At 62.5% G+C, this 57,671-nt stretch carries 41 protein-coding genes and 1 pseudogene (1 of these 42 running past the window's edge); 17 read left to right on the top strand and 25 right to left on the bottom strand.

What is annotated here, in order from left to right:
- Nucleotides 1–466 carry the 5' portion of a (R)-mandelonitrile lyase gene (locus ACQ4WY_RS26535; RefSeq protein WP_436506656.1) on the bottom strand. It extends 20 nt beyond the left edge of the window, so 466 of the gene's 486 nt are visible here — the first part of the coding sequence; its start codon is at nucleotides 464–466; its stop codon lies beyond the left edge, outside the window.
- A gap of 234 nt (nucleotides 467–700) precedes the next feature.
- On the opposite strand from ACQ4WY_RS26535, the gene ACQ4WY_RS26530 reads away from it, so the two are divergent.
- The 3 genes from ACQ4WY_RS26530 to ACQ4WY_RS26520 all read left to right on the top strand — a co-directional run bounded on the left by ACQ4WY_RS26530 (nucleotide 701) and on the right by ACQ4WY_RS26520 (nucleotide 3,008).
- Nucleotides 701–1,567, top strand: coding sequence for an HDOD domain-containing protein (locus ACQ4WY_RS26530; protein ID WP_436506655.1), 867 nt, complete (start codon nucleotides 701–703; stop codon nucleotides 1,565–1,567).
- A 92-nt stretch (nucleotides 1,568–1,659) separates the two neighbouring features.
- A complete protein-coding gene (locus tag ACQ4WY_RS26525; protein ID WP_353661052.1) occupies nucleotides 1,660–2,091 on the top strand; it encodes a hypothetical protein in 432 nt (143 codons plus the stop codon).
- A gap of 2 nt (nucleotides 2,092–2,093) precedes the next feature.
- A complete protein-coding gene (locus ACQ4WY_RS26520; RefSeq protein ID WP_436506773.1) occupies nucleotides 2,094–3,008 on the top strand; it encodes a DUF2145 domain-containing protein in 915 nt (304 codons plus the stop codon).
- On the opposite strand, the gene ACQ4WY_RS26515 is transcribed toward ACQ4WY_RS26520, so the two are convergent.
- From ACQ4WY_RS26515 to ACQ4WY_RS26485, 7 genes and pseudogenes are all read right to left on the bottom strand, one after another.
- The gene (locus ACQ4WY_RS26515) at nucleotides 3,009–3,614 is read right to left on the bottom strand and encodes a flavin reductase family protein (RefSeq protein ID WP_436506772.1); all 606 of its coding nucleotides are present in this window, start codon (nucleotides 3,612–3,614) and stop codon (nucleotides 3,009–3,011) included.
- 3 nt (nucleotides 3,615–3,617) lie between these two features.
- Nucleotides 3,618–4,040 (bottom strand): annotated as a pseudogene (locus ACQ4WY_RS26510) (GNAT family N-acetyltransferase); the annotation flags it as partial.
- A gap of 46 nt (nucleotides 4,041–4,086) precedes the next feature.
- Nucleotides 4,087–4,716 (bottom strand): Rossmann-fold NAD(P)-binding domain-containing protein, encoded by a 630-nt coding sequence (locus tag ACQ4WY_RS26505; RefSeq protein WP_436506654.1) that lies wholly within the window; start codon nucleotides 4,714–4,716, stop codon nucleotides 4,087–4,089.
- A gap of 58 nt (nucleotides 4,717–4,774) precedes the next feature.
- The gene (locus tag ACQ4WY_RS26500) at nucleotides 4,775–5,158 is read right to left on the bottom strand and encodes a nuclear transport factor 2 family protein (RefSeq protein WP_353657510.1); all 384 of its coding nucleotides are present in this window, start codon (nucleotides 5,156–5,158) and stop codon (nucleotides 4,775–4,777) included.
- A 31-nt stretch (nucleotides 5,159–5,189) separates the two neighbouring features.
- Nucleotides 5,190–6,290, bottom strand: a complete 1,101-nt coding sequence (locus ACQ4WY_RS26495; RefSeq protein WP_436506653.1) for an alkene reductase — start codon at nucleotides 6,288–6,290, stop codon at nucleotides 5,190–5,192.
- Nucleotides 6,291–6,366: 76 nt separating this feature from the next.
- Nucleotides 6,367–6,951 carry a TetR/AcrR family transcriptional regulator gene (locus tag ACQ4WY_RS26490; RefSeq protein ID WP_436506652.1) on the bottom strand — a complete coding sequence of 195 codons (585 nt, stop codon included), beginning with the start codon at nucleotides 6,949–6,951 and terminating at the stop codon, nucleotides 6,367–6,369.
- A 58-nt stretch (nucleotides 6,952–7,009) separates the two neighbouring features.
- Nucleotides 7,010–8,290, bottom strand: coding sequence for an arsenic transporter (locus ACQ4WY_RS26485; RefSeq protein WP_436506651.1), 1,281 nt, complete (start codon nucleotides 8,288–8,290; stop codon nucleotides 7,010–7,012).
- A gap of 211 nt (nucleotides 8,291–8,501) precedes the next feature.
- On the opposite strand from ACQ4WY_RS26485, the gene ACQ4WY_RS26480 reads away from it, so the two are divergent.
- The 4 genes from ACQ4WY_RS26480 to ACQ4WY_RS26465 are packed head-to-tail and all read left to right on the top strand — an operon-like array spanning nucleotide 8,502 to nucleotide 10,778.
- Nucleotides 8,502–8,774 (top strand): 7(1) septoil knot domain-containing protein, encoded by a 273-nt coding sequence (locus tag ACQ4WY_RS26480; RefSeq protein ID WP_353657514.1) that lies wholly within the window; start codon nucleotides 8,502–8,504, stop codon nucleotides 8,772–8,774.
- Between the two features lie 37 nt (nucleotides 8,775–8,811).
- Complete coding sequence (locus ACQ4WY_RS26475; protein WP_436506650.1) at nucleotides 8,812–9,381, top strand: Hcp family type VI secretion system effector; 570 nt, start codon at nucleotides 8,812–8,814, stop codon at nucleotides 9,379–9,381.
- 4 nt (nucleotides 9,382–9,385) lie between these two features.
- Entirely contained in the window at nucleotides 9,386–9,916 is a 531-nt protein-coding gene (locus tag ACQ4WY_RS26470) for a contractile injection system tape measure protein (protein ID WP_436506649.1), read from the top strand.
- A gap of 40 nt (nucleotides 9,917–9,956) precedes the next feature.
- The gene (locus ACQ4WY_RS26465) at nucleotides 9,957–10,778 is read left to right on the top strand and encodes a hypothetical protein (protein ID WP_436506648.1); all 822 of its coding nucleotides are present in this window, start codon (nucleotides 9,957–9,959) and stop codon (nucleotides 10,776–10,778) included.
- Between the two features lie 3 nt (nucleotides 10,779–10,781).
- Here the strand turns inward: ACQ4WY_RS26465 and ACQ4WY_RS26460 are convergent, their stop codons facing one another.
- The 3 genes from ACQ4WY_RS26460 to ACQ4WY_RS26450 are packed head-to-tail and all read right to left on the bottom strand — an operon-like array spanning nucleotide 10,782 to nucleotide 16,492.
- Nucleotides 10,782–12,155 carry an efflux transporter outer membrane subunit gene (locus tag ACQ4WY_RS26460; RefSeq protein ID WP_436506647.1) on the bottom strand — a complete coding sequence of 458 codons (1,374 nt, stop codon included), beginning with the start codon at nucleotides 12,153–12,155 and terminating at the stop codon, nucleotides 10,782–10,784.
- The gene (locus tag ACQ4WY_RS26455) at nucleotides 12,155–15,301 is read right to left on the bottom strand and encodes a multidrug efflux RND transporter permease subunit (RefSeq protein ID WP_436506646.1); all 3,147 of its coding nucleotides are present in this window, start codon (nucleotides 15,299–15,301) and stop codon (nucleotides 12,155–12,157) included. Before ACQ4WY_RS26455 ends, ACQ4WY_RS26460 begins: the two co-directional genes overlap by 1 nt.
- 33 nt (nucleotides 15,302–15,334) lie before the next feature.
- The gene (locus tag ACQ4WY_RS26450) at nucleotides 15,335–16,492 is read right to left on the bottom strand and encodes an efflux RND transporter periplasmic adaptor subunit (RefSeq protein ID WP_436506645.1); all 1,158 of its coding nucleotides are present in this window, start codon (nucleotides 16,490–16,492) and stop codon (nucleotides 15,335–15,337) included.
- 133 nt (nucleotides 16,493–16,625) lie between these two features.
- On the opposite strand from ACQ4WY_RS26450, the gene ACQ4WY_RS26445 reads away from it, so the two are divergent.
- Nucleotides 16,626–17,375, top strand: a complete 750-nt coding sequence (locus ACQ4WY_RS26445) for a response regulator (RefSeq protein ID WP_436506644.1) — start codon at nucleotides 16,626–16,628, stop codon at nucleotides 17,373–17,375.
- On the top strand, nucleotides 17,375–18,460 hold the full coding sequence (locus tag ACQ4WY_RS26440; RefSeq protein WP_436506643.1) for an ATP-binding protein: 1,086 nt from the start codon (nucleotides 17,375–17,377) through the stop codon (nucleotides 18,458–18,460). The genes ACQ4WY_RS26445 and ACQ4WY_RS26440 overlap by 1 nt, the downstream gene beginning before the upstream one ends.
- Here the strand turns inward: ACQ4WY_RS26440 and ACQ4WY_RS26435 are convergent, their stop codons facing one another.
- Entirely contained in the window at nucleotides 18,461–19,348 is an 888-nt protein-coding gene (locus ACQ4WY_RS26435) for a LysR family transcriptional regulator (protein WP_436506642.1), read from the bottom strand.
- Between the two features lie 102 nt (nucleotides 19,349–19,450).
- On the opposite strand from ACQ4WY_RS26435, the gene ACQ4WY_RS26430 reads away from it, so the two are divergent.
- The gene (locus ACQ4WY_RS26430; protein ID WP_436506641.1) at nucleotides 19,451–20,449 is read left to right on the top strand and encodes an aldo/keto reductase; all 999 of its coding nucleotides are present in this window, start codon (nucleotides 19,451–19,453) and stop codon (nucleotides 20,447–20,449) included.
- A 121-nt stretch (nucleotides 20,450–20,570) separates the two neighbouring features.
- Nucleotides 20,571–21,209, top strand: coding sequence for an NAD(P)H-dependent oxidoreductase (locus ACQ4WY_RS26425; protein ID WP_436506640.1), 639 nt, complete (start codon nucleotides 20,571–20,573; stop codon nucleotides 21,207–21,209).
- A 59-nt stretch (nucleotides 21,210–21,268) separates the two neighbouring features.
- On the opposite strand, the gene ACQ4WY_RS26420 is transcribed toward ACQ4WY_RS26425, so the two are convergent.
- Both ACQ4WY_RS26420 and ACQ4WY_RS26415 read right to left on the bottom strand, forming a co-directional pair.
- Entirely contained in the window at nucleotides 21,269–22,579 is a 1,311-nt protein-coding gene (locus tag ACQ4WY_RS26420) for an ATP-binding protein (RefSeq protein ID WP_436506639.1), read from the bottom strand.
- Entirely contained in the window at nucleotides 22,573–23,238 is a 666-nt protein-coding gene (locus tag ACQ4WY_RS26415) for a response regulator transcription factor (RefSeq protein ID WP_353657526.1), read from the bottom strand. Before ACQ4WY_RS26415 ends, ACQ4WY_RS26420 begins: the two co-directional genes overlap by 7 nt.
- Before the next feature lie 187 nt (nucleotides 23,239–23,425).
- Between ACQ4WY_RS26415 and ACQ4WY_RS26410 the strand changes: the two genes are divergently transcribed.
- A complete protein-coding gene (locus tag ACQ4WY_RS26410; RefSeq protein ID WP_436506638.1) occupies nucleotides 23,426–25,291 on the top strand; it encodes a LodA/GoxA family CTQ-dependent oxidase in 1,866 nt (621 codons plus the stop codon).
- Entirely contained in the window at nucleotides 25,288–26,391 is a 1,104-nt protein-coding gene (locus tag ACQ4WY_RS26405; protein ID WP_436506637.1) for a tryptophan 7-halogenase, read from the top strand. Before ACQ4WY_RS26410 ends, ACQ4WY_RS26405 begins: the two co-directional genes overlap by 4 nt.
- 123 nt (nucleotides 26,392–26,514) lie before the next feature.
- Here the strand turns inward: ACQ4WY_RS26405 and ACQ4WY_RS26400 are convergent, their stop codons facing one another.
- From ACQ4WY_RS26400 to ACQ4WY_RS26390, 3 genes are read right to left on the bottom strand one after another with little or no spacing between them, the layout of a single operon-like run.
- A complete protein-coding gene (locus ACQ4WY_RS26400; RefSeq protein WP_436506636.1) occupies nucleotides 26,515–27,177 on the bottom strand; it encodes a DUF799 domain-containing protein in 663 nt (220 codons plus the stop codon).
- Nucleotides 27,174–27,542 carry a DUF4810 domain-containing protein gene (locus ACQ4WY_RS26395; protein WP_436506635.1) on the bottom strand — a complete coding sequence of 123 codons (369 nt, stop codon included), beginning with the start codon at nucleotides 27,540–27,542 and terminating at the stop codon, nucleotides 27,174–27,176. Before ACQ4WY_RS26395 ends, ACQ4WY_RS26400 begins: the two co-directional genes overlap by 4 nt.
- Nucleotides 27,543–27,550: 8 nt before the next feature.
- Nucleotides 27,551–28,225 (bottom strand): CsgG/HfaB family protein, encoded by a 675-nt coding sequence (locus ACQ4WY_RS26390; protein WP_071077629.1) that lies wholly within the window; start codon nucleotides 28,223–28,225, stop codon nucleotides 27,551–27,553.
- 311 nt (nucleotides 28,226–28,536) lie between these two features.
- Here ACQ4WY_RS26390 and ACQ4WY_RS26385 point away from each other — a divergent pair, with 311 nt between their 5' ends.
- Nucleotides 28,537–29,736 (top strand): YbfB/YjiJ family MFS transporter, encoded by a 1,200-nt coding sequence (locus tag ACQ4WY_RS26385; protein WP_436506634.1) that lies wholly within the window; start codon nucleotides 28,537–28,539, stop codon nucleotides 29,734–29,736.
- Nucleotides 29,737–29,766: 30 nt separating this feature from the next.
- Here the strand turns inward: ACQ4WY_RS26385 and ACQ4WY_RS26380 are convergent, their stop codons facing one another.
- Nucleotides 29,767–30,135, bottom strand: a complete 369-nt coding sequence (locus ACQ4WY_RS26380) for a cupin domain-containing protein (RefSeq protein ID WP_215409092.1) — start codon at nucleotides 30,133–30,135, stop codon at nucleotides 29,767–29,769.
- A gap of 357 nt (nucleotides 30,136–30,492) precedes the next feature.
- Here ACQ4WY_RS26380 and ACQ4WY_RS26375 point away from each other — a divergent pair, with 357 nt between their 5' ends.
- Nucleotides 30,493–31,026 (top strand): ankyrin repeat domain-containing protein, encoded by a 534-nt coding sequence (locus ACQ4WY_RS26375; RefSeq protein ID WP_436506633.1) that lies wholly within the window; start codon nucleotides 30,493–30,495, stop codon nucleotides 31,024–31,026.
- Between the two features lie 121 nt (nucleotides 31,027–31,147).
- On the opposite strand, the gene ACQ4WY_RS26370 is transcribed toward ACQ4WY_RS26375, so the two are convergent.
- Nucleotides 31,148–31,495: a hypothetical protein gene (locus ACQ4WY_RS26370; protein WP_436506632.1), complete on the bottom strand. Its 348-nt coding sequence runs from the start codon at nucleotides 31,493–31,495 to the stop codon at nucleotides 31,148–31,150.
- 86 nt (nucleotides 31,496–31,581) lie between these two features.
- Between ACQ4WY_RS26370 and ACQ4WY_RS26365 the strand changes: the two genes are divergently transcribed.
- Nucleotides 31,582–32,505: a transposase gene (locus ACQ4WY_RS26365; RefSeq protein WP_436506631.1), complete on the top strand. Its 924-nt coding sequence runs from the start codon at nucleotides 31,582–31,584 to the stop codon at nucleotides 32,503–32,505.
- A gap of 119 nt (nucleotides 32,506–32,624) precedes the next feature.
- On the opposite strand, the gene ACQ4WY_RS26360 is transcribed toward ACQ4WY_RS26365, so the two are convergent.
- The 4 genes from ACQ4WY_RS26360 to ACQ4WY_RS26345 form a co-directional block, all read right to left on the bottom strand.
- Nucleotides 32,625–32,852 carry a hypothetical protein gene (locus tag ACQ4WY_RS26360; protein ID WP_083293074.1) on the bottom strand — a complete coding sequence of 76 codons (228 nt, stop codon included), beginning with the start codon at nucleotides 32,850–32,852 and terminating at the stop codon, nucleotides 32,625–32,627.
- Complete coding sequence (locus ACQ4WY_RS26355; RefSeq protein WP_436506630.1) at nucleotides 32,849–33,250, bottom strand: hypothetical protein; 402 nt, start codon at nucleotides 33,248–33,250, stop codon at nucleotides 32,849–32,851. The genes ACQ4WY_RS26360 and ACQ4WY_RS26355 overlap by 4 nt, the downstream gene beginning before the upstream one ends.
- A 10-nt stretch (nucleotides 33,251–33,260) precedes the next feature.
- Nucleotides 33,261–51,680: a two-partner secretion domain-containing protein gene (locus ACQ4WY_RS26350; RefSeq protein ID WP_436506629.1), complete on the bottom strand. Its 18,420-nt coding sequence runs from the start codon at nucleotides 51,678–51,680 to the stop codon at nucleotides 33,261–33,263.
- Nucleotides 51,681–51,747: 67 nt separating this feature from the next.
- Nucleotides 51,748–53,520: a ShlB/FhaC/HecB family hemolysin secretion/activation protein gene (locus ACQ4WY_RS26345; RefSeq protein ID WP_436506628.1), complete on the bottom strand. Its 1,773-nt coding sequence runs from the start codon at nucleotides 53,518–53,520 to the stop codon at nucleotides 51,748–51,750.
- A 662-nt stretch (nucleotides 53,521–54,182) separates the two neighbouring features.
- Between ACQ4WY_RS26345 and ACQ4WY_RS26340 the strand changes: the two genes are divergently transcribed.
- A complete protein-coding gene (locus tag ACQ4WY_RS26340; protein WP_436506627.1) occupies nucleotides 54,183–54,440 on the top strand; it encodes a hypothetical protein in 258 nt (85 codons plus the stop codon).
- Here ACQ4WY_RS26340 and ACQ4WY_RS26335 read toward each other — a convergent pair.
- Entirely contained in the window at nucleotides 54,420–54,761 is a 342-nt protein-coding gene (locus ACQ4WY_RS26335; protein WP_436506626.1) for a hypothetical protein, read from the bottom strand. The genes ACQ4WY_RS26340 and ACQ4WY_RS26335 overlap by 21 nt on opposite strands.
- A partial coding sequence (locus ACQ4WY_RS26330) for a hemagglutinin repeat-containing protein (RefSeq protein WP_436506625.1) occupies nucleotides 54,761–57,671 on the bottom strand: 2,911 nt, incomplete at its 5' end. The genes ACQ4WY_RS26335 and ACQ4WY_RS26330, both read right to left, overlap by 1 nt.

Genomic DNA, 57,671 nt, shown 5'->3' with positions numbered 1-57,671 from the left:
GCGTCACGTGTTCCAGCCAGCTGACCGCCGTGCCATCTTGCGCCTCTGCAATGGCGACATGCTGCATGGCGGACGTGGCCGTGGCGCCATGCCAGTGCTTGACGCCGGGCGGTATCCACACCACATCGCCCACGGCCAGCGCTTGCAGCGGGCCCTGCCAGTGCTGCACCCAGCCGTGGCCTTGCGTGACGATGAGGGTCTGGCCTAGCGGATGCGTATGCCAAGCCGTGCGGGCGCCGGGCGCAAAGCTGACGATGCCACCGCCCGCGCGGGCCGGGGACGGCCGCTGGAACATGGCGTCGACGTCGACCGCGCCCGTGAAATAGCGGGCGTCGCCGGTGATGGTGGACATGGCGGCGGCGCGCGTGACGGTGACGGACGCTGGCGCAGAAATGGCGCCGGCCCCGGCAGAAACGGCTCCGGCGGGCAGGCAAAGCGGCAAGAGTGCCGCGGCGTATCGATGCATGTCTGGTTTCCTTTCTTGCCGGTAAATCGGTCCCCACAATGGGCTTGCCGCAGGGCAGCCGGCTTCGCCTGTCCCCGCAAGTCAAGCTTAACAGTGCTGGCCCGCGCTGATTAGCGGCGCAAACCCACTAGGGCCTATAAGCTGGGCTGATGAATAGGGCGATGCACGGCCGATGCACGGCCTGTCTCACAGGAAAGGCTGGCGGACGCCATGCGGGCAGGATTGCCTGATAATATGGGGGCATTGCTACTTCTCGCTCCCCTATCCATGCACGTCAACACGCTCAGCAGCCTGGCGCAACTTCTGGCCAGCGCCGAAACTGAAACCCTGGCCTTTCCCACCAGCATCAATACGGCCCTGCTCCTGCAAAAGGAACTGGCCAACCCGGATTGCCACTCGGCCGACATCAGCCGGCTGCTGCTGTGCGAACCGACCTTGTCGGCGCGCGCCGTGGCGCTGGCCAATTCGGCCCTGTTCGCATCCGGCCAGGCCCCAGCCATCACCAGCGTGCGCGCTGCCGTCGAACGGCTGGGTCACCGCAACCTGTATGCGCTGGCGACGGCGGCCGTCATCCGCCAGCTGAACGCGGGCCTCCGCGACGAAGCCTTGCGCGCCCGCGCCACCCAGCTGTGGGCGCACACCGTGCATGTGGCGGCGCTGGCGCATGCGCTGGCCGGCGCCGTCACGCACACGGATGCCGATACGGCGCTGTTCGCCGGCATCGTGCATGAAGTGGCCGGCTTTTATATGCTGGCCCAGGCCGACAAGACCCCGGGCCTGTACGCCCAGCTGGAAACGCAGATGGCGTCCACCCTGGAAGTGATCGGCCGCGCGCTGATGCGCCAGCTGGGCGTGCCGCTGCCCGTCGCCGATGCCGTCAATGCCTTGCCCGGCTCGACCATCATGCTGCCGCCGGAAGGCTTGCGCGACACCCTGCTGCTGGCCAAGGCGCTGTCTCCCGTCCCTTCGCCGCTGCCGCAGGCCAGCGTCACCGTCAGCGCGCCGCTGCAAGCCTACCTGGACCACGACCCCGTGCTGCAGGCGCTGCGCGCGCAGCCGTCGGCCGAAGCGAAGGGCCTGATCGAGGTACTGCTCAGCTGATGGCTGATCTGCTATGATGGCGCAGGCCGGGATGGACCCGGTCCGCTTTCATTGACGTCCACCGGAAAACTGCCTTGACTACCTCCTTACGCATGCTCGGCCTGGCCGCAGCTCTGACCATGGCGTGCAACGCCAACGCCGACAGCTTCGTTTCCTCGGCCTCCAGCGCCGGTTCCCAGTCGAGCGGCAGCATTTCCGATTCGCTCAACGGTTCGAGCAACAGCTCTTCGCGCGACAACAAGGTGGCCAATGGCCCTTACCGCATCATCGACGTGGCCGCCGTGCCGGGCCGCAACGGCATGACGCGCCTGACGATGCAGGCCGACGCCACGGCAACGCCGCTGGTGCTGGACTTGCCGCAAGCGGCACTCGACAAGCAGCAACTGGCGCAAGGCGACGTGGTGCATGCGCAAAACCGCGCCTACGGCATTGAATTCTCGCGCAACGACACGCGCGCCGCCTTCTTCCTCGTGCTGGCCGACGACTGGTACGGCGAAATGGCTACGCGTCCCGTCAGCCTTTGACTCTGGGTGTGACCCTGCGGCTGCTGGCCGGCTGCGCCGCACTCGTCCTGGCTGGCGCGGCCCATGCGGGCACCTCGCTCGCCTCCTCGCGCTTTTGCGACCGCGCGCAAGAACTCACGGCCACGGAACAGGACCGCCTGTTGCGCTTTGCCGCCGTCGTGCGCGAGGAACTGGCCGCCAGCGAAGGCAGCGTGGCCCTGATCAGCCGCTCGGGCCTGGACCTGGCGCGCTTCGGCATCCGCTATTCGCATGCGGCGCTGGCCTGGCGCCACGACAACGACAGCGGCTGGTCCGCGCGCCAGCTGTACTACGCCTGCGACGAAGGCCGCCCGCGCATCTTCGACCAGGGCACAGCCGGTTTCGCCATGGGTACGGAAAATCCATCGCTCGGCTACATCTCTCTCTTGAAATTGCCGGCGGAAACCGTGCCGCCCCTGCGCCGCGCCCTGCTCGACCCCGTGCGCGTGCAGCAGTTGCTGGCGGGCCGCTACAGCGCCAACGCGTATGCCTTCAATTTGAAATACCAGAATTGCAATCAGTGGGTAGTGGAATTGCTGGCCTCGGCCTGGGGTGAGCTGGCTGAGGGCAGCGACTTGCGCGCCCGTGCCCAGGACTGGTTGCGCGCTGCGCCGTATGCGCCCGCCCCCGTCGACGTGGGCGCGCGCTGGCTGATGCTCGGCTCGATCTTCGTGCCCCTCGTGCACATGGATGACCACCCGCCGGAGGCCATCGGCACGATGCAGCTTGCAGTGAGCCTGCCGGCCAGCCTGGAAGCGTTCGCGCGCCAGCGCCTGCCCGCCAGCGAGCGCGTGGAAATCTGCCACGACGGCAAGCAAGTGGTGGTGCACCGGGGCTGGGAACCGATCGCCGACGGCTGCGTGCCCGGCGCAAACGACCGGGTCATCGCTCTCGATTAGTTAGGTATCCGCGTCGAGCGCTTCACCTATCGCATAGAAACGCCCGCCCGCGATGTAGTGCAGGCTGCGCCAGGATGGATCGGCCTCCTCGAAATGCCAGTGCCCGTCGCGGAACACGCGCGTGTCGGCCCAGGCGCCCACCACTTCGCCGATGAACAGGTCATATGCTGCCTGGTTGTGCGGCTCGGGGATCAAACGGCAAGCCAGCCAGGCGGAGCATCCCGCCACGAACGGCACATCAACACCTTCCATATGAAACAGCCGCACGCCCGCGCGCGCCAGTTTATCAGGCTGCGCATCGAGGCTGTGCGTGCCCACGGCATGCGTCAACTGTAGCTGCGCCGCCGTCGGCACCTGGATGACAAACGTGCCGCTGCCCTCGACCAGCGCGCGCGTGCGCGTTGCCTTGTCCAGCACCACGGTCAGTTTCGGTGGCGCGAAATCGAGCGCGCAGGCCCAGGCGGCCGCCATTACGTTGTCGACGCCGGCATGGCGGGCCGAGACGAGGATGGAGGGGCCGTGATTGAGCAGCCGATACGCCTTTTCCAGCGGCACGGCGGCGATATGGTCACGTTCAGCTTCCCTGCTTTTCAGGGACAGGAGCATATCCCACTGGTCGATGCCCGGTCCGAAGCCATCCGGCGTCACTTTGACTGTCTCAAAACCGAAGCGCGCATAAAAACGCTGCGTATGCTGGCTGGTATTCATGCTCACACTGGCGACTCCCGGCACGGCACGGATGGCGTCCAGGCGGGCCTGCGTCAGCGTGCGGCCCAGTCCCTGCCCATGCAGATCCTGCGCCACCATGCCCCAGCACAGGCTGGCGACGGTGCCGCCCGCCTCCAGCGCATGGCCGCCGCAGGCGACGATGTCCCCGTCGCGTTCGATGACCAGATACGGATGCGTCGATGTAGCTAGCCAGGCGGCAAAGCCGGCGCGCTCCGAGGGGTCGAAAAAGCGCGGCGTATTGCCATCGAAAAGGGCCAGGCAGGCCTCGCGGTCGTCGGCCCGGTATGGACGTACTGTCTGCATTGCTATCCTTTCAAAAACAGGAAGGGAAATTATACGGCGCCACCCTTCACAGCAGGTTTTCCGACGTCACCACATGCACCCCGGGCGCGGCGGCCAGCGCCGCTTCCAGCAAGGTGCTGGCGATGCGTGGCGCGGGATTGATGCGCCAGCGGCGCGGCAACACGGGACCGAGCACGCGCAGGAGGCGCAGGGCGGCGCCCTCGCCCGCCCGCGCCACTGCGCGTTCGCCGCCGATCAGGCCCGGTCGCACGTGCGTGAGCGACGCAAAGCCCAGCGCCTCCAGGTCGCGTTCCAGCTCGCCCTTGACGCGGTTGTAGAAGAAGCGCGATGCCGCGTTCGCGCCGGCGGCCGAATTGAGCGCATACGTGCGCGTGCCGGCCGCCAGCGCCAGGCGCGCCGCAGCCAGCGGATAGTCGTGGTCGACTCGCCGGAACGCTTGCCGCGTGCCCGCCACCTTCATGGTCGTGCCCAGGGTGCAGATGACGGCATCCGCCTGCCACCAGAGCGCGTCCGCCGGCAAGTGATCGAAGTCGACGATGGGCGCTTCCAGTTTCGGATGCGCCGGCAAAGCCTTGCGCGCCGGCGCCACAACCCTGCTGACGCGTGCGTCCATCAGCGCCAGGCGCAGCACTTCGCGGCCCACCAGGCCGGTGGCGCCTATCAATATCAGTTTCATTCCTTCTCCCCGCATGCCGGACGCCACACGATACAGCATCGGGCGCCCAGGCAGCGCATCAGGCGCCCGCGTGCGTGTGATAGATCTTGCTGACGATGGTCCACTCGCCTTGCACCTTGAGTAAATTGAAAAAGTCGGTAAAGCGGAAACCCGAGATATCGTCCGTATCGACGCGCGCGCTGGCCGCCGTGCCCACGATATCGACGCGCACGATGGCAGCCTTTGCCTGCGGCGATGGCCGGAAGGCGCTGTCGATGATCTCGAACAGGCCTTCGATAGGCCCGCCCGTCAGTTTATCTTCGCCATCGACGCCGAAAATGGTGGCCTGGCTGCTGAACGCCGGGCGCATGATGCTGCTGTCGGCCTGCGCGCCGCCCGCATTGTATTGATTCAGCACGGCGACAATCGCCTGGTAATCCTGCACATAAGTGGTGTTGTTCATGTTGCGCTCCTTGGGTGGGTGAAAAAAGAAATCAGTACGGGCTTGCGGGCCAGTCGGTGTAGCCGCTGGCGCCACCGCCGTAATACGCCTCGCGCGGCGCCTCGGCCAGCGCCACGCCATGGCGCAGTCGCGCCACGAGGTCCGGGTTGGCGATGAAGGGACGCCCGAAGGCCACCGCATCGACCTTGCCCTCTGCGCGGCGCGCCAGCGCCAGTGGCAAGTCGTAATGGTTGTTGCCGATGTACGGGCCGTTGAACAAAGCGCGCAGCGCGTCGAGGTCGACGCCTGCCGGCACATCGCGCGAGGTGGCCGTGGCGCCCTCGACGAAATGAAGATAGGCCAGTCCATGGCGATTCAACTGGTCGATCAGGTAGCCATAGGTGGCCATCACGTCGCTGTCGACGGGCGTGTTGCCCGCGTCGGGCGTGACGGGAGACAGGCGGATGCCGACCCGCGATGCGCCACAGACGTTCACCACGGCTTGCGTCACTTCCAGGGTCAGCCGCGCGCGGTTTTCGATGTTGCCGCCATAAGCGTCCGTGCGCCGGTTGGTCGAATCGCGCAGGAACTGGTCGAGCAGGTAGCTATTGGCCGAATGCACCTCGACGCCATCAAAGCCGGCGCGCAGCGCGCATTCGGCCGCATGCGCATACTGGGCAACGATGCCGCTCATTTCCCGCGTTTCCAGCGCGCGCGGCATGGACACGGGCTGCATGCCGCTGGCGGTGTAGGTGCTGCCCTCGGCCTGGATGGCGGAAGGCGCGACGGGCGCGGCGCCATCAGGCTGCAGGCTGGCATGCGAAAACCGTCCCACATGCCATAGCTGGCAGACGATCTTGCCGCCGGCCGCATGCACGGCATCGGTGACCAGCTTCCAGCCCGCCACCTGCTCGTCCGACCAGATGCCGGGCGTCATTGCGTAGCCGCGTCCCTGGGGCGAAATATTCGTCGCTTCGCTGATGATCAGGCCGGCGCCGGCGCGCTGGGCGTAATACTCGGCATGCAAGGCATGCGGCACGCCATCGTCGCCCATGCGGCTGCGCGTGAGCGGCGCCATGACGATGCGGTTGGCCAGGGCCAGCGCGCCAAGATCGACTGGGGAAAATAAATCGCTTTTATGCTGTTCGGTCATCGTATTGCTTTCATGTTTAGTGAGAAAAACCCGGGAATAACTGACCGGTCGTCTACTTTATGGTTAAAAAAAACGGCTACGACAGCAACCGTTGCGTGGCCGACATGGCAGCGTCGAACGGCCCGCCGCTCTTGGCGACCTTGACCATCAGGGAAGCGCCCAGCCACAACTGGTAAAGGGATTCGGCCAGCACGCGCGCCGGCGTCGTCGCCGCCACGGAACCGTCGAGATGGCCCGCTTCCACGCACAAGGTCAGGCGTTCCAGGATGGCGCCCGTGCCTCGCTGCAGCACGGCGCCCATGTCCACGGACAAGTCGCACACTTCCGCGCCCAGCTTGACCACCAGGCACTTGCCCTCCGGCGCGCTGCTTGCCTGGGTCGCGCTCCAGTAGTCAAAATAGGCCAGCAGGCACTCACGGGCATTGCCAGGCCCCGCCAGCAAGGCGTCGACCGTCTGCAGATAGGTGCTGAAATAATCATCGAGCAAGGCTTGCCCAAACTCTTCCTTCGACTTGAAATAATAGTAAAAGGAACCTTTCGGCACGCCGGCCGCCGCCACCAGTTCCGCCAGGCCCACGGCCGTATAGCCTTTCTCGGCCATCAGGGCCTTGGCGATGTCGATCAGGTGCTGGCGCATGTCAGCGGAGGATTTTTTGCTCATGCGGCCAGTATAGCAAAAAATCTGACCGGTCGTCTAGCGATCGATATTCCCACCTCTGTCACCCCAGGCGCAGCGCCAGCGCCGCCAGGGTCAGCAGCAGCACGGGCACGGTCAGCACGATGCCGACGCGGAAATAGTAGCCCCATGAAATATGGATATTCTTGCTGTCGAGCACATGCAGCCACAGCAAGGTGGCCAGGCTGCCGATGGGCGTGATCTTCGGCCCCAGGTCGCTGCCGATGACGTTCGCATAGATCATCGCTTCGCGCACGGCCCCCTGCGCCGTCGTCGGGTCGATGGCCAGCGCGCCCACCAGCACCGTCGGCAAGTTGTTCATCACGGACGACAGCAAGGCCGTCAGCACGCCCGTGCCCATGGCCGCGCCCCACACGCCATATTGCGCGCAGTGGTTCAGCATGCCCGTCAGGTAAGCCGTCAAGCCCGCATTGCGCAAGCCATATACGACCAGGTACATGCCCAGTGAAAAGACGACGATATGCCACGGCGCATGGCGCAGCACGTGGCGCGTGGAAATCACGTGGCCCTTGCCCGCCACGCCCAGCAGCAACGCGGCGCCCACAGCGGCGATCAGGCTGATGGGCACACCCAGGGCTTCTTGCGAGAAAAATCCCACCAGCAGCAGCGCCAGCACCAGCCAGCCGGCGCGGAAGGTAGCCAGGTCGCGGATGGCGGCGTCCGGGCGCTTCAGCTGCGAGGCATCGTAGTCGCGCGGGATATCCTGGCGGAAAAAGAGCAGCAAGACGCCCAGGGTGGCGGCCACGGCGACGACGTTGACGGGCACCATCACGGACGCGTACTCGGCAAAGCCGATCTTGAAGAAATCGGCAGAGACGATATTCACCAGGTTCGACACCACCAGCGGCAGGCTGGCCGTGTCGGCGATGAAGCCGGCCGCCATCACGTAGGCCAGGGTGGCTTTGGCGGAAAACTTCAGCGCCCGCAGCATGGCGATGACGATGGGCGTCAGGATCAGCGCGGCGCCGTCATTGGCGAACACGGCGGACACCAGCGCGCCCAGCAAGACCAGCAGCACGAACAGTTTTCTACCGCTGCCCCCGCCCCACCGCGCCACGTGCAGCGCGGCCCATTCGAAGAAGCCGGCCGCGTCCAGCAACAGGCTGATGACGATCACGGCGACGAAGGTGCCGGTGGCGTTCCACACGATATGCCAGACGACGGGGATGTCGCCCCAGTGGATCACGCCGGCCAGCAAGGCGACACCAGCGCCGATGACGGCGCTCCAGCCGATGCCCAGGCCGCGTGGCTGCCAGATGACGAGGATCAGGGTGGCCAGGAAAATGAAGAAAGCGGTCAGCATGCGGCGAGGTTCCGTTCGATGCGGCATCGCGGGCACCATGCCCGCAGCCTTAAATATCCAACACTTCAATGATAGTGGAATTATTGAATTAATGCATGGCCTTTATATTCATGCGCAAAAAATAATCGGGCCTGCCGGCTTTGCCATTATCTTTAGGCAACTAATCGGTGTATATTCCCACGGCAACATGACCTGTGAAAAGGAGGCGCTGGTGACAACCGTATATCAGACAGCAACGATGGGCGAGGCACGCGTGCGCGTAGCCCTGGTGGACCGCGGCAGCGCCGACCTGCTCGTGCACCGCGTGGGCAGCCCGGGCCTCGCCCATGGCGACGCCCTGTGGTGCCTCACGCGCACGCGTCAAGGCGCCGCGCTGCTCGCGTATTTCACCTCGCAAGGCATGGCACAGCTGAAAATCTGCTTTGTCGACAGCCATGGTGAAGCGGGCTGGACAAAGCCGCACCCGCTGCGCGGCCAGCTCTAGGAACTGGACACTGTTTTCTTGACAAAAGGAGTGGCAAATGGATTTGATCCTGCTGGAACCAGGCGACCCGGAACTCGTATTCGGCAAGGCGCCGGGCGCTGCAAACAACGGCATCGACGCCGTCTGGCGCGATGGCGGCTCGCTCCGGGATGTGGGGCAGTGCATCGAACTGGTCTCGCTGCATCAGGGCATGAAGCAGCAGGTGACGACGGACGTCAGCAACTCGGCGCGCACGTCGGGACGGCCCGTGATCAGCGAATTCACCTGCACCAAATATGTCGACCAAATCTCGGTCAAGTTGTACGAACTGTGCCTGGGGGCCAGGCCGCTGGGCGCAGGACCAGGCCAGCCAACGAGACTGTACATCGTCCGCAATTCCGGCGACAAAACGAGCAACCTCATCACCATCGCCCTGCGCGACGCCCTGATCAGCGAAATCCAGCTGCAAACCCATCCCGACGACATGCCGACCGAACAGTTCAAGCTGAGCTTTACGGAAATCCTCTGGACCTACAGCGCGCAGCAGGCGGACGGCAAGTCCGCTACCCAACACACGACGGGCTGGAGCCTGGCGCGCAACCGGCCGATCGGGGCTTTTACAGGATAAGCACATGAACAACGCTGCATACGACCCTGCCACAAGCTACATCGCCAACGCTGGCCTGGTGCTGGTCCACCCATTCCTGCCCAGGCTATTCACGCAGCTGAAGCTGTTGTCCAGCAACGACGACGGCACGCGGCAGCTGCGCGGAGAGGATGGCGCGCGCGCCGTTCACTTGCTGCAATACCTGAACGATGGCGTAACCAATGCGCCGGAGCCGGAACTTGTGCTCAACAAGCTGCTGTGCGGCCTGGAACCCGGTTTCCCGGCTCCCCCCGTTGATCTTCGCGATGAAGAAAAGGCAGCAGGAAATCAACTGCTGGCCGCCGTCATAGGCAACTGGCCCAGTATTGGCAATGCCTCGACAACAGCGTTGCGCGAAACATTCCTGCAGCGCGATGGCCGGCTGCAATGGGACGATGGGCAATTGTCACTGACTATCCGGCGCAAGACGGTTGATGTACTGGTGGACGAGCTGCCATGGGGGCTTGCCATCATCGTGCACCCGTGGATGCGCCAGCCCCTGCACGTGACTTGGTAGACGCACACCCGGCTGACAGCCATTCCACAAGGAAACCCGCATGAGCAACTACATCCACATCGCCGGCAGCCCCAGAACCGGTATCGTACTGCTGGGCGACGACGGCGCGGTGCGCAGCCTGAGCCAGGTCGAGACAGCGTCAGCATGGCAAGATTCACCGAAGTTCGCCGGCGTCGTGCCCGGCGAAGCGGTGTTTGCCTGCCTGCTTGGCGACGGTGCGCACTTCACCACGGTGGCTCACGGCACGGCCATCCGCTATCTCTCTACGCTGGGCCAGCCGTCCGCGCGCTGGAAGGATGTCGCCCCACTGCCCGCCGGCACGGGCATGGCGGGTCTGGCCGGCGATCACCTGGACGGCTACCTGCTGCTGACCGCCGATGGCCACGACCTGTACCGGCTGGGCCGCGACGGCGGCAACACCAGTGGGTGGAGTGAATGGGAGCCATGCGCCGCCCCGCCGTTGCGCGGCAAGGCCACGCTGATCGCCGGCGACTGGCAGCACGGCGTGCTGGCGGTGGGCGACGGCGTGGCAGTGAAACTGGCGCACAGCGGCGCCGGCGACGCCTGGACGGCACTGCCGCCGCCACCGGTCGCCATCGAGATGGTGACGGGGAATTTCCGCGATGGTTACATTGCGTACGGCGAGGGATGCCTGTGCATGCTGGACGCTGGCGCCCAGCCAAGGTGGCGCTTCCTGCCCACGCCGGACTTCGACTTCCGCGCCTTGTCCGGCAATCCGGCCCATGGCCTGGCGGCTGTGCTGGCCGACTCCAGTGGCGACGGCGCCCTGGTCGCCTATGCCCTTCGACCGGAGCAGGGATTGTGGTCGCTGGCACTGGCGCCGCGGGCCAGGCGCCGGTAATCGCTACTCCACCAGCCCTCCCCCCAGCGCCTTGTACAAGGCCACAGACGACTTGAACTGGTCGCGCCGCACGTCGAGCAGGGTTTGCTGCGCCGCATACGACTGGCGCTGTGCGTCAAGCAATTCCAGGCGACTGTCCTGGCCTGCATCGTAGCGTAGCTGCGACAGGCGCTGGCGCTGCTGCGCCGCCACCACCACGCGCTGCTGTGCATCGATTTGCTGCGCATACGTGGCGCTGCCCGCCAGGCCGTCGCGCACGTCGCGGAAAGCCGTCTGAATGGCTTGCTCATATTGCAGCACGGCCACGTCCTTGCGCAGGCGCGACAGTTGCAGTTCCGCGCGCAGCTGGCCGCCCTGGAACAGCGGTTGCGTCACTTGCGGCGCGAACGACCAGCTGCGCGCGCTGCCACGGAACAGATCACCGAGCTCCGGGCTGGCCAGGCCCAGCGACGCCGTCAGCGACAGGCGCGGGAAGAAAGCGGCGCGGGCGGCGCCGATTTCCGCATTCGCCGCCACCAGCGCGTATTCCGCTTGCAGGATGTCGGGACGGCGCGCCAGCAGGTCCGACGGCAAACCGGGCGGCAACTGCGTCAGCACGGGCTGGCCATCGAGCGGCCGGCCAGCCGGCAGGTCGGCGGGCAGCGGCGCGCCCAGCAGCAATTCCAGGTTGTTGCGGGCCAAGGCGCTGGCCCGCTCCCGCGCCTGCACATCCGCTTCCGCCGTGGCCGCCTGCCCTTCGGCTTGCGCCACGTCCAGGCCACTGCCCTGCTGCGCGCCGTGCAAGCGCTGTGTCAAAACCAGGGCATGGCGCCAGTCGGCCAGGGTTTGCCGGGCCAGCGCCAGCTGTTCCTCAGCCAGCCGCTGTTCCAGATACGCATCGGCGACAGCGCCGATCAGTGTCATGCGCGCGGCGCGCTGGCCCTGCTGCGTAGCCAGGTAGCGGGCAAACGCAGCATCGGACAGGGAACGCAGGCGGCCAAACAGGTCGATCTCGAACGCGCTCATGGCGATGCCGGCCGTGAACTGGTTTTGTGTCACCGCATCGGCGCCGCGCTGGCGCACGCCGCCCGCATTCGCGCCGATGGCCGGATAGCGGCCCGCATCCTGGATCTGGTACTGGGCCCGCACGGCTTCCACGTTGAGGGACGCCACGCGCAAGTCGCGGTTGTTTTTCAGCGCGATGTCGACCAGGCGCTGCAGGCGTGCATCGAGCAGCATCTGGCGCCAGCCCAGGTCGGCTGCAGTGTCGGCCATGCCTGGCGCGGCGACCTCGCCATAGCTGGCGGGAATCGGCGCCGCCGGCTTGACCAGTGGCGGCGTCAATGAACAGGCCGACAAGGCCAGCGCGGCCAGCGGCATGATAAAAATCAAACGCATTACAACTCTCCTTCCACCGCTTTAACCGCAGTGTGATTATTGCGTTTCTTGAAATAGCTGCCCATCTTGTCGGCGGCGCCCAGCACCACGACAAAGAACACTGGCACGAAAAACACGGCCAGCACGGTGGCGGTGATCATGCCGCCGAACACGCCCGTGCCGATCGCATGCTGCGTCTCGGCGCTGGCGCCCGTGGCCAGCATCAGCGGCACCACACCCAGCGCAAAGGCCAATGACGTCATCAGGATCGGGCGCAAACGCAAGCGGGCCGCTTCCACCGTCGCCTCGACCAGTCCACGCCCTTGCGCCTGCAGCTGGCGCGCATATTCGACGATCAAAATGGCATTCTTCGCCGACAGGCCGATAATCGTGATCATGCCCACCTTGAAGAACACATCGTTCGGCATGCCGCGCACCATCACGGCCAGCACGGCGCCCAGCAAACCCAGCGGCACCACCAGCATGACGGAGACGGGAATCGACCAGCTTTCATACAGGGCCGCCAGCACGAGGAACACCACCAGCATCGACAGCGCCATCAGCATGGGCGCTTGCGACGCCGATTCCTTCTCTTGCAGCGACTGCCCCGTCCACGCCAGCGCGAAGCCCGGTGGCAGCTGTTTCACGAGGCGCTCCATTTCCAGCATGGCGTCGCCGCTGGATACACCGGGCGCCGCGCTGCCCGAAATGCGCGCCGCAGGATAACCCTGGTAGCGCACCAGTTGCAGCGGCGATTCGCTCCACACGGGGCGAACCAGCTCGCCCAAGGCCACCATGCCGCCCGCGTTATTGCGGATGCGCAAGGCCAGCACGTCGTTGAGTTGCATGCGCGACGGCGCATCGGCCTGGATGATCACCTGCTGCATGCGGCCCGCATTCGGAAAATCGTTGACATAGGTCGACCCCATGGCCGCCGTCAGCATGTCGGCAATGGCCGTAAATGACACGCCCAATGCCTCGGCCTTGGTGCGGTCGATATCGAGGCGCACGCTGGCGCCGGGCGGCAAGCCATCCGGATACACGCCCGCCACCTTGCTGCTTTGCGCGGCCAGGCCCAGCAACTGGTTCTGCGCCGCCTGCAATGCTGCAATGCCCTGGTTGGCGCGGTCTTGCAGGCGCATGGAAAAGCCGGACGAATTGCCCAGTTCATCGATGGCGGGCGGCATCAGACTCATGATCACGCCCTCCTTCGCCTGCGACATGGCGGCCTGCGCCAGCGCCACTTCTTCCTGCGCCGTGGCGCCATTGCGCTCTTTCCAGTCCTTCAGCATGGTGAACGCCAGGCCCGCATTCGGCCCCGCGCCGGAAAAGCTGAAGCCGAGGATCGATTGATTCACTTCGATGCCGGGCCGCGTGGCCACGTGCTGCTCGTACAGCTTGACGACATCGAGCGTGCGCTCCATGGTGGCGTCGGACGGCAGCTGGATCGAGGTAATGAAGTAGCCCTGGTCTTCCTCGGGCAAGAAGGCCGACGGCAGCTGCATGAAAGCCACGCCCAGCGCCGCGACGATGGCGCCATACAGCACCATCGAACGGCCGGCGCGTTTGAGCATCGCCACCACGCCTTTTTCATAGCGGGCCGTCATGCGCTCGAACTGGCGGTCGAACCACAGGAAGAAACCCTTCTTGTCGTGGTCGTGCGGACCGATCGGTTTCAACATGGTGGCGCACAGGGCCGGCGTCAGGGTCAGGGCCAAAAAGGCCGAGAACAGGATCGACACGGCCATGGCCAGGGTGAACTGGCGGTAGATGGCGCCCACGGAACCGCTGGCCAAGGCCATCGGGATGAACACGGCCGTCAGCACCAGCGTGATGCCCACTACCGCCCCGGTGATTTCGCGCATCGCTTTCGACGTCGCTTCCTTCGGCGACAAGCCTTCGGTGGCCATCAGGCGCTCCACGGCTTCCACCACCACGATGGCGTCATCGACGATGATGCCGATGGCCAGCACCATGCCGAACATGGTCAGCACGTTGATGGAATAGCCGGCCAGCAGCATGACCGTGAAGGTGCCCATCAGGGCAATCGGCGCGACGATGGCGGGAATCAGGGTGTAGCGTATCTTTTGCAGGAACAGATACATGACGAGGAAGACCAGCACCATCGCTTCGAGCAGGGTGACGATGACCTTTTCGATCGAGATTTTCACGAACGGCGCCGTATCGAACGGTACCGAATACTTGATCCCGGCCGGCATGGTGTGCGCCAGTTCGGCCATGCGTGCGCGCACGGCGCTGGCCGTCTGCACGGCGTTGGCGCCCGGCGACAGCATGATGGCGGCACCGGAAGCAGCTTGCCCGTTTTCGCGGATGCTGAAATTGAAGCTTTGCGCGCCCAGCGCCACTTTCGCCACGTCGCCGATGGTCACTTTCGAGCCGTCCGCATTCGCGCGCAGCACGATGGCGGAAAATTCGGCCGGCGTTTGCAACTGGCCCTGCACCGTCAATGGGATGGTGACGCGCTGGCCGTGCGCGGCGGGCGAATCGCCCAGGCGGCCCGGCGCGATCTGCGCATTTTGCTGCGCGATGGCGGCCGTCAGCTCTCCCATGGCGATGTTGTACGACACCAGCTTGGCCGGATCGACCCAGATGCGCATGGCCCGCTCGGAGCCGAACAGCTGCACCTTGCCCACGCCGGGAATGCGGCGCAGTTCTTCCGTCACGTTGCGCGCCAGGTAGTCGCCCAGCGCCACTTCATCGTGCTGGCCATTCTCGGAAATCAGGCTGACGATCATCAGGAAGCCGGACGACGCCGACTCCACCGTCAAGCCATTTTGCCGCACGGCTTGCGGCAGGCGCGGCTCGATGGCTTTCAGGCGGTTCTGCACGTCCACCTGCGCCATTTCCGGATTCGTTCCCGGCTGGAAGGTGACGGTGATCGAGGCCGAACCCGATGTATCGGTGGACGACTCGAAATACAGCAGGTGCTTGACGCCCGACAGTTCGCGTTCGATCAGTCCCACCACGGAATCGTTCATGGTTTGCGGCGTGGCGCCTGGATAGCTGGCGCTGATGCTGACGCTGGGCGGCGCCACGGAAGGAAAACGCGCAATCGGCAATTGCGGTATGGCGATCAGCCCGAACAGGACGATGAAGACCGCCACCACCCACGCAAAGACGGGGCGGTTGATGAAAAATTGAGGCATGTCGTTAGGCTTTCATTGTATTCAAAGTGTGCATCAACGCGCCTTGGCGGCAGCCACCGTTGCCACGACGGCTGGCTTCCACGGTTGCGGCGCGGCGGTGGCGCCCGGCTGCAAGCGTTCCTGGCCTTCGATGACGACGGTGTCGCCGGCCTTCAAGCCGCCGTTGACCACATACTGGTGCTCGACCACGTCGCCCACGGCAATCGGTTTCAAGCTGGCTTTGTGCGTGCCATCGAGCACCCAGGCCTGGGCCTGGCCATCGCTGCTGCGCAGGACGGCTTGCTGCGGCACGAGCACGCCATTCGCCTGCACGGCGCGGACGATGCGGGCGCGCACGAACATGCCCGGCAGCAGCTGGCGCTGCGGATTGTCGACCAGCACGCGGACGACGGCGTCGCCCGTGCCCGCATCGACGCTGATGCCCGAGAACAGGATGCGGCCCGTGACGGGATGCGGCTGGCCATCGGCGCCCAGGATGGTCACGGGCAGCTTGTCCGCGCCTCCGTTGCCCGAGGCTTGCAGCGCCGCCAGCGCGGCGGCCGGCTGGCGCACGTCGACATACACCTTGTCGATCTGCTGGATGCGCGCCATCGGCGCCGCGTCGGCCAAGCCCACGAGCGCGCCTTCCGTCACCAGTTCGGAGCCGATGCGCCCGGCAATCGGCGCCTCGATGCTGGCAAAGGCCAGGTCCAGGCGGCGGCGCGCCAGGCTGGCCCGCGCCTGCGCCACGGTGGCCACGGCTTGCTCGCGCTGGGCCACGGCATCGTCATACGCCTGGCGGCTGATGGCGTCCGCTTCCACCAGCGGTTTCAAACGGTCGGCCTGGCTGCTGGCGCGCTTCGCCGTGGCCACCGCATGCTGCAGGGCGGCGGCGGCCGAATCGACGTCCGCCTGGAATGGTGCGGGGTTCAGCTGGAACAGCTTTTGCCCCGCTTTCACTTCGGCGCCCTGCTCGAACTGGCGGCGCAGCACGATGCCGCCCACCTGCGGGCGGATGTCGGCCGTGCGGAAGGCCGCCACCCTGCCCGGCAATTCATCGCTGAGGACGACGGGCGCCGCTTGCAGCTTGAGCACAGTGACGGCGGCGGGCGGCGCGGCGCCTTCTTCCGGCGCGGGTTTGGAACAGGCGGCAAGGCTGAGCAGTGCCGCGGCGATCAACATGTTTTTCTTGGTGAAGTGGCTCGGATGCATGGTCTTTCTCTATGGCAGATCCCAACCGGCGGTCCGGTCGATAGATAAGCGCAGCATAAAAGGCTTGCGTGGATGTTCCGTCAAAGAAATGTGGAGATTCGATGGAGAGAGCGAAGAATGCTAGACTATTTGCATGAACTATCATCACAGCGCCAGTCAGCCCTCCTTCCTTGCCACCACGCCACCTTCCGCCCTCGTCCTGATCGCCGAAGATGAACCGCAAATCGCCCGCATCCTCGCCGGTTACCTGGAGCGCGACGGCTACCGCGCGGCCTTCGCGCACGATGGCCAGGAGGCGCTGCAGCAGCACCTGGCGCTGGCGCCGGACCTGCTGCTGCTCGACGTGCAAATGCCCCGTGTCGATGGCTGGGGCGTGCTGGCCGAAGTGCGGCGGCGCGGCGAGACGCCCGTCATCATGCTGACGGCGCGCGACCAGGATGCGGACAAGCTGGCCGCCCTGCGCGTGGGCGCCGACGACTACATCATCAAGCCCTTCAATCCGGCAGAAGTGGTGGCGCGCGTGGCGGCCGTGCTGCGCCGCTCGCGCGTGCGCCACCACCCGGTGGGCGGCCAGCGCCTGCGCTGCGGCCCCATCGAGATCGACCAGGAAACGTATGTGGCCAGCGTGCTGCGCGACGGTGCGCCCGTACCACTCAGCCTGACGCTGACGGAGTTCCGCCTGCTGGCCCACCTGGCGCGCACGCCGCGCCGCGTCTGCAGCCGCCTGGAATTGCTGGAATCGTGCATGCCCGAGAGCAATTCGATGGAACGCACGGTGGACAGCCACGTCAGCAAGCTGCGCAAGAAGCTGGAAGAAGCGGGCGTAATGAACATGCCGGCCAGCCTGCGCGGCGTGGGCTACCGCCTGGAAAGCGACGCCTGATGCGCTTCACAGGCCTGAACCGGCAGATCATCCTGTCGATGTCCGTGCTGATGGTATGCAGCATCCTGATCATCTGGATCGGCTCCTGGACCTTTTTCGCCATCGCCTTCAAGATCGACCCCGGCATGCTGTCCGAGCCCGACGACTGGTCGCCCACCACCGTCGAGTGGCTGTGGATCCTTGCCATCACCATCTTCGGCCTGGGCCTGGCCGCCTTCTTCGCCATCAAGCTGGCCGCGCGCATCCTCAAACCGATCAATTCCGTGATGGACAGCGTGCGCCGCGTGGCGCATGGCGACCTGTCCGCGCGCGCCTTCGCCGGTGACCGCACCCTGGGCGAGACGGCCATGCTGGTCGATGACTTCAACAGTATGGCCGAGCGCCTGCAGCGGGGAGCGCAGGAAAGCCTGACGTGGAATGCGGCCATCGCGCACGAACTGCGCACTCCCGTGACCATCCTGCGCGGCACCTTGCAAGGCGTCGTCGATGGCGTGTTCAAGCCCGAGGAAGTGCCGTTTTCCAGCCTGCTGGCGCAAGTCGAGGACCTGGGCCGACTAATCGAGGACTTGCGCACCCTGAGCCTGGCCGACAGCGGCCACATGCAGCTGCGCATGGCCTGGACGGACCTGACCCTGGAAATCGAGGAAGTGGGCCGGCTGCTGGCGCAGGAAATGGAAGCGGCCGGATTTACCCTGCGATTGCACCTGTCCGACCATCCCGTCTGCTGCGACGCGGCGCGCATCCGGCAAATCGTGCTGGCCCTGCTCGACAACGCGCGCCGCTATGCCCATCCGGGCCTCCTGCGCGTGCGCACCCGCGTGCAGGCCGGCCAGTACTACCTGAGCGTCGAGGATGCGGGTCCCGGCATTTCAGAGGAACTGGCGCCGCATGTGTTCGAAGCGTTCCGCCGCGGCGACAGCGACGGCGGCGACCTGCACGCGGGCAGCGGCCTGGGCCTGGCCGTGGTCGAAGCCATCGCGCGCGCGCATGGCGGCAGCGCTGTCTGTACGCGCAGCAAGGCGGGCGGCAGCCTGTTTACGGTGAAGTGGCCGGTCGAGCATGGCGCGTTACCGCCCGTCGGCTGACTACGTCGGCGGCGCGCGCAGCATGTCGACAAAGGCGCGCAAGACGGCCGGCATCTGCCGCCGGCTCGGGTAGTACAGGAAGTAACGGGGCGGCGGCGGCAGGCAGCGCTCCAGCACACACGCCAGGCGCCCCGCCGCGATATCGGCGCGCGCATCGGCCTCGTACACATACGCCAGTCCCGCGCCATCGCGGGCCGCGCGCAGCATCAGTTCATCGTCATCGAACACCAGCGGCCCGCCGACGGCGATGCTGACGGCTTCCCCCTCCAGCTCGAACTCCCACGCATACTGGCGTCCGCTGGGAAAGCGCCGGCCTATGCAGGCATGCTCGAGCAGCGCGCGCGGCGTGGCCGGCACGCCGTGCGCCGCCAGGTAGGCCGGCGACGCCACCACCACGAACGGCTGCGGCGCGCCCACCGGCACGGCGATCATGTCGGCCGCCACGTGTTCGCCAAAGCGGATGCCCGCGTCAAAACCGTCGCGCACGATATCGATCATGCCGTCATCGGTGACCAGTTCCACCTGCACGCGCGGATAGCGCGCCACGAAGCCTGCCAGCATGGGTGCGAGCAGCAGCCGGGCGGCCGGACGGGGCACGTTCAGGCGCAGCCTGCCTGCGGGCACATCCTGCAAGACGCTCAGGTCCAGCAAGGCATCGTCGATTTCGCGCATGGCCGGCGCCAGCCGCGCCAGCAGCTGCTGCCCCGCCTCGGTCGGCGTGACGCTGCGCGTGGTGCGGTTCAGCAGGCGAACGCCCAGGCGCTCTTCCAGCGCGCGCAGCGCATGGCTGAGGGCGGAAGCGGACACGCCACGTTCAAGGGCCGCCTTGCGAAAGCTGCGCAGGCGGGCAACGGCGGCAAAGGCCGTCAATTCATTCAGGTCAGCCATAATTCATGAGCCATATTCAGCAATGCATGCAGGATTAGCCATCTTATCGCATGCTGTTGCTTCCTCCATACTCCTAGCATCTTTTTTTGGAGAGGAATGACAATGGAACACAGAACACTGGGCAAGTCCGGCTTGCGCGTCGCTCCCATCGGCCTGGGCTGCATGGGCATGAGCTTTGCCTACGGCGGCGCGGACGAGGCGGCATCGCTGCGCGTGCTGCACCGCGCCGTGGAACTGGGCGTGACCCTGATCGATACGGCGGAAGTCTACGGTCCCTACGCCAACGAGGAACTGGTGGGGCGCGCCTTGAAGCAGCTGCGCGGCAAGGTCCACATCGCCACCAAGTTCGGTTTCAATATCTTGCCCCATGGCCAGGGCGTGGAACGCATGGCGGGCGTGGACAGCCGCCCCGAGCACATCGTCCGGGCCGTGGAAGGGTCGCTGTCCAGGCTCGGTATCGAGTGCATCGACTTGCTGTACCAGCATCGCGTGGACCCCGCAGTGCCCATCGAGGACGTCGTGGGCGCCATGGCCGATCTGGTGCGCGCCGGCAAGGTGCGCCACCTGGGGCTGTCGGAAGTGTCGGCCGCCACCCTGCGCCGCGCGCACGCTGTGCATCCGATTGCGGCGGTGCAATCCGAATACTCGCTGTGGAGCCGCGACGTGGAAGCCGAAGTGCTGCCCGCCTGTCGCGCCCTGCGTGTCGGTTTCGTGCCCTACAGCCCGCTGGGCCGGGGCTTCCTGACGGGCCGGCTTACGTCCAGCGCCGCACTGGCGCCCGATGATTACCGCCACAGCCTGCCCCGTTTCCAGCCGCAGGCGATGGCGGCCAACGGGCATCTCGTTGCCGAGTTGCAACGTCTGGCGGCGGCGCGCGGCGCCACGGCCGCGCAGCTGGCCCTGGCCTGGCTGCTGGCGCAAGGCGACGGCATCGTGCCGATTCCCGGCGCTCGCAGCCTGGCGCACCTGGAAGAGAATGTCGCCGCAGCGCAGATCAGGCTGAGCGAAACGGAGCTGGCCGCCATCGGCGCCGCCATCGCGCCCGCCAGCGTGCAGGGCGCGCGCTACCCAGAGGTAGAACTTGCCATGGTTAGCCTGTAGACAACCGTGCCTGGCTGCGCTAACTTGAGTAAGCAATACAGGTTCTTTGGCCACTTGCACTTGAAATGCCGGAATCCGCTATCATTTCCAATCTGAACTATTCATTATGAAAGGGATTTACATGTCCGATTTGCTCGAAACACTGCAGTGGCGCTACGCCACCAAGAAGATGGACCCGACGAAAACGGTGCCGCAAGACAAGGTCGAGCGCATCCTGGAAGCCGTGCGCCTGACGGCCAGCTCCAGCGGGCTGCATCCTTACGAAGTCTTCGTCGTGACGAATCCGGCCCTGCGCGAACAGATCAAGCCGCATGCGTGGAACCAGTCGCAAGTGACGGACGCCTCGCACCTGCTGGTGTTTGCCGCCTGGGATAACTACACGGTCGATCGCATCAACAAGATGTTTGACCTGGTCAACACCGTGCGCGGCTTCAAGAATGAAGGCTGGGAAGCGTACCGCCAGCAGATCCTGGCCACGTATCCGCAGCGCGATGCGGAAACCAACTACCAGCACGCGGCACGCCAGGCGTATATCGGCGTGGGCACGGCCCTGATCGCCGCGGCGCAGGAAAAAGTCGATTCGACGCCAATGGAAGGTTTTGATCCGGCCAAGGTCGATGAAATCCTGAACCTGCGCGAAAAAGGCCTGCGTTCCGTCGTCATGCTGCCGCTCGGCTACCGCGCCGACGAAGGCGACTGGCTGGTGGACCTGAAAAAAGTGCGCCCTGCGCGCGAGCAGTTCATCACCGAGCTGGCGTAAGCGCCTCGCCTGTGATTGAAAAGCGGATGCCCTCACCGGCATCCGTTTTTTTTGCCCGTTCAGGCCGCTTGCGGAAAGCGCACAGTCACTTGCAAGCCCCGTCCCGCCTCCCCTTCGGCCAGCGCGATGTCGGCCTGGTGGTGCTCGGCGATATGGCGCACGATGGACAGGCCCAGGCCGCAGCCCCAGGCGTCGTTGCCGTCGGGACGGAAGAAGCGGTCGAACAGGCGTGCATGGTGCTGATGCGGCACGCCGGGGCCGTTGTCGGACACGCGCAGCAAGGGCCTGCCCTCTACCACCGCCGCCTGCAAGTCGACCCTGCCGCCCTGCTGCGTGTAGCGCAAGGCGTTGTCGATCAGGTTATTCAGCAATACTTGCAAGCCGTCGGGATCGGCCTGCACCAGCACCCTGGCCGGCGGCGCTTCCACCACGCCCAGGTCGATCTCTCGGCTGTCGGCCAGCGCGCTGTGGTCGGCCACGGCCGCTTCCAGCAATTGTCCCAGGTCCACCGTGTGCAACTGGCTGGCCGCCAGCGCCGTTTCATGGCGCGCCAGGCTGAGCAGTTGCCGCACCAGGTGCGTGCTGCGGTCCAGCCGTTCATGCAGCCGCGCCAGCGCCACGCGGCGTTCTTCCTCGCTGCCGGCGCGCTCGGCCACCTGCAGCTGCAGTTTCAGCGCCGTCAGCGGCGAACGCAATTCATGCGCGGCATCGGCAACAAAGGTGCGCTGCGCCGTCAGCGCCGCCTCGAACTGCCTCATCAAGCTATTCAACGCCAGCGCCACGGGCCGCAGTTCGGGCGGCATGTCGTCGGCCGCCAGCGGCGTCAGGGCGTCCGGCGAACGGCCCGCCACCGATTCGGCCAGCCGGTGCAGCGGCGCCAGCGCGCGCCCTACCACGGCGACGATCAGCAGCGCCAGGATCAGCGCGAACACCAGCAGGGGTGCGCCGGCCCGCATGGTCATCTGCCAGGCCAGCTGGTCGCGCACGGCCTGCGCCTGCGCCACCTGCACGTAGCGGCCGCGCCGCGTCTCGCCGTACAGGCGCCAGTCCTCGCCCTGCAGCACGACATCGGCAAAGCCGGCCAGCGCATAGCGCGGCAATGCTGGCTGGCCCTGCAGGACGGGCAATGGCTGCCCGTCCTCATCCCACGCCTGCAGCACGAACGCTTCTTCCGGATCTTGCGCGGCGGCCAGGCCCGCCTGCGGCTCGAACTCGTCAGGCAAGGCCACGGCCAGCTGGCGCAGCTGCAGATCGGCCAGTTCATTGGTTTCTTCCAGCAGCGAGCGGAACAGCGAAATGCCGGCGCCAAGCACGCACAGCAAGGTGGCTGCCAGCAAACCGAGCAGCAACTGGCGGCGGATGGTCAGCATGGCGCCAGCCGCATCTTGTAGCCCACGCCGCGCACGGTCTGGATACAGTCCGCGCCCAGCTTCTTGCGCAGTTGGTACACGTACACGTCGACGGTATTGCTTTCCACTTCGCAATCCCAGCCGTACAGCTTCTCGCTCAGCTGGCGCTTCGACACCACCTTGCCCGGATCGTCGAGCAAGGCGCGCAGCACGGAAAACTCGCGCGGCGGCAGCTTGATCAGCTCCCCCTCGAACGTGACGTCGTGGCTGGCCAGGTCCAGGATCAGCGCGCCATGCTCGATGACGGAGCGCGAACGACTGACCCGGCGGCGCAGCAGCGCGCGGATGCGCGCCAGCAGCTCATCGAGGTCAAACGGCTTGACCAGGTAATCGTCAGCGCCGCTGTCGAGGCCTTCCACGCGGGCCGGCGTGCCGTCGCGCGCCGTGATGATCAGCACGGGCAGCTCGGCGCCCCGCGCACGCATGGCGCGCAGCACGTCCATGCCCTCCTTGCCGGGCAAGCCCAGGTCCAGCAGCATCAAATCGTAGGCGAAACCGGCCAGCGCCAGCTCCGCATCATGGCCATCGCGCACCCAGTCCACGGCATAGCACTCGCCGCGCAAGCCCTCGACCAGGCTTTCCCCGATCATCGGATCGTCTTCCACCAGCAACACGCGCACCAGGACCTCTCGCAATCTTGAAAATACCGCTATCTTAACGTGGCTGGAGAAAGCTGGCCTTGCCACCGCCGCAGCATGTGTCCGGCACCCATCGCAGGAATTCACGATGCGGTGACTATGTGCGCATTTGACGCGTTTTTTATACGGTATATTTTCCTTCCCTCCACGCCACCTGGAAAGGCATGCCATGTCAAGTTCCACCCAAGATACCGTCATCGTCAAGGCGGCGATTTATCCGCCCATCGGCATTGCCCGCGTGGGCAACAGCCCCAGCGAGTACTTTCTGGGACCGGAAGTGCCGGAACCGGCGGCGCGGCCGGCCGGGTATTACCGCGATGCGTCCGGGGCCATCAAGCGCCAAGCGGCCGGCTTTCGCATCTACGGCTTGAATGCCGCCGGCGTCGCGGTGGCCGAATTGAACGCCAGCAATGCCGACATCGAATGGTCCGTCACCCTGGCCAACACGAAGGCGGCGTGGTACCAGTTCCAGATCGCGCTCGACATTCCCGAGGCGAATGTCACCCAGCCCTCGTTCCTGCGCAACATGGCCGTCACCGACCGCGCGCAATTATCCATCACGCCGGGGGAGCGGAAGATCAGCGGCCGCGAACAGCCTGCCGTCGCCTTCGACAGCGGCCGCTTCATGGGCACGCCCGTCTACTTGGGCGAATTGCGCACGGATGCCATGGGACGGCTGATCGTGCTGGGCGGCCATGGCAAGTCGGCCTCGTGGAATGGCGCGCGCGCCATTACCTTTGCCAACAACGAAGGCTGGCATGACGACACGGCCGACGGCCCAGTCTGCGCCAAAGTCCACTACCAGGGCCAGGCCTTGCCAGTCGACATGGCCTGGGTGGTGGTCGCGCCGCCCGACTACGCGCCGCAGCAAAAGTCGGTGCGCACCATGTGGGACTTGATGCGCGACTTGTTTGTTTCCGAAGGCAAACTTGCCGCGCCTGCCGTCCCCTCATTCCAGGACGATATCCGTCCCATATTCGAGCGCCTGTCCAACCTGCAATGGGTCAATGCCGGCTTCGCGGCCGCCTTCGGCTGGGATGGCAGCACGCCGTTCAGCCGCGACGAATGGATGGCGCGCCTGGCCAGCCCGTCCGAAAACCGCAAGGAGTGGCGCAACGTCATCTATAACCAGTTCCGCCAGTTCGAGCGCGACGCCTGGGCACCATCGCCGTGGCCGTGGCTGTATGGCGACGCGATGGCCATTCCGCCGGCAGACACGCCGCGCCAGAATTGCGCGCTGAGCAATCTGCAATTGCGCTTCCTCAAGCAATGGGCGGCCGGCGAATTCACGGACGACTACGCGCCCGGCAAAGTGCCACCGCAAAGCCTGGCCAACGTGGACCTGGCGCAGCAACCGGACACCCTGCTGCGCGCCGCGATGGAATTCTGCCTGGCCGACGCTTTCCACCCCGGCTGCGAAATGACCTGGCCCATGCGCCAGGCCAGTATGTACAGCGCGCCGTTCCGCCTGGCGCACCGGCCGCCAGGCTGGGTGGAGCCCGATTACGGCGCCGTCTTGACGCCGGACAATATCGGCAGCCCCTGCTCGGCGCAGATCGCCGGCGGCGTGACGCGTTGGATGGCCGTGCCATGGCAAACGGACACGGCCAGCTGCCGCTCCGGCTACCAGTCCGACTACGACCCCTACGTGCCCACGTTCTGGCCCGCGCGCGTGCCCAACCAGGTGATGAGCAAGCTCGCCTACGACACGGTGATGAACCGCGAAGCCCCCACCGACGACCGCCTGGCCGCCTTCGCCCGGCGCGCCGCGTGGATACGTCCGCTGGGCAACATCAGCTATGAAGAACAGATCAACAACATGATCGCCGACCTGGCGCAAGTGGGCGTGGTGGAAGTACGCCCCGGGCCTACCGACGTGACCGGCTTCCCGACATTCCTGCAGGTGGAAAACCTGCCGCAGCCGATAGCCGGCAAGCACCAACTGCGTGCTGCGGCGGCCATACCGGACGAGTTCGTCGACGTCGACCTGGAAGGCACGGAAAAAGCGCGCCATCTGCAACGGCACCGCTTGTGACCGTGCTGCAGGCCGACGTGCTCATCGTCGGTGCAGGTCCGGCCGGCGCCACGGCCGCCCTGAACCTGGCGGGGCGGCACCGGGTCTTGCTGGTCGACCGGCTGGCCGCCCCGCTGGCGCGCATCGGCGAATCGCTGCCGCCGGCTGCCGCGCGCCTGCTGCAGGACATGGACTTGCTTGACGCCTTCCTGCAGCAGGGCCATGCGCCCTACCACGGCAACCGCGCCTGGTGGAATGGCGCTTGGACAGAGCACCACTTCCTCAGCGATCCCGATGGCCACGGCTGGCATCTGGCGCGCGGCACCTTCGACCTGTGGCTGCGCGACGAGGCGCGCCGGCGTGGCGCCGCCTTGCTGGCCTCGGCCAGTGTCGCAGGCATCACGCCGGAGGACGGCGGCTGGAGAGTACGGCTGGAAACGCAGCATGGCCCCTGCGACGCGGCGGCGCGCATCGTCATCGATGCCACGGGACGCAGCGCCCGGCTGGCCCGCAGAGTCGGAGCGCGGCGCCAGCGCAGCGACCGGCTGGTTTCAGTGTGGCAATACGGACATGAGAAGACGCCATCCGCGCGGGGCTTTGCCCACATCGAAGCCTGCGAAGACGGCTGGTGGTACAGCGCCCCCCTGCCCGGCCAGCGCCGCGTGCTGGCCCTGCATACGGATGCGGACTTGCTCGACAGCAACGCATTGCGCGATGCCGGCTGGCTGGAAGCGGCGGCGCGCCGCCTGCCCGCCACGCGGGAATTGCTGGAACAGCAAGACTACACAGCCAATACACAAGCCCTGGCCACGCCCGCGCATACGGCCACCCTGGACGCCGGCGCCGGCCCAGGCTGGTTCGCCGTCGGCGACGCCGCCCTGAGCTTCGACCCGCTGTCGTCGCAAGGCATCTTCAACGCCCTGTACACGGGCCTGGCTGCGGCCGAGGCCGCCGACCGAACGCTGCAGGGAGAGCTGCAAGCCTACCAACACTACAATGGGGAATTGTCAGCCATCGGCGCGGCGTACGAACGCCATTTGGCATACTGCTACGGCCAGGAAACGCGCTGGCCATCGGCGCCGTTCTGGAGCCGGCGCATGCAGGCGCGGCAGCAAGCCTAATCCTGCGGTTCTGCAGCCGGGGACGCGCGATGCTGCAAAACATGCCATGCAGCTTGTGTGGCGCTGGCCAATAAACAACAGGCCCTGACAAAATGCAGGGCCTGTACGGGTGTAGCCAGACGATTACTGCGCCAGGTAGCGTTCCGAACGGGGGCCGTACAGCAAGCCATTCGGCACGCCGGCCGACAGCATGCGCGCGTTCGCCGTGCCAGCCAGCGGATGGCTCGCATCGGTGCTGGTGTTGATGATCTGCTTGACTGCCGCCGTCACCAGCATGCCGACCAGCCCGCCGCCACCGCTGTTATTGCCTTCGTTGCTAGACGCGCTGGCCGCACCCTTCCACAGCAAGGCGCCCGTCTTCAGGTCGACCAGCTTGGCGTCAACCGACACCACCGTCACGCTGTCGATCACGGCGTAGGTCGTGCCGTACTTGGAGATCGTCACGTACAGGCCCGCATCGGCGCCAAAGATCTCGTTGAGCTTTTTCGCATCGACACCGTGAATATCGGCGGCGTTCGTCAAGCCGTTCTGCTTGAAGGTTTCACCGACCACGGCCACCGGCAGCACGTAATAGCCCGCTTCGGCCAGCGGATAGGTCACTTGCGCGTAGACGCTGTTGCCGGCATTGACTTCCGGCGAGTTGTTCAACGGTGGCAAGACCACGATCGAACGGGGCTTGGCCGCCTTGAAGGCGGTGTAATCGTATGCCGCCTGCTTGGTGGCGCAACCGACCATGAAGATGGCGGGACCCAGGCACAGGGCCATTTTCAACATGCGCGACATCATAATTTTTCGCCTTTTTTCAATTTACCCAACAGGAAATCCATATACGGCGTCGATTCCGGAAACAGTTTTTTCTCGTCTTCGAACTGCGCGGCGACCTGCTCCGGCTTGCCCGCGATCGAGTACAGCATGCCCAGGTGGGCGTGGTAGCCCGGCGGCGCATGATTGCCCTTCGCACCGATCACTTGCAGGTCTTTTTCCATGGCGGCGATCTGCTGCTCGGGGCTTTCACCCTTCAGGTATTCGTACACTTGCGGCTGGTAGCCTTCCCATTGGTACAGGGTCTTCGATTGCGTGGCGCAACCGGTCAGGGCGGCACAGGCGAGCAGGCCCAGCAGGGCTGCGCCCTTGTTCATCATTGTTTTCATGGGATACCTTATTGTTTGCGCAGTGCGCCCGCTTCGACGCCAGCCACCAGGCGCTCGACCGCTTCGCGCATGGCCAGGTCCAGGACTTTGCCGTTGAGGGTGGCGTCATAGCTGGCGGTGCCGCCAAAGCCCAGCACTTCACGGTTCGACAGGCTGTATTCGCCCGCGCCGCCGGCCGAGTACACGACTTCCGATGTAGCGATATTGACAACATTCAAGGTGACCTTGGCATATGCCACTTGCGTCTTGCCGCGGCCCATGATGCCGAACAATTGCTTGTCGCCCACTTCCTTGCGGCCGAATTCGGTCACGTCGCCCGTGACGACGAAATCGGCGCCCTTGATATTCTGGCCCTGCTTCTTGAACTCGGCTTCTTGCTTGAGCTCGGCCATGTTGTCGCGGTCGAGAACGTTGAAACGGTTGGAGGTCTGCAGGTGCGCAATCAAAATCGTTTTCGACTGGCTGCCCAGGCGGTCGACGCCATCGGAAAAGATGCCGCGCATGAAGTTCGAGCGGTTGTCGAACTTGCCGACAGCGATCAGGGTGCGTGGACCAACGTAGGGACGGGCTGCACTGGCGACCGTGGGGACAGCCAGGGCTTGCGACGATTCGGAAGCGCAACCAGCCAACGCCGCGCCAATCAGCGCTGCAATCAACAACGCGCCGGGTTTATTCTTGTTCATAGTGCCCTTATGATGTGGAGGATCAGGAGCAACCTGCGAAATTGATTTTTGGCAAGTTAATTTCCTAATTGCAATTATATGGCATTGCATGTCTCACAATTCTCTCCAAAAGTAACGATGGCAAGGATTGCATGATTGCCCGACCTGTACAGGCGCGGCCCTGCTTGACTTCCCAGGTCCGATTCATTAACTTAGTAGTAAAAAAGCGTGTAGTCAGCGCCCTATGCCACTGTCCCTCACAGACCTCGCCCGCCGGCTTTTCCAACACCGGCGCCAACGCCACGCTTTTCACATAGACGGGTCCCAAGGCCATGCCGACACACGATCATTCCCCGGCCCATCCGCTGGCCACGGCGCTGGCGCTCTCGCTGGGCGCGGCCGTCGCCCTCGGCCTGTCGCGCTTTTCCTACGGCTTGCTGCTGCCGCCCATGCGCGCCGACCTGGCCTGGTCCTACCTGCTGGCCGGGGCCATGAACACCTTCAATGCGCTCGGCTATTTTCTCGGCGCCCTGGCCACGCCGGCCCTGATGCGCCGCCTGGGCGTGTGGCGCTTGCTGATCATCGGTTCCGTGCTGGCCAGCATCTTCATGCTGATGTCGGGCCTGGTCAGCGACACGACCACCCTGTTCCTGCAGCGCGTGTGCGCGGGCGTGGCCAGCGCCTTCATGTTCATCGCTGGCGGCGTGCTGGCGGCGCGGCTCGGTTCCATGCATAGCCAGCGCGCCGGCTTCTACATCGGACTGTATTACGGCGGCACGGGCTTCGGCATTGCATTGTCGGCCCTGCTGGTGCCGGCCGCATTGACGTCCGCCCAGGAGCACGGCGCCGCGCATGCCTGGCAGTGGCCATGGCTGGCACTCGGCATCGCCTGTCTGTTCGCTACCGCCGTCATGGCCTTGCCGGCGAAAGCGATCGGCGAAGCGCCGCGCGCCCTCGACACGCCGCGGCGCTTCGCCTGGCGCGACTTTACCCCCAGCCTGGCCGGCTACTTCATGTTCGGCGTCGGCTACATCGGCTACATGACCTTCGTCATCGCCCTGCTCAAGCAGCAAGGCATGAGCGCCACCTTGATCACCGTGTTCTACACTTTATTGGGCCTGGCGGTGGTGGCGTCGTCGCGCATCTGGGCGCGCATGCTGGACCGCTACAGGGGCGGCGAATCGCTGGCGATATTAAATGGCGTGCTGGGCGTGGTCACCATCCTGCCCGCGCTGACGAGCTTTGTCCCCGTCGTATTCCTCTCCGGACTGGTCTTCGGCGCCGTATTCCTGTCGGTAGTGGCGTCGACCACGGCCCTGGTGCGGCATAACCTGCCGCAGCAATCCTGGACGGCAGGCATCAGCGCCTACACGACGGTATTCGCGCTGGGCCAGATCGTCGGCCCCATCGTGGTCGGCTGGATCGCAGACGGCCCCGCCGGCCTGGAACGGGGTTTGATCGCCTCTGCCATCGCCCTCTTCATCGGCGCGGCGCTGGCTTCGCGACAAAAAGCGCTGACGGCGGGCGCGTAAGCGACTGTCTCGCACATGCATTGGCCCCGCTTATTGCGGTTTGGCATACTTTGCGACGCCGGTGACATCGAACAGGACACAACGCTGGTTTCCAACCACCCAGGCGTCGTGCCCCGGTGGCATATAGAAGACGTCACCCGGGCCATATTCCATTTCGGCGCCATCATTCATCCTTACCACCATCCGTCCCTCAAGGACCATGCCGGTATGAGCGGCCTGGCACGAATCGGTTCCTGCAATCGGTTTGACGTGCAGACTCCAGCGCCAGCCAGGCTCAAATTCGCCGCGCCCCATGGTCTGTTCGCCAAGCGTAAAGACAGCCATCCGGCCTGCTCCATCCTTGAATGGGCGGACTTCGTCCGGCTTATCCAAGGATTTCTTTTCTAACATCGCACTCATGACCCGCCCCTCCTTTTTGAATTTCTGGGAGTATTAAATTTCCGAATCGAAATAGTAAATCTGGAAATAGTACATATTCCAATACACTGCGCCCACAATCGACCACAATATAAAAATAACATGCATTTTCCAATATAGTTTAATAATGAAAATTTACAAGCAGAGTACCAAAAATTCAAACTCATACAATTGAAACTTCCTGACAAATACTTCAGCATGAATTTCATTACATAAACCTATTCCATTTCAACCTACGCCACCGATTTCAACTTCACGAAAAATAAACATGCACCATGCAGTGACGTTCGGCGCCGCATAGTAGACTACAGGCATAGCCCACCTTCGCGAAAGTACACGATGAACACCGATGCACGAAAAATCCCGGCAACGATGGATGCCGAAACCTTGGAATTCATCCAGAGCCTGTTCGCCCTGGTACGCGAAGGCGACACGCAGCAACTGGGCGCCATGGTTACCCAGGGCGTGCCAGTGAACTTCCGCAACGAAAAAGGAGACAGCCTGATCATGCTGGCCAGCTACCATGGCCACCTGGAAACGTCACGCCTGCTGCTCGCAGCGGGCGCCGACGCCAACGTCCCCAACGACCAGGGCCAGACGCCGCTGGCAGGCGTGGCCTACAAGGGTTACCTGGACATCGCCGAACTGCTGCTCCAGCACGGCGCCAATGTGGAAGGCAGCAGCCCGGATGGCAAGACCCCCTTGATGATGGCCGCCATGTTCAACCGCCTGGCCATCCTCGACCTGCTGCTGCAACACGGCGCCCGCATCGATGCCGTGGACAGCCGCGGCATGACCGCCGTTTCACTGGCCAAGAGCATGAATGCGCAGGAAACCCTGGGCCGCTTGGTCAGCTTGGGGCAGACGGCCTGAGTACGGCGGCTTGAGGTGCCCCGTTGTTGCGGCACCCAGGATCAGTAACAATTTCACGGACGGAATGAGGCTTCGCCATTTCAACGAAACCTCACCATGCCGATGAAAAGTCACCTATCGATTATCGCAACGAACCATCTCTAAATGAATTCTCCTCATAACCCAGTTCCATAGAAAATTTACTGGCTTCAACATTTACCGTAAATTCGCAACGTGTCCATGCAGGCTGATTATTAGCAACCATGAATTTCTGATGTGCGGTAGCCAAGTAATGGAGTTTCATCGTATCCGAATCACCGATGGAAAACTCGCTCTCATTAACTCCGTTGTTCGAATAAAATTCAAACTGACTGACATCACCTTCGGGAGAAAGGGCCGCAATCATCAGAATTATTTTTGCATCCTCTGGAGCGACATTATATAAACATTGTCCAATTTCCTTAGATATTTCAATATTCTTCAATTCCATTTTCATCCTTTGATATTAAATTTAAAGCAGCCAGTACACCGAGGCGGGGTCAGGTCCGCCATTCCGACACGACCTCAGCCATATCAATGTGCAAACCTCTGCGCAATCTCAGCGCCAATGCACATAGCTCAGGTATCGTCTACCGCATGACACGACCACTACGACTTGAGTTCGCCGGTGCCCTCTACCACGTTACTTCGCGGGGCGACCGGCGGGGCGCAATTTATCGGGACGATGCCGATCGCCTTGCTTGGCAAGAAGTATTGGAACTTGTGTGTGAACGGCATCATTTTGTCGTGCACAGTTTCTGCCAGATGAGCAATCATTATCATCTGCTCGTTGAAACAGTCGAGGCGAATCTGTCGCAGGGCATGCGCCAACTCAATGGCATTTATACCCAGCATTTCAATCGACGCCATAAGCGTGTCGGGCACGCATTGCAAGGCCGCTACAAAGCCATCTTGGTGCAGAAAGAAAACTATCTGCTGGAATTGGCCCGCTACATCGTCTTGAATCCAGTCCGGGCGCACATGGTGACATCACCCGACGACTGGTACTGGAGCAGCCATCACTACGTTTTGGACGATGCAATGCCTCCATGCTGGTTGACGCGTGACTGGCTCTTGAGCCAGTTTGGCGCCACGCGCGACGAGGCGGTCGCCAACTACTCTCGGTTTGTCGCGGCCGGGATAGGCGAAACTAGTCCGCTCATCCATACTTGCCACCAGATGCTTCTGGGCGATGACGCCTTCGTTTCGGCACATCAGCAATCGCAGCGTTCCGATGCATTCAAAGATACGCCAAGGCAGCAGCGCCGCGCGGTCACACTGTCACTCGCGCAATATCAGGTCCGCTATAGCGACAGAGACGAGGCAATGGCACGCGCTTATCTGTCTACCGCTTTTACCATGTCCCACATCGCCGCCGCTTTTCACGTCTCGAGCAAGACAGTCAGTCGGGCCGTATCGGCATTTAATACAGCGCAACTTGCCGCAAATAGAGATGACTAAAGCTGAGATCGTGTACAAATGGCGGACCTGACCCCGGCCCATGCCTCTGTCGTCAGGTCTGACGCCGGCCTAACCCGCGCCATGCCAAACCGCGTTTGAATTTCACCCTGGACGGAAACTTATTTTTCTGACTTGGGCAGAGTTGGTTTGTAATTGTGGTTAGGTACAAATTCTCCTGTCAATTTTCCACCCTCATCAACTTTCCACGCCCCAACAACGGCTTCCGGAGGAACATATTCCGTCGGCCCAAATGAGCCTTCAATCTTGTAGACCCAGCCGTTAGGATTTTCAAGTGCGGCCTTCACTACGTCCGCTGTAATTTCATGCTCTAGTTCGCTATTTTTCATTTCAAACTCCTAAGCCAATTCTCGTAACCAATGCGCTGCTCTTCCACAGTGCCTACCTGATCAATAGTTGCCATATCAAGAACATTTACCAGACCTTCGTCGCTGGCTTGAAGCCCAAAGCTTAATATGTAGATCCTCCGCCCTCCGCCCATTTGCAGCATCATCCGGGATGGGTACGCGTCCTTTCGAGCAGCGTTGCAAAGCAAAAGATAACCATCCGGCTCAATTCGCAGGCGAAATTTTAATAAGGCGCCAAACCAATTATCATCTACAAACGACATTATCCCGAATCGCTGGCTCTTAACAATAAGGGTAATTGACGCATCTCGCGTAAACTCAATTTCGCAGCGCTCCTCAGCAACTCCCGGCGATGCAATTGTTATGTAATAGATACTCATCGAACCTCTCTTAAGGCATATATTCTGGATTCTTTACGAATGGCCCAACAAATTTTCCACTCGGACTTAACGCCCGCGCCCCCATAATATCCGATGATTTTATGCCCCCTGGAACAGCAATTTCAAGCTCATTACGGAATGGACTACGGGTTCCCAACGTCGCATTTACATCTACCCCATTAGGCTGACCTCTCATAGTATAAACAAACCCACCTTCTTCCACCCCGGGAGCAGCGCGTGCAACGTTCGGTGATATTGAAGTTGAAACATATGCGCTGTTTCTGTTGGAAGTGGCATGGTTTAAGATATCCATGTTAGTGCCCTGCGGTTGGAATCCTTCATTAAAAACTACGGCAGGTGCACGATCATCACCACGGAAAATAAATCCTGATTTTCTCGTCGCAGCCGCATTCTCGATTGCCGCAGTGCTATTTGCCCCAGCAACCTCACCCACCTGCGCCGTCGCACCTGCCTTCGTCGCCAAATTGCTCACATTGGTAGTTTGTAGCAAACGGGGGGCAGAAAATCCAGCACCAATTTGAGTGCCAGCATATATTAGCTCGGACGTCTCCGGCGAGAGTCCTGTCATCTGGAAAAGCGACCCGCCGACGGTCGGGTGCACCTTCTTATCATAGACGCTTATACCACCAGAAACGGCAGTATCAACACCGGAAAGTCCCAAATAAAGACCGACTGCGGCCACTCCACATCCTACGCCCAAACTAGGAATACAGGTAGACAGCCCACCATAAACCATAGTGCCACCAACTCCCGCTTGCAGTGTCCCTCCAGTTGCCTGCAACGCCCCTGCTAATTGAGTATCGCGTCCAGCGTTGGGTTTCGACGGCAAGACGCCAGCCGCACATTCGGCAGTCACACACCGTGCAGTAGAGACAGGCGATGGAGTATTGGTATAGGTCGGCGCCTTGGTAAACAAGTAAGCACTGGTACTTCCTCCCGTGTTCTCTTGAATAAAAGTCATCAAATCGTTAGTTGGCCGGGTAGGCGCTTTCTCGAGTAAAGTGATTTGGTCGCCAGGAATAGACACCACAGGCATTGTATTGTCAGCTTTTAAGATCTCTTGTATCGTCTTGCCCGTTTTGATATCGACGTTCCTAACGAAGGTTTCCTGTGTATTTTCAGCAACAACAATATTGCCTGCCTCGTCACGCAACCCCGAATAGCGCATAGCGTCCAATATTTGCTTTTCGGTATATTTACCCTTGCTTAATTCAGCTAAGGCCTTTGCTTTCTGGCGATCACCCGGATGCAGCATCCGGTTATTGACATCGGTATTAAATGCTGTCGCCGCACCAGCCCCTCCTCCGGCAGCAACGCCAATCGACGTGGCTGCCGCCGCACCCAAGGCCTGCTTGACGGGTTCAGGCAGATCCATACCGTCGATCATCTCACCAATCTTGGGCATGGCCGCAGCGCTGGCCCCAGCGCCAAGCGCGCCACCGATACCTCCCGCAAGTGCACCGGCCGCCGTATGCGCAGCAACACGATAAACCCCGCCTTCCTCCCATTTCGCGGCCTCCGCCAGATCGCCCACATCCCTGGCATCTTTCATTTTCTTGTCAGCATAATCCCCGATCTCCTTCGCAGCCATTGAACCGAACGCCGCCGTGATTGCCATCTGCGCCTGTGTTTCCTTCTCCAGCTTCTTGCCGTCCCATGCCTTGTTCAAGGCACCGCTGCTATCTTTCTCGCTGTTGACATCGCGGTTCAATTCAGCCAGGATTTCCGTCGCCGTTTTGCCCGTCAGCGCCTGTTGCTTCTCGACGTCCGTGATCAAGATAGTGCCGCCGCTGATGCCCGAACTTGTCGTGCTGCTCTGGCTGCCCGACACGCTACCGATACCGGCCGAGCCGCCCGGCTTGGACTTCATCTTCGCTGCGTCCTTGCCTTCGGTCGTTTTGGCTGTGCTCTGATCGCCCATCTTGCCGCTGACCGACCCGTTCAAGCTGAACCCGCTCGCCGAATGCTGGTCCTTGTTTTGCAGCTCGCTTGTCGTCAATGTACCCGTGATGAGCGAGTTCTTGCCCTCCGTGATGGCCTTGCCGCTGCTGGCTATCACACCGGCCTGCAGATCGGTATTGCCGGCGACGTTGATCTGGAAGCCGCCGTCGCCCGCCTTGATGCCGCTTTGTTCCGTGACGCTGGCAAAGTCACCTTTGGCCTTGCTCTTCGAGACACTGCCGCCGACGCTGCTGGCGCCATAGCAGAACGGAGGAAGGCACAAGCTCATGTTGAAACCCGCGCTGCTGCTCTTGCTGGCGTAGGTGCTTGTATCTTGCAGGCTGATAATGTTCAGGTTGCCGCCGATGGCGCCCTTGACCGTGTCTGCCGCCAGGATCGCGCCTTGCAAGGTCGTATCGCCACCACTGATGATGGTCGCCGTCTTGCCAGCTGTCACATAGGTGTTGGTGTAATAGCTATCCGTGCCATCAGCCTTGCCGCGCGCCTGGTTTGCCGCAATATCGAGGCTGAAACCATTCTGCGCACCACCAAAGGTATAGCCGACGCCAATACTGGAACCGCTGCTGCTGTTCTTGCTCGTTTGCGTCGCCGTATTTTGCGCCGCAAGCAGATTGATCTTGTCGTCGGCGAACAAGGTAAGATTGCCGCCCGCGCCAATCTTGCTGCCGGCCACCGTCAAGTCGCTTCCCGCTCCTGCCCCGGTCGCAACGATGCTGACATTACCGGCTGCATTGACCGCGCTGCCAACCACGGTGCTGCTGCTCTGGTGCATCTCGCTTTCGCTCTTGCTGCTGCCCAGGCTGACGCTAATCTTGATGCCAGCAGTGTTGGTCAATCCCTTCGCAGCCATGCCAGCCAGATCCGTGGCCTTCGATGCCAAAGTCACGGCCGCCAGGGCCTGCATGCGCGAGTCCTTCGTCTGTTCGGCTGCTTTTGCCAGGCTGCCGATGCTTTTCACGGCGTCGACAATCGGCACGTTGACCGTGCCGCCAAGGGCCACCTTGCTGAAGGTCGTGTGTTGCTCGCTGGCATTGCTGTTGTACGCCTCCTTGATCAGCACATTCTTGCCCACGATGCTGATATCGCCAGGCAGGCCGCCATTCGCGCCCGCGCCTGTCGCCAGCACTTCGCTGGCCGTCTGCGTATACGTCTCGCCCGCGCGCAGCGACACATTGCCGCCCAGGCTGGCAATCTGGCTGCCCACTTGCGCCACGCCCGTGTTCTTGCCATCGCTGGTGGTTTTTACCGTGCCGAAGGCTGGCTGGGTGAAACTGCCGATAAAGCCGGACTTCTTGCTGAAGCTGCTCGACGTCGTGTCCTTGTCATTCTCGGCACTGACGATGCTCAGGTTGCGCAAGGCAGTCAAGTCAATGTTGCCATCGGCCACCACCGTACTGCCCTTGATGGCGACGTCGCGCCCACCCACCATCGTCACACTACCGCCACTGACGGCGCTGCCAGCCTGGGTAACGGTGCGGCCATCGTCGGCCTGGCTGGTCAGCGACTTGCTCAAGCCAAAGGCGCCGCTCTTCTTGACTTGCTTGGAGTGAATCTCCTTGCCGTCCAGCCCGACAGATTCGATGCTGATATCGTTTTTCGCAATTAAGTTTGCAGCCTCGTGCGCAAGTACCGATGAGCCCGCCACCTTCAGATCATGCCCGGCGACGATATCGACGGTATTGCCCGTCAATGAAGTCCCCAGCGCCGTGCTGGTCTGCACGAGATCGCGCGTGGTCGTGGTTTTGCTGGAGAAAGTACCGCTCTTCTTGACCTTGCTTGCCACATCCAGGCTGTCGGTGGCGACGCCGTTGACGAGGCTGATGTCATTGCCCGCCACCAGACCCAGCGCCCCGCCCGCCTGCACATCCGCAGCGCGGGCCAACAAGTCATTGCCCGCCTGCAGATTGACATTGCCGGCGCCGATGATCTGGCTGCCGACTTCGCCGGTCTTGCTTTCTTTGCGGTAATTGTTAGCGTTACGCACTTCGTCGTGGGTCGAGGCGACGGTGACGGTATTGAGGGTCAGGTTATGGCCCGCGATCAGGCTGGTCTGGCCATTTGCGCCCGCATTGGCGATGACGCCGCCAGTCAGCGTCATATCACGGCCCGCCTGCGCGATCAGCGTATTGCCTTCGCCCGTGCCAGTCACGTACATGCCTGCAACCTTGTCGACGACGGTGCTGGTTTCGCTGTTGCCTGCCCATTTCGAGCTGGCATTGCTGACCGTGGTCGTGACCACGTTGATGTCGCGCCCGGCGCCAGCGATGAGCTTGTCTGTCGCGATCACCTGGCCGCCGACATTATTAATGTCATTGCCCGCCATCATGACGATCTGCTTGCCGCCCAACTCGCTGCCCTGGCTAGTGCCTTTGGTCGAGCTGCTGCCATACCAGCTTTGACGCGTTTCTGTATCACGCGCCGTGGCAATATCGATATTGCGTTCCGCAGATAGCTGGAGCGTTTCCGCTGCCTGAACATTGGCCGCTTTCAGCTGGATATTTTCACCGGCACTCAGGCGAATATCGCCGGCAGATGAAATAGTACTGGCGGTTTCTTTGCTGGACGTGTCGGTCATATGCCGCTGCCCAGGACCGGCCAACTTGAACTCACTACCGCTGCTCACCGTCGTGACGGCAATATCACGGCCGGCTGCAATGCCAATACCGCCACCGGTATCCGTATTCACGACGGAAGCACCCGCGATAGTCACGTCACGCCCGGCAGATAACAGCAAATTACCGCTGCCGGCCGTGCCATTGCCAGTGACATATAGACCAGCCAGCTTATCCAGAGTGGTACGACTGTAGCTGTTTTTACCATCATTGCTGCTGGATGCCAGCGTGGAGGTCTTCACGTTGATATCCCTGCCCGCAGTGATTTGCAGTTCGCTGTTGGCGGAAATGGTGCCGCTGATGTTGTTCAGGTCGTTCGTGGCATGGGCCGAAATGGCATCGCCAGTGATGCGCCCGCCCAGGTTGTCGATATTTTCCGCATTCAGTTTGACGATCGTGCGTCCGGCAATCGTACCGCTATTGGTCAAATCGCCTTCGAGATTCAGGTTGACCTCCTTGCCGGCCAATAATCCCCCTTGGCCATCGATATCGCCCTCACGCACGCGCACATACACTTGCGGCGCCAACACTTTTTGCGTGCTGCCGTCGGCCAGCACGACTTCCTGTTCCACCAACCAGACGATATCGCTGGTCAGCCCCGCCATTTGCTCCGCTGTCAGCGCAATGCCGGGACGAATATCCCATTGTTTGGCAAAGGCAATGCCCTGATCCATCAAGGCCTTGTACTGCTGTTCGTCGTTGCTGTAGTCGCCCACGAAACGCTGTCCCGTCAGCGCGGCCACTTGCTCGCGCACCAGCCGCTGCTCATAGAAACCGTCCCCGAGGCGCTTTTGCGTCACGGACGGATCGCTTTTCACCTGCTTGAGCAGATAGTCGGAACCCGTCCATTCGCGGTAGCTGGCAAAGCGCGGATCGGTTTCCACCAGATAGCGGGACGATGGCGCAGAGCTCACTTTATACAGGCTGGCGTTCGGAATCTGCAGCGATGAACCAGTGGTCCGCACCACTTGTGCGCGCGTGGAAGGATTACCCAGTTTCACCTGGGTAATGCCATTCATGCGCACCTGCCCCATTCCACCGACAGCACCTGCGTGTGCCGCACTTCCTGTCGAAGCTGCGATAGCCACGTCTTTCAGCGGCTTCAACCCCGTTCCAGCGCTTGCTTGCGCGCCGTTGACACCGGCCAGTGCAGTCGGCGCCAGCGTTGCGATCTCGCCTGCCCGGCCAAGGGCGCCATCATGAGCGGCGCCGCCGGGTCCATTACCGCCTGATACCACCGTGACCGAACCCACAGACGAGCGAGATAACAAGGACGCATCAACGCCTGCGCCATGCTGGCCAGCACCGCTGGTGGCATCAACACGCGCACCGGACACTGTGTCAACTGCAACAGTGCGAGCCGCCTCCCCCGTGCGCGCGCTGCCAGTCATACCTTTACTACCGGATGCCAGCGCTGCGCTTTGTCCTGCAACAAGTCCTGCCGCCACAGTCGATGCATGATTCAATTCAGAGGCAGTACCGGCGGCGACACCTTTCGCTGCCTTGAGCTGGCTGGCCGGAGCGACACCGATGGCCGCATCTACGGCTGAATTACCAGCGCGGTCAGTTCTCTGGATGGTGCTTCCCCCATCGACGTGAGCGATTTCCTTGCCACTCACATTGCTGGCGTTTCCAACCCCGACCGAACCCAAGACAACATTTGACATATTAATACTTGCAGATGTATTCCCTATGTGCTCCGCCCCAGTGCTGACGCCAGCTGCTGCCACATTGGCAGGTCGGGTACCCTGGCCACCCGGCGCCGTAAATTGCTCGTTACGAGCCGTGTCAATATTGGCCGATGGAAAGCTCTCAGTTGTATCAATTGATGTGCCACTAACTTCTGTACAAAATGAACCCGGATTGCAGGCCATAGGCACGAAATAGTATGAGACGCCTTTCTCATGAATCCTTTTATCCCCTCGCGTAGTTTTGTTATGCAAAACTGCACGATCCATAGCCAACTCACCACCAGCAATAATATGACTATTGTCATTTACTATGTAATTTGAATTTATTTTTAATCTGCTACTTGCGATAATTCGTCCCGGATCAGAACTAACTATCGCACTTTCATAAATAGTTCGGGTTATATCCCGACGGTGGAAAGCTTGTGCCCCACCGTCTGGTGTCTTAATAGTGGAGAGTTCGCCGGGCATGTGCACGCGCAAAAAAATTTCTAATCCCGGAGTACCTTCGCGATACCAATTCGCGGATCCATATCTCTGATACTCGGTTACTGTTTCTGTCGTTTCCCGTCCAGCATCAAAAACCAGATGGTTATTGATGATATTGACCTGATTCGCACTCAGATCCAGATTCCCCAACGCCTCAATCGTCGCGCTGGCATTCGTCACCGACCCCGCCCAGCCCGTTGCGATGCGGTTGCCGTCCAGGTAGCCGCCGATGGCCATATCACCGCCGCTGAAGATCAGGCCGTGTTCGCGGTTGTTGAGTTTGGTGACGCCGATATCGAGGCGGTCACGTGCGGCAATGGTGGCCGCCACACCGCCTTCCACGTCATTGTTGATGGTGCCGCCGGCTATGCTCAGATGGTCGCCATAGATGCGGCCCGTGCCGACGTTGTTCAGCGTGCCCACGTTCAGTTGTGTGCTGATGCCATCGATCACGCCCCGGTTGTTCAGCACGCCACCGACATTGACGCGTGTCGTGCCCGCGTTGATGTCGCCCGTGCTGGCATTGTCGAAATTGGCGGCGCCCAGGGTCAGCATGCTGAGCGCCTGGATTTTCCCGGCATTGGTCAGCAATCCGCCGATGGCGATATCCGCATTGCCGTTGGCCATGATCTCGGCCCCCGCGTTCAGCGCAAAGTTGCCGGCTAGGTCCAGTGCCATATCTTTCTGTGACAGCACCTTGCCATCGCCGCTCAGGCTGCCTGCACGGATGTCGGTACGCTGGCCACCGATGATGGTGCCGCCTGTATTTGTCACGACCAGCCCGCGGCCGGGACCGCTATCGTGCAGCGACAGCGTGCTGCCGGCACTCAACATGCCCAGGGTATTGTTGACGCTGCCCGCGCTGTTGAGCGTCAGGTTGCCATCCGCGCGTACCGCGCCCTGTACATTGCTGACATTGGCGCTGTTCAGGATCACATGGATGCCTTCGATGCCCTGGTTCGCGCCCAGGGTGTTGGCATTGTCGATTCCGCCGCCCGTCACGGTGACGGCCGCGCCGGAGCGGATCAAGCCTTGCTGGTTGTTGACGCTGCCGCCACCGGCGTTCAAGCCGATATTGCCCAGCACCTGAATTTGCCCGCCCTGGTTCTGCAAGCCGCTCAGGGTCAGGTCCAGCGCCGACTTGCCGACGACCTGGCCGCCACGGTTGTCCAGCTGGCCCACGCTGCCCGTGATGTTGCCGGCCGCGCCCAGGTAGCCGCCCGCATTGTTCCAGCTGCCCGTTTGCAGGCGGAGGCCGGCGCCGCTGCTGATGCCGCCGGCACTGCCCGGATGGCGCACCGCGTACGCGCCCGCATTGGTGTTGAGTAAGGCGTTGCCGTGGGTATCGATGTTCATGGCACCGCCCGACTGCAGCAAGCCGCCATCATTGTTCAGGATGCCCGTCTGCAAGTTGACGGTTCCTGTGCCCGCCAGGGTGCCCTGCGTGTTGTTGAAGAGCTGGCCACGCGTGTCGAGCGTGACGTTCGCGCCCGCAATGGTGCCCTGCACGTTCGACAGGCCGCCGTTGCGCAAGATGATGTCGCCACCCGCTTGCATGGTGCCGCCATTGTTGACGGTGACGCCTGTAGAGATCACCTGCAGCTGGCCCTGTACCGAGGCCAGCTTGCCGCCGGCACTGTTGTCGACGCTGGCCGCGTTCACGGTCATATTGCCCGTGGCAGCCAGCAAGCCGCCCGCATTGTTGAATGCCTGCGCCACATTCGCCGTCAACTGGCCGCCCGCCGTGGCGCTGCCGCCCTGGTTCAGCAGATTTCCTGCGCCCAGCACCACATCGCCGCCACCGGCGATGGCGCCGCCATGGCTGTTGTCCAGCACGTTGTTCGCCGTCACCGTCAGATTGGCGGTACCGGCCGCCTGCAGCTTGCCGCCCTGGTTGTTCAGGGTCGGTGCAACAATCGTCGTGTTGCCGTTGCTGGCGATCGTGCCGCCGCGGTTATCCAGGCTGGTCGTCAATTGAATGCTGGTATCACCTTTACCCAGCTGCGTCAGGTTGCCGCCGGCATTGTCCAGAGTGCTTCCCGTCACGCTCAGTTGCTGCGCGATGGTGCTGGCGTTGCGGTGGTCGATGACGCCAGCCGCGACGACCAGCGCGCCATTGCCCGTGATCTGGCCACGCAAGTCATTGAGCTGCGTGGCCAGCAGGCTCAAGGTGCCGCTGCCAGCGTGTTCGATCTTGCCATCCGTATTCGTCAGGGAGGCTGCCTTCAGGCTCAGGTTAGCACTGTTGACGGCGATACGGCCACCAGTGTTGTCCAGCACGCCCGCTGGCGATGTCAGCTCGATGACGGTGTTGCCCGTGCCTGTTTGCACGATGCTGCCTTGCTGGTTGTTCAGGTTGGCCACGCCAACGGCCAGCTGGCCGGCGCTGATATCGCCGCGCTGGTTGTTCCAGGTCTGGTTATTCGCACCGGTCTTGATCGTCAAGGCCCCCGGCGTGGTGACCACGGCGCCGCTGGTGCTGACGTCGCCTGTTGTCGCCGTGAGGCTGATATTGCCGGCACTGCTGCGGCTGCCGCCGAGGTCGACGCTGCCGCCTGCCAAGACGGCATTGCCTGCCGCCAGCACCTGCCCGTGGGCACCCAGCGCCTGCTGCGCCGTGACCTGCAGATTGCCGCTCGCTTGCAAACTGCCATCGGCTTTCACTCCAGCGCCGATCAGGCTGGCCGCGCCGCTGTTGATGCTATTGGCGCTGATCGTGTTGTTGCCCTGGGCCAGGATCACGCCGGCATTCTCCAACGCTCCGCTCACCTTCAGCACTTGCTCGCCGCCGGCAAACAGGCTGCCGCTGTTGCGCACGCTGCCCGCCGTTGTCGTCAAATTGCCGCTGGCAACGATGCTGCCCTGTTCATTGAGCAGCTCGTCCATGGTCAATTGCGCATTGCCGCCCGCTGCCTGCAATTGTCCCAGGGTATTGTCCACCTTGCCGCCGGCCAGTGTCAGATCGCGGCCGGCAATAATCACGCCGCTGGTATTGTCCAGCTTGCCCGTCGCCGCCACATTGACGTCTTGCGCGGACGCAATACGGCCATGGTCGTTGAGCAACTCGCCCGTTTCCACGCGCACATTGCCATTCGCTTCGATCTTGCCGCCGCTATTGTCCAGGCGCGTGCTGGCCAGCACCGTTGCCGTACTCGTGCCCAGCTGCGTGATCTGTCCCTGGCGATTATCGAGAACGCCAGCAGAGACGTTCACCTGCTGCGCCAGCACGCTGGCGTTGCGGTGATCGATGTAATTGGCCGCCACGCCCAATGCACCGTTGCCCGTGATCTGGCCACGCTGGCCGTACAAATTCGTCGCGCGGATCGCCAGCGTGCCCGTACCTGCATGTTCGATCTTGCCATCCACATTCATCAAGTCGCCCGCCTGCAGGCGCAGATTGGCGCTGTTGACGGCGATGCGCCCGCCCGTATTGTCCAGCTTGCCCGTTTCGATGACCGTGTCGCCGGCGCCCGTCTGGATCAAGGTGCCCTTGGTATTGTCCAGGTTGGCAACGCGCAGGGACAGTTGCCCAGCGCTCAGGCTGCCACCCTGGTTGACCAGCGCCTGCCCGTTGGCAGCATTCGCCGTGATGGCCAGCAAGCCATTGGTCGACACGATCGCCTTGCTGGTCGTCACATTGCCCGTCAAGGCCGTCAAGCCGATGTTGACGGCACTGATCTGGCTGCCGGACACGTCGACCGATGCGCCCGTCAATTGCAGCTGGCCAGCCGCCATGTTCTGGCCGCCAGCCTGCAAGACACCGCCCGTTTTCACCGTCAGATCGCCAGCCGAGGCAAAGCTGCCACCGGCGCGCATGCCTGCCGCCAGCAATCCATTACCGCTCAGACTGCCCGCCGTGATCGTCGTATTGCCCAGGGCGGCAAGCGACCCTGTATTGCTCAGCAAGCCGCCGATGTCCAGGGTCTGGTTGCGCCCCGCATACAGCACGCCAGCGTTGAGCACGTCGCCGCTGACTTTGGCCGTGATATCCGTGCCCGCGCTGAGCGTGCCCTGCGCATTACGCACGCTGGCCGCATCCAGGCTCAAGGCGCCGATCCCTGCCTGCAACAAGCCGCGCGTATTGTCGATGGCGCCGCCCAGGTGCAGATCGGTCGCCGCCGCGATCACGCCGTCGGTATTGACGAGCGCACCGGTGCTGACGATGTCGGCGGAAGTGGCCGACGTGATCTTGCCCTTGCTGTTGTCCAGGCTCCCTGTCTGTACCGACAACACGCCATTGCCGGCGATTTCACCACTCGTATTGTCCAGCAATCCTGTGACGGCGACCGTCATGCCGCCCGCGCCCGTCTGCAGCAAATGGCCACCCCGGTTGCTCAGGCTGTCAGCCTGCACGCTCAGGGACCGGCCCGTGGTGGTGGCGTTGGCATGGTCAAACAGACCGGCCTGGAGATCGACGGCGCCATTGCCGACGATGCTGCCGCCGGCGCCCTGCAAGTTGGCCGCCGTGATGGCCAGGGTGCCATTGCCCGCGTGTTCAATCTTGCCGTCCGCATTCGTCAAGGTGGCCGCGCCCAGGGTCAGGTGAGTGCTATTGACGGCGATGCGCCCGGCACTGTTGTCCAACTTGCCAGTCTGGATAACGGTGTCGCCCGTGCCCGTCTGGATCACGCTGCCCTTGGTGTTGTCCAGCTTACCCACATGCAGCTCGAGTTGGCCGGCGCTGAGTTGCCCTTCCGTATTGCGCAAGGTATCTCGCGCATGGATCGTCAAGGCGCCAGGCGTGCTGACCACGGCTTGATGCGTGCTGACGTCGCCAGTGCGTGCCGTGAGATTGATCGTCGCTGCACCGGTCTGGCTGGCAGACAAGTCCACGCTGGCGCCCGTCAGGGCCGCCTTGCCCGCTGCCAGGTTCTGGCCATGCGCGGCCAGCGTTTGTGTAGTGCTGATCATCAGGTCGCCAGCCGTGCCCAGCTTGCCATCGGCCTGCATGCCCGCACCGATCAGGCTGCTTGCGCCGCTGTCGAGGCTGTTGGCTGTCAGGCTGGTGTTGCCCTGTGCCGCGATCACGCCTGTGTTCACGATGGCGCCGCTGGCGTTCAGGGTTTGATTTCCGGCCGCGTACAGGCTGCCGGTATTGTTCAGGCTAGCCAAGGTAGCGTTCAGGTTGGCGCCGGCAAACACGCTGCCCGCAGTGTTGTTCAGCTTGCCAACCTTCAAGGTCGCATCGCCTGCCACGGCTTGCAGCTGGCCCTTGATATTGTCGATGTCACCACCGGATAGTTCCAGATGACGCCCAGCTGCCACGGTTCCTTCCGTATTGTCCAGGGTGCCCACGTTCAACGCGGCATCCTGCGCCGCCACGATGCGGCCCGTTTTGTTCAGCAAGGTAACTGCTTTCACCAGCGCATCGCCGTTACCCTCGATCTTGCCACCCGTGTTGTCCAACAAGCCGGTCGCATTGATGCTCATCAAGCCGCTGCCCGTTTGCGCCAGGTTGCCGGCGCGGTTGTCCAGGCTGCCAGCATTCACTGTCAACTGCTGTGCAACCGTGGTCGCATTACGGTGGTCGAAGGCCGCCGCCGTGATATCAAGCTTGCCATTGCCAGTAAGCTTGCCGTGCTGATTATTGAACTGGCCCGCGTTGATGACCAGAACGCCCGCACCCGCTTGCTCCAGCTTGCCATTGATGTTCGTCAAGACCGTCGCGTTCAGTGCCAGGTTGGCGCTATTGACGGCGATGCGGCCACTCGTGTTGTCCAGCTTGCCAGTGGTGATGACGGTGTCGCCCATGCCCGTCTGCACGATGTCGCCGCTGGCGTTGTTCAGATTCGCCACATTCAGCTGCAGCTGACCAGCCACCAACTGACCCTGGGTATTCACCAGCGACTGGGCGTTGTCTGCATTTGCCGTGATGGCCAGCACGTTGCTGGCGGAAATCACCGCCTTGTTGGTCAGCACGTTGCCGCTGCGCGCCGTGATATTGACGTTTGCCGCACCTGTCTGGCTACCCGAAAGATCGACCGATACGCCTGTCAGCATGGCGCTGCCCGCTGCCAGGTTCTGGCCGCTCGCCTGCAAGACACCATCGGCATTGATGGTCAAGTCGCCCGCCGTGCCCAGGCTGCCATCGGCTTTCACACCCGCGCCCAGCAAGCCGCTGCTGGTGACTTTGCCGGCGGAAATATGGGTGTTGTTGACGGAGGCAATCGAACCCGCGTTGTTGAGCACGCCGCCCACCGTCAATTGCTGGTTGCGGCCGGCATACAGCAGGCCGGCATTGTTCAGGTCACCGCTCACTTTTGCCGTCAGGTCCGTGCCGGCGCTGACCGTGCCCTGCTGGTTCAGCAAGGTCGCAACATCAAGACGTAAATTGTCCGCCTGCAACACGCCGCGCGTGTTGTCGATATTCACACCACCAACGTGCAAGTCGGCAGTCGCGGCAATTACGCCATCGGTATTGTTCAGTACACCCTTGCTGACGATATCCGCCGACGCAGCGGACGTGATGCGGCCCTTGCTGTTGTCCAGCACGCCCGCTTGCACGGACAAGATGCCTGTTCCCGCATGCTCGATCTTGCCATCGCGGTTCGTCAGCGTGGTCGCATCGAGAGTCAGATTGTTGCTGTTGACGGCGATGCGGCCGGCCGTGTTGTCGAGACTGCCCGTCTGAATGACAGTATCGCCTGTGCCCGTCTGCAGCACCGTACCCATGGCGTTGTCCAGATTGCCTACGTGCAGTTCGAGCTGGCCCGCCTGCAAGGCACCTTCCGTATTGTGCAGGGTCGCGCTGGTCGTCACATTCAGCTTACCTGGCGTCGTTACCACCGCTTTATTCGTGCTGACCTCGCCCTGTGTTGCCGTCAGGCCGATGTTGGCGGCGCTGGTCTGGCTACCACTAATATCAACCGAGGCACCGGTCAGATTGGCATTGCCTGCCGCCAGGGTCTGGCCTTGTGCAGCAAGATCCTGTGTGATGCTGATGGTCAGGTCGCCAGCCGTGCCCAGCTTGCCATCGGCCTGGATACCCGCGCCGATCAAGCTGCTTGCGCCGCTGTCAAGACTGTTTGCCGTGACGCTGGTGTTGTCCTGCGCCGCGATCACGCCCGTGTTCACGATGGCGCCGCTAGCGCTCAGGGTCTGGTTACCGGCAGCATACAGGCTGCCGGTGTTACTTAAAGTGTCGAGCGTGGCGTTCAGGTTGGCTCCGGCAAACACGCTGCCTGCCGTGTTATTGAACTTGCTAACCTTCAAGGTCGCATCGCCAGCGACAGCCTGCAATTGTCCTTTGGTATTGTCGATGTCGCCACCGTTCAACGCCAAATTACGGCCGGCAGCCACCGTGCCATCCGTGTTGTCCACGCTGCCGATGTTCAACTCGGCATCCTGGGCCGCCACGATACGGCCCGTGTAGTTCAGCAAGGTAGCTGCTTTGACCAGCGCATCGCCGTTACCCTCGATTTTGCCGCCCGTGTTGTCCAGCTGGCCGGTGGCGCTCACCGTCATCAGCCCGGTACCCGTCTGCGCCAGGCTGCCACTGCTATTGTCCAAGCTGCCAGCGTTCACCGTCAGCTGGTTCGCCACGGTCGTGGCGTTGCGGTGATCCAGGGTGACTGTAGTAATGTCAAGCTTGCCATTTCCCGTGATCTTGCCGTGCTGATTATTGAACTGGCCCGCGTTGATGGCCAGAACGCCCGCACCCGCGTGTTCCAGTTTGCCATTGATGTTCGTCAAAACAGTCGCGTTCAGGGCCAGGTTGGCGCTATTGACGGCGATGCGGCCACTCGTGTTGTCCAGCTTGCCTGTGGTGATGATGGTGTCGCCTGCGCCCGTCTGCACGATCTCGCCGCTGGCGTTGTTCAGGTTCGCCACATTCAATTGCAACTGACCGCCCACTAGCTGCCCCTGGCTGTTCACCAGAGCTTGACCATTGGCCGCATTGGCAGTAATGGACAGCAGATTGCTGGCAGAAATCACCGCCTTGCTCGTCTGTACATCGCCGCTGCGCGCAGTGATGGCGATGTTGGCGGCGCCTGTCTGGCTACCCGAAAGATCGACCGACACGCCTGTCAGCACCGCGCTGCCCGCTGCCAGGTTCTGCCCGCTCGCCTGCAAGACGCCATCGGCATTGATGGTCAAATCGCCCGTCGTGCCCAGGCTGCCGTCGGCCTTGATACCGGCGCCCAGCAAGCCGCTGCTGGTCACTTTGCCGGCGGTAATATGGGTGTTGTTGACGGAGGCAATGGAACCCGTGTTGTTCAGCACGCCGCCGACCGTCAATTGCTGGTTACGGCCTGCATACAGCAGGCCGGCATTGTTCAGGTCACCGCTCACTTTGGCCGTCAGGTCCGTGCCGGCGCTGACCGTGCCCTGCTGATTCAGCAAGGTCACAGCCTCAAGACGTAAATTGTCCGACTGCAACACGCCACGCGTGTTGTCGAGCCCGATACCCGTCAACTGCAGCGCCTGCGTAGCGACAATCACGCCATCGGTGTTATTCAGTACACCCTTACTGACGATCTCCGCCGAAGCAGCCGAGGTGATGCGCCCCTTGCTGTTGTCCAGCACGCCTGCTTGCACTTGCAGGCCGCCATTGCCGGCGATGCTGCCACGCGTATTGTCCAGCGTTTGCGCCACATCTACGCGCATCTGCCCTGGCCCCGTCTGCTGCAGGGTACCATCACTATTGTCCAGCTGGCCGGCCTGCACTGTTACTTGTTGCCCGGACGTCACTGCCTGGCGGTGATCGATTGTTTCCGCCTGGATAGCGACCAGGCCATTGCCCGTCACCTTGCCCCGCTCGTCGTCGAAACGCGCCGCGTCGATGCTCAGGCTGCCCGTGCCCGCGTGTTCGATGCTGCCGTCGCGGTTCATTACCTTGTCGGCATGCAGCGCCAGCTTGGCACTGTTGACGGCGATGCGCCCGCCCGTGTTGTCCAGTATGCTGCCTTGCAATGCCGTGTCGCCATTGCCCGTCTGGATCAGGGTGCCGCTGCGGTTGTCGAGCGAACCTGTTTTCAGGTCCAGCTGCCCCGCGCTCAGGGTGCCGCGCACGTTCGACAGCGCCTGGCCGCTGCCGGCCGCCGCCACGGACAGCAGGCCGGTGGTCGTCACCAGCGCGTTATCGGTGACGACATGGCCCGCGCTGGCGTTCAGAGTAATCGCCGCGCCGCCCGTCTGGCTGCCGCTCAGGTCGATGGCGGTGGCGGTGGCGTGCATGCTGGTTTTGCCGGCGGCCAGGTTCTGGCCGTGGGCCGCGATCGCTTGCGTGGCCGTCAGCTGCAGCTGGCCGCTGCCGGCCAGGCTGCCGTCGGCGCGGATGCCCGCGCCCAGCAGACTGCCAGCCGTGCTGTCGATGCGGCTGGCATCGATGCGGTTATCGCCCTGCGCGGCAATGACGCCGCTGTTGCTGACGGCGCCGCTCACCTGCAGCGCCTGGCTGCCGGCCGCGTACAGGTTGCCGCTATTGAGCACTTCGTTGGCCCGGGTGGCAAGGTCGCCACCGGCAAACACGCTGCCGGCCGTATTGTTCAGCTTTGCCACGGACAGGCTGGCATCGCCCGCCACTGCCTGGATCTGGCCACGCGTATTGTTGACGTCGCCACTATCGAGGCGCAGCTTGCCACCCGCCGCCAGGGTCGCCTCTGTGTTGTCCAGCGCGCCTGTGGACAGTGCCAGGTCCGTGCCCGACACGATACGGCCCTTCTGATTCTGTACGCCAGCCGCCTGCACAGTCATCGCGCCATTGCTTTCCAGCGCGCCACCGCGGTTGTCCAACCCGCCGCGCACCTGCACGCCGGTCGCGCCCTGGCCGCTCTGCGCCAGGCTGCCGCCCTGGTTGTCCAAGGTACCGGCGTTGATGCTGAGTTGCCCCGCCACCGTGCGGGCATTGCGGTGGTCGATGTGTTCGCCAGTCAGCGCCATGGCGCCATTGCTGAGGATGCTGCCGCGCTGCAAGTTGATCTGCGTTGCGCCAATCTCCAGCGCGCCCGTGCCCGCATGCTGAATTTGACCGTCCTGGTTGCTCAAGCTGGCCGCCTGCAGGCGCAAGGCCTGGCTATTCGTGGCGATGATGCCGCTCGTATTGTCCAGCGCTCCCGGCAATTGAATCGCCAGGTCGCCGGCGCCCAGTTGCATGATCTGGCCGCCCACGTTCGACAAGTCGTGCGCGTTCACGCCCAGTTGCTGGCCCGTCAGTTGTCCGCCATCGCTGCGCACGGTCTGCGCCGCGTCCAGCTGCAGGCGCTCGCGCGCACTGACCTGCGCGCGGCTGGCGTTGAGGTCGCCAGCACTGGCGCCCAGGCTGACGTTTCCCCCCGACACTTGTGCGTCGGCCAGTTCCAGCCGGCGCGCGGACAGCTTGCTGTCGCCGCCCGCCACGGCCGTGCCATGCACGGCCACCAGATCGTCCGCCAGCACGTTCAGCTTGCCGCTGCCCGACAGGGTGTTATCCAGGTTGAGACCGGCGGCCAGCACGGAACCCGCCCCCGTATCGATACGCGAGGCGGCGCCCGTTGCCTGCACACTGGTATTGCCCTGGGCCGCAATCACGCCACTGTTCGCAATATTGCCCTGCGCCTGCACCTGGCTATCGCCGCCCGCGTACACGGTGCCGCTGTTGGCCACGTCTCCCGTGACGGCAATGCTCGTCTGGCTGCCGCTACCTGCCGACTGGATATTGCCGTTGTTGCTCAGCCAGCCATTCGATTGCAGCACCAGGTTGCCCGCCGTGGCCGCCAAGACGCCCGCATTGCGCACGCCCAGGCCCGCTTCCGTGCCGATCAGGGTGATCTTGCCGGCATACATGCCGCCCAGTTGCGCCACGTCCAGCGCGTAGGCTGGGGCTGGCCCCACGCCAGACGCAGCGCCCGCCACGCCATGCGCCGCATCAATCTGGTTGGCGCCCGTCACCACTTTCAATTCCTGCGCCCAGATGCCGCCATTGATCTGCGCGGCGCGCGCCAGGATCGCCGTGTAGTCGCTCAGCGACGTGTCCAGGCCCCGCCCGTTGATGCTGACCACGCCGCGCTGCACCATGTAGCCGTCCAGGTTGCCGCCGTTGAGGATCGGTGTTCCCGTCGTCAGCGTGACCCGGCTGGCATTGATGAAACCGCCGCCATCGATGGCCACGCCGGCCGGGTTGGCAATGACGACTTCGGCCCGCTGGCCTGCCACCTCGACGTAGCCGCGCAGCTGGCTGGGGTTGGCCGAATTGACTTCGTTGAGGATGACGCGCGCGCTGCCGCCCGCCAGCCACGGGTTGCCCTGCACCCAGCCGCCCGTCTGTGTCTGCACATTGCCGCGGCTATTGTTCAGGATGGCGCCATTCGCCGTCACGTCGAACTGGCTGTAGGTATTGCGCGACACGCCGGCCGCGCTCGGCGTCTGGATGTTCACCTGCGTCACGCCGTTGGCGCTTTGCACCACGGTCGGACGCTGCCGGCCCGGCGCATTCGGGTCGGCCACGATCTGTCCCATGGCCGGGCCGGCGACAAAGGTCACCATGCCCAGCGCGCTAAAGATAGCCAGCGCCAGCGGCCTGATGGTCGCATTCACTCCCGCCCCATCCCCGCCGAACACGCCGCTGTCCAAGCCACCCTCTCCCTTGGCTGCCTTACCTTGCGAGGAAGCGTTTTCAGCGACGACCATCAGTTGGCCACGGCGTTTATTGAAGATGATGCGGTACAGGTTCTTGTTCATGAAATGTCCTACTGACAACTAAATGATGCGATAAAGGGGGGAAGAACGGCTGGCGGGTGGCGGCGTCTTAGTAACTGGCGTTCAGGCTGAAGCCGGCCGTACGGCTGGCCGTGCGGAAGAGTTCAGGTTTATGCACGGGCCAGCCGACAAAGGCGTCGTACTGCACGCCCAGCCACTGGCCGCGCATACCGACGAATCCGCCTGTCAAGCGCCGCGCAATCAGCCACTCGGCGGATGGTCCCGAGACTTCGCCATGGTCGAGACCGGCATACGCTTCCTGGCCGCTGCTGCCCAGCGGCACGCCGAGCTCGTTGCGCAGCAGCCAGCCCCGTTCGGCCGACAGGCTGCTTTCACCGTCATAGCCGCGCACCGTGTAGCGCCCGCCGATGGCGAAGCGGTCTTGCGGCACCAGCGGCGTGCGGTTGTGCTGCATGCGCCAGCTGGCTGAATAACGCAGCGGCTGGCCAGCCAGCGTGAACGGCGCCGACAGGGCCGCGTCGGCCAGCAGCAAACGCATGCGCGAAGTGCCTTCGCCAAACGCTTCCTCGGGCGCGGCCAGCGCATCCATCGCGCCCGTACCGCGCCGGTATTGCAGGTTGAGGTCAAACGTGGCCTTGCCCACGAATTCACGGTGGCCAATACCGATTTCCCAACCTGCCATGCGGCGGCGCTGCACTTCCACTTCCGTGTCATCGATGAAATTTTGCGCGGCGCGCTGCCAGCCGCGCAGGGAAACCGTCGTCTTGCGCGACGCATCGCGGTAGACCATGCGCGACAGTTTCACTTCGCGATTCTGGCTGGCGCCGCTGTAGTTGTAGTCTTGATTGATGCCGGCCACGGACTGGTGGTAATGGCTGTCGCTGACCGTGAAGGCCAGCAGCCAGTAGGCGTAGGGAATCGAATAATGCGCCACCATGCCGGCCGTGCCGCGCGGGCCGTTGCGGTCGCCGTCAACGTTCTGGTTCAGGCTCAGGTAAAACAGGTCGTTCAGGGTCAGCCAGTGGTCATACGACAGGGTCACGCTACCCTGCAGCTTGCCCGTCGAGCGCGAACCGCCATCGTCGAGGCCCAGCGCCAGGCGAAACGGCAAACCCTGCTTCCACTGGATCTGCAGGTCGCTCTCGCCCGGCTTCGCGTTGCCGCCCTCGGCCGGCATGATCTGGATATCGGCTTCGGCCGTCGGCACGCGCTTGAAGTTTTCCAGCGCCTGTTCCGTATCGCGCACATTGAGCAAGTCGCCCGGGCGCGCCGGCACGGCATTCCACCAGGTGGCGCGGGGATTCGTGCCGGGTGCAAAGCCGATCTGGCGGATACGCCCTGGTATCAGGCTCAAGGCCAGCGTGCCACGGCTCAAATCCTGAGGTTCGGCAAGCACGCGCGTGGTGACGTAGCCGCGCGCGATGATGGCGTTTTGCAGCCGCCCCATCAGTACATTGATGGCCTGCGTGCCCAGGCAGCGCCCCAGCGGAGAATCAGGCGCGCCCAGGTCGTCGCGCCCGGCGGCGGCCATCGCCCACTGGAACTGCGCGGCGTCCTCTCCCCGCAGTTCGAGATGACTAATGGTAAAGCACGGCGATTCGCCTTCAGGAAGGCGATTGGCGGAGACGGCTGCCGGCGCCTCGAGCAGGCGCACGTCGGGATTGCGCTCCTGCTGCTGGCGCAGGAGGCGCTCACGTTCTTGCTGGCGTATCAGTTCTTGGCTGGCATCATCGCGCTGGCTGGTGCCAGGCGTATTGGGAAGGGGCGGCGCGATTTCGGGACGGGTCTGCGCGGACACGGCGGCGCACAAGGTGCCGCTAAACAAAAATACACCGCACCATGGCGTCAAGCGCAGGTGCATATGTTACCTTACGTAATTATTTACTCAAGTAGATTATAAAATAAATATTTCCACATGGCAATTTTATTTATTTCTTGAGAACTTTACCTCTTTGGTAACTGCCTTTTAACTATCCAATTACCACCAGTAAAAAGCAGCGCCGCCTTGTGGCAGCAGAACAGGCAATGGGACCCGGTATCGATGGCATAAAAAAAGCCCTGTAAAAACAGGGCTTTGGCTTACTCAGTCATTCCGGCACACAAAATTTCCCACAGGAAACTCACTCCCACTCGATTGTCAATGAGACTGCTATGCCTTTGATTTTTCAGTGTTTTCCACGTTATTCAGTTGCCGACACCCTCAGAAATACCCACACGGGATCAGTACTTCACTAGCGACAACAATCAATCTCACAAACATATGGCCCAACCACTTACTACGGCCTATACCATGCTCCACACTGCCGCCGCTTTTCACGTATCGAGCAAAACAGTCAGTCGAGCCGTATCAGCATTTGGTAAAGCACAACTTGCTACAGATCGAGACGACCAAGGCTGAGATCGTGTACGAATACCGGACCTGACCCCGGCCCCCGGTGCTTTATGCTTTACATGCCCAGCTTGGTCGCACGTCGCCACAATCGCATTCTGTGACGTTTTGCCGAACGCTTGTCTGCAACTGGCATGGCGAAAAAAGCCGTGATTGGAGCGATAATGCACAAACTAGCACATCTGATCTATGGTGTGATCCATACTGACAAGCCCTTTGATGCGCATTATTTGGCAAAAGGACTTGCCATTCAAGACGGTATCTGCCCCCGGCCTCCTGGCTTTTCGCTTATGCAGATCGAGACGGCCAAGGCTGAGATCGTGTACGAATGCCTCGCTGACCCCGGCCTCGCTCGCTATTTGCCCCAACTGTTAAATTGGAAAATCGTCTAAATAGGATTGCAACTCATCGAGGGCAACACCGGGCGCTCCGAGTTCAAGCCAGATTTCAAATTGCTCCGGATGGGCAAACCACTTACGCCCATTGACTTCAACCATCGGAGTCGAATCTCCATATTTCGACAGATATTCTAAATGATGTATGACAAGTTGCCATGCACTTTGCTCATATTCAGACATGTCAATCGGGGACTCTTCGCCTTTATTATATTTTGAGATTCCCACCACGATTTCATATAAGGCGGCATATCTTTTCGCCGCCATAACCTGCCGAAGGATGGCTATTAAAGGGCTAGCAGTTTTATCGCTTTTCACTATCGATCTCCTTTGATCGTTTTAGTTACAGGGTCAAACGAAATATTTCCATATCCAAGTTTTACCCGAATTGCAGCAGCGGGCGTGTTTCGAGCGGCATCCAACGGAACCATGCCTCGGCCTAAATTGGTCTCGTATATAGATAAGTTATCGATTCCCAAGGTGCCAGAAATGGACTTTACGTTTCCTGGGCCAACAGACTCTATTGCTCTGGACATGATCTCCGTGCCGATTCCGCTTCCACGATTAGCAGTGTACAACTTGTCGACCCTGAGTTCGCCCGTTGCCGGAACGAATGAGCCATCAAACATTTGGCTGAACCCGTTAGGATTTTTGCGGCTCGGGATGACAACTTCGCCATTGGGTAAAACAAATTGATGGGAATTCACCTTAACACTCGTGAACTTACCAAAATCGCTAAGTGATTCATTGAAATCAAGCGAAGCTTTAGAATTGCGAAAAGGAACGAAAGCTTCTGCTGCATTTGCCCCGCCACCCAGCAGGAGAACACCTGGCTTTGCAGTGCTCGGCACTGCCGAATTTTGTACGCCCGGCCCTCGTCGCAAGGTAGGAACCTGGGCACCAGTGGTCTGCTGCGCCACTGCTTCATACCCGCCTGTCTTGGCATTTTGGATTGCGACAACAACGCCATTGCGATCCAATATTTCGGCATTCCGGATGATGGTCGTGGTGCCGCCAAGCATATCGGCGCCGGCCTTCGATACATTCACCGCAACGCGTACACCACCGGCAAGCGCCGCACCGCCAAGTTCCGCTGTGAGTACGTTGACAGGTGCAGTCCGGACCAGATCCTCCATCTTCCGACCAGCAATGTAACCCAATTCAGACTGCCGTCCCTGAATTTCCAGCAGCGTACTGTACGCAGCATTTTCGTGCATTTCATCGAACATTCCTACCTTGTCACTCGTCGCCGATTGAATCAAGTACTTGGGAATCGATACAATACCGCCGATGAAATTGCCGACGTCACCGAGGATCGTTGAATCCCTGCGCGCGTCCTTTTGCCCCTTTGCAAAGGCAGCGTCGTACCGAAGCTGCGAGCCGGCATCCCGGCGAGTATCGATCTGGTTATTCAGGAACGCCTTGACGTTGGCATTGGCGCCGCCGGCGTCTATCATTGTCCTGAGGTTAATTCGTTCGTCACGATATTCGTTCAACGATTTCACCACGAAGCCAGCGTGACGGCCGGCATCATCGGCGTAGCTCAATTTGGCCGAAGCGGCTTCCTTTTTGATGAATGCCTCGGTGCCTGCATCGCGACCGTTGAGTGCCGCCCAATGCTCGTCAACCATCGCGGCGCCGAAACGGTCGAGTGCCTGACTGGCCTGTGCTTCCGTCAACTTCTGGCCTTTTCCCTCCATATAGGCGATATACCGCCCGATACGCGATTTGTCGTGCAGGAAATCTATTTCACTCAAGTGCAGCTGACGGTTATTGAGGTCCACCGTCTGCGCCGTGCCTGCGCCCTGCGCCGCGCCGGTCAGCGTACTAGCGCCACCCTGGCCACCTGCGGCCGAAGCCGCAAGTCCGCCCAGCGCCCCACCCAGCGTGGCGAAAGTTTCCTGATAGGTGTTGACGAGCGTTGTCCTGGCCTCGTCCGTCAAGTCCAACTTGGCAGCCGCAGCTTCGCCCAGCGACTTACCCAGTTGCTGGCCCTGATTGCCCGCCACGACGCCACCAGCGGCGCCTAACGCGCCACCACCACCGTTCGCAGCACCACCAATCAAGCTTTGGGTAGCCACGTGCAAGCCGATCCGGTAGACGCCGTTGTCGCCCCAGTTGTCGGCTGTCTGCTTTGCTTCCGCAGCTTTAGCGGTGTAATCGTTCGCCTGCTCGATATCGCCATTCGCCTTCGCTTGCTTGCTCAGCTCGTCATACCTCAGGACGTCGCGCAGCGCGGCATCTTGTTTCGTCTTGCCGATTTCGCCCACCATGTTCGCCGCCAGCGGCGCCGCTGCCTTGACGAATTCCTTGGTCACGTCCATCGTCGCCTGCAGCGCTGCCTTGTCGAAATTATTGCCAATTTTCCCGCTGGAATCCACTCCAGTTGTTACGTCGCGGTTGATTCCGGCGATAGCTTCATCCGCACCCTTGCCCGTCGCCGCGCGCTGGGCCGCATCATCGGTGATAACGAGTGTGCCGCCGCTGATGCCGCTGCGCGTGGTACTGCTGGAATTTTCGCTAGTCCCCACGATAATAGGCACGCCTGCGGTTTTGGCATCCTTCTCGCCGCCGACATTGGTGAGGTTGTCGTTTTTAGGCCCCGTACCTGCGAACGACATCCCACCCGACACCCCAACACTGCTGCCCTTCGATATCGCATGATTGGCGATATCGCTATACGTCAAAGTCGACGTAATCAGGCTGCTGTTCAGCTTGCCCGCCTCCGTGGCACTGATGACGGCGCCTTTCAGGTCCGTATTGCCACCCACCTTGATCTGGAAGCCGCCGTCACCCGCCTTGATGCCGCTCTGCTCCTGCACGCTGGCATAGTCGTTGTGCATATTGCTCTGGCTATAGCTGCCGCTGACGCTGGCACCGAAGCCGACCGTGCCGCTGACGGAGATGCTCTGGCTCTTGCTGTCGAACTTGGCCGTGTCCTGCAGGCTTTCCACGTTCAGGTTGCCCTTGATATCGGCAATTACCTGGTTGGCGCTGGCTACGGCGCCCTTGATGTTGGTGTCGCCACCGCTTGTGATGACCAGCTTGTCGCCCGCATTGACGTGGGTATTGAGCTGCTTCGTGCCGTCGCCATCTTCATGGCCCTTGCTTCCGCTGACGCTGGCCGTGAAGCCGACAGACATGCCCTTGCTGCTGATGCTGGCCGCCACGCCAGCCGACGCGCTCATGCTTGAACTCTTGCTGTGCTGGCTTTCCGTATCCTGCGCC

Origin of the sequence: Janthinobacterium salmonicoloratum, from assembly GCF_051380845.1 — a bacterium.
GTDB classification, from domain to species: domain Bacteria; phylum Pseudomonadota; class Gammaproteobacteria; order Burkholderiales; family Burkholderiaceae_D; genus Janthinobacterium; species Janthinobacterium lividum_F.
The sequence above is the reverse complement of the archived record's forward strand: the minus strand, read 5'-3'. Positions and strand labels throughout refer to the sequence as shown.

Coding starts and splice junctions, on each gene's coding strand:
- ACQ4WY_RS26500 (WP_353657510.1), bottom strand. CDS start 5,158: ATGAACAACACCACTTATGTGCAGGATTACCAGGCGATTGTCGCCGTG.
- ACQ4WY_RS26515 (WP_436506772.1), bottom strand. CDS start 3,614: ATGCTCCTGTCCCTGAAAAGCAGGGAAGCTGAACGTGACCATATCGCC.
- ACQ4WY_RS26525 (WP_353661052.1), top strand. CDS start 1,660: ATGCTCGGCCTGGCCGCAGCTCTGACCATGGCGTGCAACGCCAACGCC.
- ACQ4WY_RS26460 (WP_436506647.1), bottom strand. CDS start 12,155: ATGCGTTTGATTTTTATCATGCCGCTGGCCGCGCTGGCCTTGTCGGCC.
- ACQ4WY_RS26490 (WP_436506652.1), bottom strand. CDS start 6,951: ATGAGCAAAAAATCCTCCGCTGACATGCGCCAGCACCTGATCGACATC.
- ACQ4WY_RS26370 (WP_436506632.1), bottom strand. CDS start 31,495: ATGGAATTGAAGAATATTGAAATATCTAAGGAAATTGGACAATGTTTA.
- ACQ4WY_RS26505 (WP_436506654.1), bottom strand. CDS start 4,716: ATGAAACTGATATTGATAGGCGCCACCGGCCTGGTGGGCCGCGAAGTG.
- ACQ4WY_RS26385 (WP_436506634.1), top strand. CDS start 28,537: ATGCCGACACACGATCATTCCCCGGCCCATCCGCTGGCCACGGCGCTG.
- ACQ4WY_RS26365 (WP_436506631.1), top strand. CDS start 31,582: ATGTGCAAACCTCTGCGCAATCTCAGCGCCAATGCACATAGCTCAGGT.
- ACQ4WY_RS26455 (WP_436506646.1), bottom strand. CDS start 15,301: ATGCCTCAATTTTTCATCAACCGCCCCGTCTTTGCGTGGGTGGTGGCG.
- ACQ4WY_RS26485 (WP_436506651.1), bottom strand. CDS start 8,290: ATGCTGACCGCTTTCTTCATTTTCCTGGCCACCCTGATCCTCGTCATC.
- ACQ4WY_RS26435 (WP_436506642.1), bottom strand. CDS start 19,348: ATGGCTGACCTGAATGAATTGACGGCCTTTGCCGCCGTTGCCCGCCTG.
- ACQ4WY_RS26430 (WP_436506641.1), top strand. CDS start 19,451: ATGGAACACAGAACACTGGGCAAGTCCGGCTTGCGCGTCGCTCCCATC.
- ACQ4WY_RS26530 (WP_436506655.1), top strand. CDS start 701: ATGGGGGCATTGCTACTTCTCGCTCCCCTATCCATGCACGTCAACACG.
- ACQ4WY_RS26355 (WP_436506630.1), bottom strand. CDS start 33,250: ATGAGTATCTATTACATAACAATTGCATCGCCGGGAGTTGCTGAGGAG.
- ACQ4WY_RS26340 (WP_436506627.1), top strand. CDS start 54,183: ATGGCGAAAAAAGCCGTGATTGGAGCGATAATGCACAAACTAGCACAT.
- ACQ4WY_RS26465 (WP_436506648.1), top strand. CDS start 9,957: ATGAGCAACTACATCCACATCGCCGGCAGCCCCAGAACCGGTATCGTA.
- ACQ4WY_RS26475 (WP_436506650.1), top strand. CDS start 8,812: ATGGATTTGATCCTGCTGGAACCAGGCGACCCGGAACTCGTATTCGGC.
- ACQ4WY_RS26495 (WP_436506653.1), bottom strand. CDS start 6,290: ATGACCGAACAGCATAAAAGCGATTTATTTTCCCCAGTCGATCTTGGC.
- ACQ4WY_RS26445 (WP_436506644.1), top strand. CDS start 16,626: ATGAACTATCATCACAGCGCCAGTCAGCCCTCCTTCCTTGCCACCACG.
- ACQ4WY_RS26390 (WP_071077629.1), bottom strand. CDS start 28,225: ATGAACAAGAATAAACCCGGCGCGTTGTTGATTGCAGCGCTGATTGGC.
- ACQ4WY_RS26420 (WP_436506639.1), bottom strand. CDS start 22,579: ATGCTGACCATCCGCCGCCAGTTGCTGCTCGGTTTGCTGGCAGCCACC.
- ACQ4WY_RS26375 (WP_436506633.1), top strand. CDS start 30,493: ATGAACACCGATGCACGAAAAATCCCGGCAACGATGGATGCCGAAACC.
- ACQ4WY_RS26380 (WP_215409092.1), bottom strand. CDS start 30,135: ATGAGTGCGATGTTAGAAAAGAAATCCTTGGATAAGCCGGACGAAGTC.
- ACQ4WY_RS26400 (WP_436506636.1), bottom strand. CDS start 27,177: ATGATGTCGCGCATGTTGAAAATGGCCCTGTGCCTGGGTCCCGCCATC.
- ACQ4WY_RS26350 (WP_436506629.1), bottom strand. CDS start 51,680: ATGAACAAGAACCTGTACCGCATCATCTTCAATAAACGCCGTGGCCAA.
- ACQ4WY_RS26440 (WP_436506643.1), top strand. CDS start 17,375: ATGCGCTTCACAGGCCTGAACCGGCAGATCATCCTGTCGATGTCCGTG.
- ACQ4WY_RS26345 (WP_436506628.1), bottom strand. CDS start 53,520: ATGCACCTGCGCTTGACGCCATGGTGCGGTGTATTTTTGTTTAGCGGC.
- ACQ4WY_RS26395 (WP_436506635.1), bottom strand. CDS start 27,542: ATGAAAACAATGATGAACAAGGGCGCAGCCCTGCTGGGCCTGCTCGCC.
- ACQ4WY_RS26450 (WP_436506645.1), bottom strand. CDS start 16,492: ATGCATCCGAGCCACTTCACCAAGAAAAACATGTTGATCGCCGCGGCA.
- ACQ4WY_RS26410 (WP_436506638.1), top strand. CDS start 23,426: ATGTCAAGTTCCACCCAAGATACCGTCATCGTCAAGGCGGCGATTTAT.
- ACQ4WY_RS26425 (WP_436506640.1), top strand. CDS start 20,571: ATGTCCGATTTGCTCGAAACACTGCAGTGGCGCTACGCCACCAAGAAG.
- ACQ4WY_RS26470 (WP_436506649.1), top strand. CDS start 9,386: ATGAACAACGCTGCATACGACCCTGCCACAAGCTACATCGCCAACGCT.
- ACQ4WY_RS26360 (WP_083293074.1), bottom strand. CDS start 32,852: ATGAAAAATAGCGAACTAGAGCATGAAATTACAGCGGACGTAGTGAAG.